Below are 57,671 nucleotides of genomic sequence, written 5' to 3'. Positions count from 1 at the left end.
AGTATCCTTGATTGGCGCACGAAACGCCCAAGGCAAACTGGAAATCTACCCGCTGACCGAAAACATTCACACCAACGGCATTTTGTCTGTGTCTGTGGCCGCAGGCGATGACGATGCGGTGCAATCACAGGCGGAAGCCATGTTTAAAGCCGTGGCCGATGCGCTGAACTATGTCGGCGTGCTGGCCATTGAGTTTTTCGACGTCGGCGGCACCTTGATGGTGAACGAAATTGCGCCCCGCGTGCACAACTCGGGCCACTGGACGCAACAAGGCGCGGAAGTTTGTCAGTTTGAAAACCACCTTCGCGCTGTATGCGGTTTGCCGCTCGGCAGTGCCAAACGCGTTCGTCCCACTGCGATGATTAACATTGTCGGTGAAGTGACGGTACCGACCGATGTCATGGCTCATGCCCATGTGCACTGGTATGACAAAGCCCCTCGACCAGGTCGCAAGATTGGTCACATTAACCTGTGTGCAGAATCTGCGGCTTCTTTAGGTGACGCACTAGATACTGTTTCCCAGCATCTCGCAGACGATGAATTTCCGGCGTTAAAACCCGCGGCTGACAGCTTGCGATAAGCCTGAATAAACACAAAAAAAGCCGCTTGATGCGGCTTTTTCTTTGTCACAAGGCTTAGCCTTGTTTGTGCTGACATTTTTTGTCTGCGCAGACTTTAACAATCCCCGCTGCCAGTTTCTTTTCCAGCAATAACGGGTAACCACACACTTCGCACACGCCTTTCAGCGGCTTGAGGTTGACGGCGAACTTACACTTCGGATAACCATCACAGGCGTAGAAGCTTTGCCGAAGCGAGATTTTTTCTCGTGCAGATGCCCGGTTTTGCACTCTGGACACGCGATGTCCATGGTTTCCTGCTCGGGCTCCTGATCGCGCTTTTCAATGTGCTGACACTCAGGGTACGACGAGCAGCCAATGAACATGCCAAAGCGTCCTTGACGCAATACCAACTCATTGCCGCATTCAGGGCATGGTAAACCCAGCTCTTTAACGATATGACCATCGTTATGGTGCAGGGATTCTACAAAGTCACAGGCAGGGTAGCCGGTGCAGGCTTTGAACGGCCCACGCTTGCTGTGCTTAATAACAAGAACGCTGCCACATTTAGGGCAGCGTTCTTCTTCATTCAATGCATGTTCGTGTGCACTGAAGAGTGATTCGTCAATTTTTCCAGCCAAAACTGCTTAGCCTCAACGACTTAGAAATAAAGGGTCAGTGAAGGTATTCGTCTTCTGCTGTCGCATAGAGGAGTTCTTCCATCTGATCGTACGCGCTTTCATTGCCCGGCACGTTGAACAGCACCATCAGAATTACCCACTTGAGATCGTCCAGCTCAAACTCCAGCGTTTCCAACTCCATCACGCGATCAATCACCATCTCGCGGGTTTCAGGGCTGAGAACATTGATTTGCTCAAGGAAAATCAAAAAGCCGCGACTTTCAGTGTCCAAACGGTCCATTTCTTTCGGTGTAAAGATACGTACTGAAGTCAGCGCATTCGCGGTGAGATAAGGCGTTTTGTCAGCATCTTGCAACAGAGCCAGCTTTTCCAGCCAGTTCAGTGCCTTGTAAATATCGTCTTGATGAAATCCTGCTCGGGAGAGTTCATCAGCCAACTCGTCCTGATCGACCATCAGCTCAACATCGCTGTGGATATAGGTCTCGAACAGGTACATTAGGATGTCCATCATGCTAGCCCCTCCTCGTTCTGATATAGCCTCCAGGTACTGCGGTAACAAGCCCCTGTAGCTCTAGTTCTAACAACTGCATCATGATTTCGTGAACGGGTTGATCGCAGAGTTCTGCAAGCACATCGACACACCTTGCTTCATTTCCTACGTTAGCCAACAGTTCAGGAAATGGCAATTCTTCTTGCAAAACTTGAGCCTGCGTCACGTCTAATTGATGATTTATTGCACAGCCTGCAAGCGTTCCCACCTGCTCCAAAATATCGTCTACGGATTCAACAAGAAATGCACCTTGTTTGATGAGCCCATTGCTGCCTTTTGCATAGGGGTTGTTCACCGTGCCTGGCAGCGCAAAGACATCTCGTCCTTGTTCCAATGCCAACCTAGCGGTGATGAGCGAACCACTTTTCATTGCCGCTTCGACAACAAGCACCCCAGTAGAAAGACCGCTGATAATACGATTACGTTTCGGAAAGAACGCCGGTTTAGGTGGCGACCAAGGCCAAAGCTCTGACACCAAGGCGCCGCCTGACGCGCTAATGTCACGGGCAAGGGCCTTGTGTCTGAAGGGATAAATTTTATCAAGACCCGAGCCCAACACGGCAATGGTTTTTCCTTTGCCATCTAACGCGCCGCGGTGCGCCCTGCCATCAATGCCTAACGCTAAGCCGCTGGTCACCGTCAGCTCATGACGCACCAACTGATAGGCAAATTCATGCGCAAGCGAGAGACCATCGCTACTGGCATGACGGCTGCCGACAATGGCAATTTGCGGCGATGACAGCGCATCGGCATTGCCTTCGACGAATAACAGTGGCGGTGCAGAGGGAATGTGTTTAAGCAGGTATGGGTATCTTGGGTCGGCAAGGGTCAAAATATGCTTGTCTGGCGCATCTTCCCACGCCAGACAGTTTTCAATCATGCGCTCGTCAGGGTGGCGAAACGCATGGAGCTGCTCGGGTTTTAATCCAGCTGCCTGCAACTCATCATCAGTGAGGGTCAGAAGCTTGTGAGGTGGGTACGAACTCAAGAGTTTACCCAGAGATTTCGCACCCAAACGCGGGATTGCCGCTAACCTCAGCCAGCTTTCAACCATTGTTGCCATTATGAACTGCCGCTGGCGACCACAGGCATGTTTGACGAAAGCGGCTGATCGGCATCGGCCACCATGGCCAGACTAAAATGCGGATAGCTTCGGATCACCAACAACTGACCAATCGAGCGGGAAGGTAACGCCTTAACCACGGGATCTGGCGCGTTATCGACATCTTTTTCGTAGCGCATCGCCCCTTTCTTGCCACGAAGTGCCGCGCTTTCTTGCATCACTGAAAGCACATGGCCGGGTTTGAGACCGTCTTCGTTACCGCGGTCAACCACCACTATCTGGCGAAGACCGACATATTTACTGCCATAAAGGTGCCCGACCATTTGTCCGCTTAGGCCATCGGGTGCCATTGACGGATGGAAAATCTCACCGGTTTTCGCCCCAAGCGATGGCAGCAAAATGTCATTGGGTCTGACTTCTTGCGACTGCTGAGTCAGCATCATCTCAGACATGCCATCCACCACTTTAACGAGCTTGGCTTCCGCCACTTTCTTGAGGCTCACCATCTGTATTGACGTTTCATCCATGGCACGGTCGAAAGTTTCCACTTTGCGGTAAATAAACCACGAGTCGTTCTCTACTGCGGCATCTATATAGAAAGGCGCGCGTTTGGAGATATAACTCCAACCTTCATGATTTCCCAGCACCCGAGGCGCGAGATCCACTTCTGCCACACCCATCAGCGTGTCATAGGTCAGATATTGTCTTAGTACCGACGCAGGGGTACTGGCGATCGGCGCAACCGATAGGTCACCGTTGGTCGCATGAGTTAAAATCGGCTGACCGTTTTCCCACTTCAGCTGAAGGGTGTCACCCGGGTAGATAAGATGGGGATTGGCGATACTGGGGTTTTGTCGCCACAGTGAAGACCACTGCCACGGCGCATCCAGATACACCCCGGCGATGTCCCAGAGCGTGTCCCCTTTTTTCACGGTATACGTGGCCGGGGCGTCATCGGTCAACGCCAGTGAAAACACATTAAAGACAGGTAAAGCCATTGCAGAGCAAACGATAATGATTAGCTTTTTAAACATCCTATGTCTCCAAAAGCATACTTTCGACTTGGATGCTGTCATTTGATTTGCAAAATGTCTAGAATTAGCCCAATTAGCGACGCCGGATACGGCGCAGTTCAACATATTTAAGAGACGTATATGAGTGTATTACAGGTTTTGACCTACCCGGACGATCGCCTACGCACGGTGGCTAAACCGGTAGAGAGCGTCACGCCAGAGATTCAAAAAATTGTCGATGACATGCTGGAAACCATGTACGACGAAGAAGGTATCGGCCTGGCAGCGACGCAGGTAGATATCCACCAGCGCATCGTTGTTATCGATCTGTCTGAAACCCGTGATGAGCCTATGGTGCTGATCAACCCAGAGATTCTGGAAAAACGCGGCGAAGACGGTATCGAAGAAGGCTGTCTGTCTGTACCGGGTGCACGTGCACTGGTGCCACGCGCATCAGAAGTGACCGTTCGCGCACTGGATCGTGACGGCAACGAATATCAGTTTGACGCAGATGACCTACTGGCAATCTGTGTTCAACACGAGCTAGACCACTTGGAAGGCAAACTGTTTGTTGATTACCTGTCGCCACTGAAGCAACAGCGCATCAAGCAAAAACTGGAAAAAATCAAACGCGCCAACCAAAAAGCCAGCTGAGGTGTCCTTGAGCGACTCACTTAAAATCGTATTTGCCGGTACGCCGGATTTCGCCGCCCGTCATCTGGCGGCGTTGTTGTCTTCACACCACGAGGTGGTTGCGGTTTATACCCAGCCAGACCGCCCTGCGGGCCGTGGCAAGAAGCTAACTGCTAGCCCAGTGAAAATGCTGGCGCAAGAGCACAACATTCCGGTTTACCAACCAGAAACGCTGCGTTCAGAAGACGCGCAGCAAGAGTTAGCAGCGATCGGTGCTGACATCATGGTCGTGGTGGCTTACGGCCTGCTGTTGCCTCAGCCAGTGCTGGATACCCCGCGTCTGGGTTGTATCAATGTGCACGGCTCTATCTTGCCGCGCTGGCGTGGTGCTGCACCTATCCAACGTTCAATTTGGGCAGGTGATGCTCAAACAGGCGTGACCATCATGCAGATGGACATCGGTCTGGATACAGGCGACATGCTGAAAATCGCGACGCTGGATATTGATGCGAAAGAAACCAGCGCAACCTTGTACGAGCGCCTTGCTGAGCTTGGCCCTGATGCACTGGTTGACTGTCTGGGCGACATCGCCTCTGGCAACGCTGTCCCTGTTAAGCAGGATGACGAGCAAGCGAACTACGCGAAAAAGCTGAGTAAAGAAGAAGCGTTGGTGGATTGGAACCTGAGTGCGGTTGCGATTGAACGCTGCATTCGTGCCTTCAACCCTTGGCCAATGAGCTACTTCACTGTGACGGCGAACGATGCAGAGCACAACATCAAGGTGTGGGATGCAGAAGTTGACGCAGAAAGCAGCGACAAAGCTCCTGGTACCATTTTGTCTGCGGACAAAACCGGTATTCGCGTGGCAACGGGCGACGGCGTGTTGCGCCTGACCGCTATCCAGCCACCGGGCAAGAAAGCCATGAGCGCAGCAGACATTCTGAACTCGCGCCGCGAATGGTTTGAACCTGGCAACACCCTGTAATGAGAAGGCCAGCTTGCTGGCCTTTTTTAGTGGCTCGCATCCAAGCGGGCAAACACTGAGGTAACTTCATGAACGTTAGAGCTGTCGCTGCACAGGTCATTTATCAAGTGGTCGACCAAGGACAATCCTTGTCTGCGGCACTGCCACCGGCACAGCAGAAAGTAGCCCCCCGCGACGGTGCCTTGCTGCAAGAGATCTGCTACGGCGTCCTGCGCTGGCTGCCACGACTGGAGTCAATTACTCAGTCGCTGATGGACAAGCCTCTCAAGGGTAAGCAGCGTGTTTTCCACCACCTTATCTTGGTTGGCCTTTACCAATTGAGCTACATGCGTATTCCTGCGCATGCCGCGGTGGCAGAAACCGTTAACGCCACCAAGGTGCTGAAAAAGCCCCAATTGCGCGGCCTGATCAACGCCGTTTTGCGTAACTACCAGCGCAACCAAGAAGCCTTGGATGTCGCGGCGGTGTCGAACGATGCGGGTAAATACGGTCACCCTGGATGGTTATTGAAACTGCTCCAGCAAGCCTACCCTGAACAATGGGAAAGCGTGGTAGAAGCCAATCACGAGAAAGCCCCAATGTGGCTTCGCGTGAATCGCACTCACCACACCCGTGACAGCTACCGTACACTGTTGGATGACGCTGGCATTGCGACCGAGCTTCACCCTGAAGCGCAAGACGCTTTGAAACTCGCCTCACCGTGTGACGTAACCGCACTGCCAGGCTTTGCCGACGGTTGGGTATCCGTGCAAGATGCGGCGGCGCAGCTTTCTGTGGGTTACCTGCAGCCACAAGCGAATGAACTGATTCTCGATTGTTGTGCAGCACCGGGCGGTAAAACCTGCCATATCCTTGAACATCAACCCACTGCGAAAGTGGTTGCGATGGATGTGGATGCCACTCGCCTGAAACGCGTGGAAGAAAACCTCTCGCGTTTGAAGCTGAACGCACAGGTGATCTGTGGTGATGCGCGCTACCCACAAGATTGGTGGAAGGGTGAACAGTTTGATCGTATTCTGCTCGACGCACCGTGTTCAGCGACCGGCGTTGTTCGCCGCCATCCTGATATCAAGTGGCTGCGTCGCGCGGAAGACATCGCACAATTGGCGACCTTGCAGTCAGAAATTTTGGATGCAATGTGGGCGCAATTGAAGTCTGGTGGTACGCTGGTTTACGCAACCTGTTCCATTACACCGCAAGAAAACGGTGAACAGGTGAAAGCATTCTTGGCGCGCACCAGTGACGCAACACTGGAAACCGGCACGCCAGAGGCACCGGGTCGTCAGATCCTGCCGGGACAAGACAACATGGATGGATTCTATTACGCCGTCCTTAAGAAAGCGTAATAGAGACAATGCTGGTGGGTTCGCCCACCAGCGATAAAAATAAGAAACGAACCGAGGTTCACGCAGACGTTATGAAAATTATCATCTTGGGGGCTGGACAGGTCGGCGGTACATTGGCCGAAAATCTGGTTGGCGAAAACAATGACATTACCATTGTCGATAAAAACCCCGAGCGCCTCAGAGAGCTGCAAGACAAATACGACTTACGTGTCGTTCAAGGCTACGCAAGTCACCCCTCAACCCTGTTAGAAGCCGGCGCACAAGATGCCGACATGCTGGTCGCCGTCACCAACTCTGACGAAACCAACATGATTGCCTGTCAGGTTGCCTTCACGCTCTATAACACGCCAAACCGCGTTGCGCGGATCCGAAGCCCAGAATACCTCGCGGCGAAAGAACAGCTTTTCCAAACCGATGCTTGTCCTGTTGATCACCTGATCGCACCGGAAGAGTTGGTCACGCGTTATATCCATCGCTTGATTGAATACCCGGGTGCCCTGCAGGTAGTAAACTTCGCCGACAACAAAGTCGGCCTGGTGGCGGTAAAAGCCTACTACGGCGGCCCACTGGTGGGTAATGCCCTGTCTGCCCTTCGCGAGCACATGCCACATGTTGATACCCGCGTAGCCGCCATTTTCCGTCGCGACCGTCCTATTCGTCCGCAAGGCACCACCATCATCGAAGCCGATGATGAAGTCTTCTTCGTGGCGGCGAGCAATCACATTCGCTCGGTCATGAGTGAACTGCAACGTCTTGAAAAGCCATACAAGCGCATCATGATTGTGGGTGGCGGTAACATCGGTGCGGGCCTTGCGAGAAGCTTGAACGTTCATACAGCGTGAAACTGATTGAGCGAAACCCGCAACGCGCCGAACAGCTTTCTGAGATTTTGGAAAACACCATCGTGTTCTGTGGTGACGCGGCTGACCAAGAGCTTCTAAGCGAAGAGCATATCGATCAGATTGATGTGTTTATCGCGGTCACCAACGAAGACGAAGCCAACATCATGTCGGCCATGCTGGCAAAACGCTTGGGTGCCAAGAAAGTCATGGTGCTTATCCAGCGCGGCGCGTATGTCGATCTGGTCCAAGGCGGTGCTATCGATGTGGCTATCTCGCCACAGCAAGCGACCATCTCTGCGCTTTTGACCCACGTGCGTAAAGCGGACATCGTGAACGTGTCGTCGCTACGTCGCGGCGCGGCAGAGGCCATTGAAGCCATCGCCCACGGTGATGCCAACACATCGAAGGTAGTCGGTCGTGCCATTGGCGATATCAAACTGCCACCGGGCACCACCATTGGTGCGATCGTGCGCGAAGAAGAAGTTCTGATCGCCCACGATAAAACGGTGATCCAGCAGGACGATCACGTGGTGATGTTCCTGGTTGATAAAAAGTATGTTCCGGATGTGGAAAGGCTGTTCCAGCCAAGTCCGTTCTTCCTCTGATGGCTTGAAGTATGGTTAATTTAAAGCCGGTACTTTTCGTAATAGGGCTGGTCTTGTCCAAGATCGCCCTTTTTATGTATATCCCGACCCTAACAGCATTTTTTACCGGCACCTCGGGATTTCTTGATTTCGGCATGTCCGTCATCATCACGCATATCGCAGCATTCGCCTGCTTAAGTGTGGGCAAAACAGATAACTTTCGTCTCAATGCCCGCGATATGTTCGTTATCACTACCTTGGTATGGGCGATCGCCAGTGCCTTTGCTGCACTGCCGTTTGTGTTTATCAACCACATCAGCTTTACCGATGCCTATTTCGAAACCATGTCGGGGATCACCACGACTGGCTCTACCGTGTTAAGCGGTCTCGATAAAATGGCGCCGGCGATTTTGCTGTGGCGCTCTATCTTGCAATGGCTTGGTGGCATCGGCTTTATCGTGATGGGTGTAGCTATCCTGCCGTTCTTGAACGTCGGTGGTATGCGCCTGTTCCAAACCGAGTCTTCCGACTGGTCAGCCAAATCCAGCCCGCGCACCAAAAGCGTGGCAGTCAGCATCATGAAGATTTATCTCATCTTGTCTGCGGCCTGCTTTTTCTCGTACCTGCTGGCAGGCATGTCACCGTTTGATGCGGTCAACCATGCCATGACCACGTTATCCACGGGCGGTTACTCTACCTCCGACAGCTCAATGAACCACTTCAGCCACTCCGCGCAGTGGGTCGGTACTGTGTTCATGTTCGCTGGCGGTTTGCCGTTCTTGTTGCTGATGCAGGCACTGAGACGCCGTGATGGCAAAATGATCGTGATGGATGCGCAGGTGCGTGGCTTCACCTATCTGGTGCTCGCCACCTCCTTTATGGTGTCAGTCTGGCTGGTGCTTACCCGAGATTACAGCGTGGCCGATGCCGTGCGTGTGGCGACCTTCAACATCGTCTCTGTGGTCACCACCACAGGCTTTGGTTTGGATGATTTCACCGCATGGGGGCCGTTTGCTTCGGTCATCTTCGCCTTTATGTTGATTGTCGGCGGTTGTTCAGGCTCCACCGCAGGTGGCGCGAAAATCTTCCGCTTCCAAATCGCGCTGGCCTTGCTGAAAAAACAAATTCACCAACTGGTGCACCCGTCAGGTGTGTTTATTCAGCGCTACAACGGCCGCACGGTGAACGAAGACATTGTACGCTCAGTCGTGGCGTTTGCGATTACCTACATACTGACCATTTTGGTGATTGCCATGATCTTGGCAGCTACCGGCTTGGATGGCATTACCAGCCTGACAGGTTCAATGACTGCAGTAGCAAACGTGGGACCGGGGATGGGACATGTGATTGGTCCAACAGGCAACTTTTCTAGCCTGCCGGATACCGCCAAGTGGGCACTCAGCATAGGTATGTTGATGGGACGCTTGGAAATCCTCACCGTATTGGTTCTGGTCTTCCCAGCCTTCTGGCGCGATTAAGTCGCGCCAGCTTTACCTCACACTGGCGTGACGTATAAGTAGATCGCCAGAAAGTGCAGCACCGTTCCGCCCAACACGAAAAGATGCCAAATGGCATGGTTGTACGGAATGGTGCGTTTCACGTAAAAAATCACCCCAAGCGAATACACCAGCCCGCCTAGCGTCAGCAGAATTAGGCCAGACGCTGACATCACCTGCGCCAGTTGATACACCACTACAAGCGACAACCAACCCATCGCCAGATACATCGCAAGTGATAGCGATTTAAAGCGATACACAAACGCAATTTTGAGCACCACGCCAACCAAGGCGATTGCCCAAATCAACGCCATGACGCCAATAGCAAGAGGCGTACGCAGACTTATCAGCATAAACGGCGTGTACGTGCCGGCGATCAGTAAGTAAATGGCGCAATGGTCGAAGGTTTTGAGGGCGCGCTTGGCTTTCTCAAACGGAATGGCGTGGTAAAGCGTGGAAGCCAGGTAAAGCAAAATGATGCTAGCACCATATATGCTGTAGCTGGAGATAGTAAGCGCATCGGCACCGTCGTGCACCGCTTTTACCAGCAGCATCACCAAAGCGACAATACCGAAGATCACGCCAAGGCCATGACTGACACTGCTGGCAATTTCTTCTTTTACGGAATACGTGGAGCTCGCTGAAACGTGACTCGACATCGGGCATCCATCCTTTGTGTTCTTTGAGTACCTATCGTCAGCGAGTATGACACATTTAAGCGTACACGTGTAAGCTAAAAATCGTTACGTGATTTTTCCGAGCAACTCCTCAATCGATTGGGCAATGGCATTCGGTGCGCTATCGGCAGGAAAACTCAGGGTTCGGTCCAGCTTGTTTGCGCCAGTCAGGTGCCCAGCCATGTGTGCGAGCCCCTCCCCTTTAATGGAAAACCGAAGCGACAAGGACAACGTCCCGTCATCGGCACTTGCCACCATAGTGAGCGAAGACCAATGCGCGTTGTAAGGCGCATTTATCGGTGCCAATGTGAAGGTCTGCTCAAACGGATGTTGGCCCTTTTTCGGCTGCTCGGTGGTTTCTTTTTCAATGCGAAAACCGAGACTTTCAAAGGCGCTCAGCGACGACTCCAGCGCAGAGGAAGGCACAATGGTCAAAGGCAGCGTGGTGTTGGCATCTTTTGCCATCGGAATATCAAGCTCACTTCCAGCCACACATTTTCGTTGCCAAAGGTCACCGGGGTTTCACGCGGGACAAACACCTCAGTAGTCAGCGTGCGCGTCTCGTTTTCACTTAATGCAAAGGCATCCGGCAAAGACCACGATGACAAGGTATGGGATAGTTTCTTCCATTGGCGCTTTTTCCCCTGCTCGCCACCGGTGCGAATTTCTTCCCAGCCCATGTAATGACAGCGAAGCGAGCAATGCACGGCATTGACCTGCTGCGCGACCTCCCCGCCGTTGACCGTTATCGTCACGCCGGCGGTGCCACCTTGCATGAGCGTGCCATCATCCAGCGTTGCTGACACACTGGCACTGCCGAATCCCACCCTTGCTAACGTTTTCTTAAACCAACTCACGTTCCGCTTCCTCTTTGTCTGACCATCGCTTTCGCGTTATCGCTGCGTTGAGTGTGCCCAATAAAACCACCAACTTTCTGTTAGGTGTCTCAGTAATGCGAAAAATTCAACTAAGCTTATTACACTGGTGAACGGTGGATACCGGATATCTGCCTAAGACGGAGAATAAGCCAGCTATGTCACAAGACACGTTTACATTATCTGCTGGATATTTAAAAAAAATCGTTCCATTGCTGATGAAGTACCAAGTGCCGGCGACGCCAACCAATTACGCCCTTTGGTACACCTATATTGCCCACACCGACGCTGAGTTGGCAAAAATCATGACCGACGCCATCCGAGAGTGTGGTTCGGTCAGTGCTGCGCAATGTGAGCAACTCTATCAAGATCATATCGCAGAGAAGCACGACAAAGACTTTCATGAACTCCAGACCAACTTGCAAGCCATGGCGCAAGAAATGGGTAACACCATGGTCGACACCATGAAAGACACCGATGTATTCCAAAACACCTTGGACAAGTCATTCAAGCAGCTCGCGCGTGTCGGCGAAGAAACCCTGACCATGGAAGAAACCATTGCCTTGGTGCGTAATGCGGTGAAAGGGTCGAAGGAAATCAAGCAATCCACCAGCTTTTTCAAAAACCAGCTGGCAGAAGCGCAGAAAGAAATTGCCCGCTTGAAGGAAACCCTCGCCGAAGCCAACGAGCAAGCCGTCAACGATGCGTTGACGGGTATTCTGAATCGCCGCGCGTTTGATGATCAGCTTGGCACTATGATCAGCAACCCGCCGCCAAAAGGGTTTTGCTTGCTGCTGTGCGATTTGGACCATTTCAAAAACTTTAACGACACCTACGGTCACCTAATGGGCGATCAGGTGTTAAAGATCACCGCCAAGCGCCTGTCCGACTATTGCCGCGAAGGCATTCAGGCATTTCGATACGGCGGGGAAGAGTTCGCCATGCTGGTACCGAACCGCGCACTCAATGGTTCTCGCCGTGTGGCTGAAACCATTCGCGCCAGTATCGATAAGCTGGTGATCAAAGATAAAAAGACAGGCACCAAACTCGACAACATCACCGTTTCAATCGGGGTGGCGGAGTTTGAAAAAGGCGATCATGCCAAAGCCCTTATCGAGCGCGCAGACAAACAGCTTTATGAGGCAAAAAACTTGGGAAGAAACCGCGTGATGCCCATCGCTTAAGGCGAAATTTGCCTTTGTCTTCAGGCGGCCAATGGCCGCCTGAATTTATTTTCAATTGGTGCTTTTTTCGTCAGTTTTTTTTGTTTATACTCCGCGCGAATTTTACATTCCCAGAGTGATAACGCAGCTAGGCACGACGCCATTGGAATCCCTGACGCCACTCTGCTTTAGATAACCGTCATGGATGCGCAATTCAATGAGAAACCTAAATGCGCCCAGTAACTGTTCGTCCTATTCGCGTTACCCGTACTCCAGCACGTATGCGTGCAACCTCATTTGCACCGCGCTTTAAAGCGAAAACGCTGCAAGACACCACGCCAGATCTGAGCCTGGTGCGTCCAACGCCTATCAACACGCAAGCACCAGAAGGCGAAGCGGCGTAAGCTTGGTCTCGTGTGACAGAATCTGATACTGTACGCAGATAAGTCATATAAAAACTAAGGCTATTCGCCAAATTTGGAGTCTTCAATGAAATGTCATCGCGTAAACGAACTGATTGAGCTTTTGCACCCTGAGTGGCAAAAAGAGCCTGAGCTCAATCTGATGGAAATGATTGGTAAGCTGGCAGCTGAAGCAGGTTATGAAGGCAAGCTGGAAGACCTGACCGATGACGTGCTTATCTACCACCTTAAAATGCGCAACAGCAACAAAGACGAGATGATCCCAGGTCTGGCAAAAGACTGTGAGGATGACTTCAAAACCGCCATCCTGCGCGCACGTGGCATTATCAGCTAAAACCAACTGATTCCACAGAATACTAAAGCGAAGCCCTCGGGTTTCGCTTTTTTATTTCAAAACAATTATCTGTTACACGTAACGCCCCCGTATCCCGACTATTTTTCCACCGCACGCACAGAATTCCGTACTGTCACTGCGGTATAATCTGGCGACTATTATTAACAAATCAAACATAAAAAAATCACAGACAAGGTCTCTGTGAATTAAGGGTGATACGCCCTTTTGCCCCAAGGAATGCAGGTGTCATGAGCAAGGATAAAATCGACGTCAAAGACGTCACACCGAAAGAGTTCAACCCCAAAACCCACAAAGGCGGCGGCGACAGATTCAACCCCAGTAACCGCATCTATGTGCGAGCAATGAGCGGCGTCTACCAGCAACTTCGAAGAAAAATGGGCTGGTTCTTTATGCTGCTCTTCGTGTTGACGCCGTGGATTCCTTATGGCGACAGACAAGCCATCTTGATTGATATCGGCAAACAACAGTTCAACTTCTTCGGCACCACCCTCTGGCCGCAAGATCTCACCTTGCTCGCCACGCTATTTATGATTGCCGCCTTTGGGCTGTTTTTTATCACCACCTTTTTAGGGCGAGTCTGGTGTGGCTACCTGTGTCCGCAAACCGTCTGGACCTTCATCTACATCTGGTTTGAAGAAAAACTCGAAGGCTCAGCCAACAAGCGAAAAAAGCAAGACTCCATGCCGCTCACCAAAGCGCTGTTACTGCGTAAAACCGCCAAGCACATTTGCTGGTTCGCGGTGGCATTGCTGACTGGCCTCACTTTTGTGGGCTATTTCGTCCCAGTCAAAGAACTCTTCGTCGACTTTTTTACCTTCAACGCCAGCTTCTGGGTGGCATTTTGGGTGCTGTTTTTCAGTGTTTGTACCTACGGTAACGCGGGCTGGATGCGCTCCATCATGTGTATTCACATGTGTCCGTATGCGCGCTTCCAATCGGCAATGTTCGACAAAGACACCTTCATCGTGGGCTACGACACAACTCGCGGTGAAAAGCGCGGGCCTCGCTCTCGTAAGAAAGACCCGAAAGAGCTAGGGCTTGGCGATTGCATCGACTGTAACCTTTGCGTGCAGGTGTGCCCAACGGGCATCGATATCCGTGACGGCCTGCAATACGAGTGCATCAACTGTGGTGCCTGTATCGACGCCTGTGACGAAACCATGTCGAAAATGAACTATGCCAAGGGACTGATTAGCTACACCACAGAGCACAAACTCGACGGCCACAAAGTGGACGTGGTGCGCCCGAAATTGATTGGCTACGGCGTGGTCATGGTGGCCATGTTTGGGCTGTTCTTCTTCTTATTCTCACAAGTTCAGCCGATGCGTTTGGATGTCATGCGCGACCGCACTCAGCTGTTTAAAACCAACAGCGATGGCTTGGTTGAGAACACCTACACGCTGAAGATTTTGAACAAAACCCAGCAGCCGGAAACCTACTCTCTGTCCGTGTCAGGTCTGGACGGCATTGAGTGGTACGGCAAAAAAGAAGTCACCCTGAGTGCTGGCGAGATCTTTACTCTGCCAATCAGCCTAGGTGTCGACCCGTATGAACTCGACAAGCCGATTGCAGATATTACCTTTGTGCTTGAGCGCCATTCGGGCGAAGACAAGAAATCTGTGGCAACCGAGAGCCGCTTTATCAGCAAGCTCTAGCCTGCTGTTCTTGTCGTGACGTCACGCTGAAAAAGGTGCCCTCGGTGCCTTTTTCTTTTTGTGACAACACGGAAAGTGCATTTCTCTGTTACCATCCTTAGCAAGATATCGCCAAGAATTGTCAAAATGAGTGACGCCCAGTTTTCCTTTGAACACCTGACACCGGACATGCTGATCAATGCATTGGAATCGGTAGGTATTCGCCCAGAATCCGGTTTGCTGCCTCTGAACAGCTATGAAAACCGCGTATATCAATTCCAAGATGAAGAACGCCGTCGTTTCGTGACCAAGTTCTATCGTCCTCAGCGTTGGAGCAACGCGCAAATTCTCGAAGAGCACCAGTTTGCGTTCGATTTAGAGCAAGCAGACATTCCGGTTGCCGCGCCTATCTCCTTAGACGGAAAAAGCTTGTTTGAGCATGAAGGTTACCGCTTTGCGGTCTTCCCAAGTGTCGGTGGCCGCACCTTTGAAGTGGATAACTGGGATCAGCTAGAATGGTAGGTCGCTTCTTAGGGCGTATCCATAAATTGGGCGCCAGCAAGCCGTTTACCGAGCGTCCAACCATTGGGTTGGATGAATACTTGATTCAGCCGCGTAAAATGCTGGAAAACAGCAGCTTTATTCCGCACCACCTAGAGACGGCCTTCTTTTCAGATTTGGACAGACTGATAGAGGTATTGTCTTCACGCTGGCAAGACAACTGGCAATCCATCCGTCTTCACGGGGATTGTCACCCAAGCAACATTTTATGGCGTGATGGCCCGATGTTTGTTGATTTGGATGACGCGCGAAACGGCCCAGCGATCCAGGATATTTGGATGTTGCTCAACGGAGACCGTGCCGACCAACTCGCGCAACTGGATACCATTGCCGATGCTTATTCAGAGTTTTACGACTTTCCGCACCAACAATTGCAACTAATCGAGCCACTTCGCGGTCTCAGAATGGTGCACTACATGGCGTGGTTGGCAAAGCGCTGGCAAGATCCCGCATTTCCTCGTGCATTCCCATGGTTTGCTGAGGCAAAATACTGGGAAAGTCAGGTGCTTGCTTTTAAAGAACAACTCGCAGCACTTGAAGAACCAGCACTCACGCTGACGCCTCAATGGTAAGCTGAAAAACTATTACAATCAGGGAGAAAGAAAGCTATGTTGAAAAAACTGTTCGCAGTCGCCGCAGCAGCAATGTTGGCGTTTTCTGCGCAAGCAGCACGTTTCAATGCGGGCGAAGATTACCAAGTTCTGGATTTACCAAAATCTGAGTCGCCAACCGTTACCGAGTTCTTTTCGTTTTATTGTCCACACTGCTACCGCAGCCAAGGCTGATGACGGAACTGAAAAAGAACATCCCAGAGAACGTGTCCTTCAACAAAAACCACGTGTCATTCATGGGTGGCGGCATGGGTAAAGCGTTGAGCAAAGCGTTCGCAACAGCAGAAATGTTGGGTGTAGCAGACAAGATTGAACCTGTGATTTTCAACCGCATTCACGTGCTGAACAAGCCACCTCGCAACGAAGAAGAAATCCGCCAGATCTTTATTGATGAAGGTGTGGATGCGAAAAAATTCGACGGCACGTACAACAGCTTCGCGGTTAACGCGATGGCGAACCGTTTTGACAAGGCCTTCCAAGAGTCTGGCCTGCGCGGTGTACCGGCAGTGATCGTCAATGGTCGCTACCACGTGACACCAAAAACCATCAACAGTACCGACGAATACTTTGAGCTGGTGAACTACCTGCTGACACAATAAGTGTCGAGCAAAAAAAAAGGGCCGTGAGGCCCTTTTTTATTGCGTACTTACCGAGCGTTGCTCGGCGACGGGGTCGGAAATCCGCGCCGGACGCTCAGCATAAATCGCCTCAAGCTCGCGGTCTTTTTCTTCCCACACCGACGTCAGCCATTGATGGAATTGACGCTTGAATACCTTGTCATTGAAGTAATCACCAGTCACTTTCTCATCCACTGGCAAGGTATGAATGCGTACCACCACCTTTTTCATCCGCCCTGAGAGCAGGTCTTTAAATGGCAAGGTGCGATTTTCCGGATAGCCACGGTCACATTGATAATGGCATCAAACTGCTCGCCCATTGCGCCCAGCGTATACGCAATACCGCCGGTTTTCGGTGCCAGAAGATGGTCAAACGGAGAACGCGTCTTCTTTTGCTTTTCAGGGGTGTAGCGCGTGCCTTCCACAAAGTTCACGACTGTGGTCGGTGTATGACGAAAGCGCGCACAGGATTTGCGCGTCGTTGCCAAGTCGCTGCCGCGTTTTTCCGGGTGCTTCAAAAGGTACTGGCGCGAATAACGTTTCATAAACGGCATGTCGACCGCCCAGCACGCCATCCCCAAAAACGGCACATACAGAAGCTGCTGTTTTAAGAAGAACTTCGCCATCGGGATGCGGTCTTTGAACACCGAAAAAACCACCACGATATCGGTCCAGCTAAGATGGTTGGCAATCAAAAGGTACCAGCCGTCCTTATCGAGGTCTTCGCCGCCTTCTATGTCCCATTCCACGTTTGAGGTCATCATCAACAGCTTGTGGTTAAGGGTCGCCCACGCCCACATAAAACCGTTGCACAGTTGGGTGATCGCGCGTTGCAATGGCGGGATCGGCAGCAGCAATTTGAGCAGCGCAAAGCAGCAAATCAACACCGACCATAAGGCGGTGTTAAGGCAAACCAGCAGAGAATTTAGAACGAGTAACAACAAAACCAGTATCCCGATGCGTAGTAATATCAGACGTTGTCATAAGGTCGTAATGATACGCTGCACAAATAAAAAACACCATTCAGTTGCCAGTGGTCAAATCAGTTCAGCCGCGCAACTGTCTTTAACTGGCCAGAGCCGTGAGCTGTTTGAGTAGCCTGTCCATTGAGCGATAACCCAAGCTTCTGCCAGGTGGCCGCGCTGAATGTTGGGCTCACCGGCCAGATCTGCAATCGTCCTCGCCACCTTGATGATGCGGTGATATGCGCGTATCGACAGCCCAAGTCGATGCAACGCCGTTTCAAGAAAGTCCGCATCTTCACGCGCAAGCGGACAATAGGTGTCGATTTCTCGGCTCGACAGCTGTGCGTTCACCTTGCCTGCGCGCGCCAGCATCACAGCTCTCGCCTTATCCACCCGCGCTTTGACCACGGCCGTCGGCTCACCACGATCGCCACCTTCAGTGAGCGTGCCGCGAGGCAAAGCTGGGATTTCTATCGACAAATCAAACCTATCGAGGAAAGGACCAGAAAGGCGGTTGAGGTAACGCAGCGTCGCCTGCGGATTAGAACGAGCAAGTTGCCCTTCGTAATGCCCGGTTGGGCTTGGGTTTAACGCCCCGATAAGCTGAAAGCGCGCTGGAAAGCGGGTTTTACCGTTAGCCCTAGAAATCACCACTTCGCCAGATTCGAGCGGTTCACGTAGTGAATCCAACACTTTTCGCTCAAATTCCGGCATTTCATCCAAAAACAGCAGGCCGTTATGCGCCAGTGAGATTTCACCGGGTTTTGGCACTGTACCGCCGCCCACTAACGCGGCCATCGAGCTTGAATGATGTGGCGTGCGATAAGGCCGCTGACGCCAATTACCTTCATGCAGTGGCTTTTCAGTAAGAGACGTAACAGCCGCGGTTTCCAAGGCCTCGTCGTCACTCATTGGTGGCAACAAATCCGCCATGCGCGACGCCAACATGGTTTTTCCTGTGCCTGGTGGCCCAAGAAACAGCAGGTTATGACTGCCTGCTGCCGCAATCTCCAACGCGCGTTTTCCTTGCTGCTGACCGATGATGTCTTGCAAGCAACGCGTCGGCGATTCATCCAACCGCTCAGCCTCATCAGGCTCTTGAAGCGTCAGGCTGCCTTGACCACAAAGGTGGCGACAAACGCTGATGAGATCGGGTGCAGAAAGGTGTCGCTCTCGCCCAACCAAGGCAACTTGCCCGCCATTGTCATCCGGCACAATAAGCTTTCTCTCTGCTTCTCGGCTCGCCACGCCAGCCGGCAGCGTGCCTTTTACACCACGTAACTGGCCAGATAACGCCAGCTCTCCCACAAACTCGTAGCCGTTAAGCTGGGTCATGGGAAGCAGCCCAGAAGCAGCAAGAATGCCAAGGGCGATGGGTAAATCGAACCGTCCGCCCTCTTTGGGCAGATCGGCCGGGGCTAAATTGACCGTGATCCGGCGGGCAGGAAACTCATACCCAGAGTTGACGATGGCACTTCGAACCCTGTCGCGTGCCTCTTTGACTGTGGTCTCTGCCAAGCCCACCAAATTGAACGCAGGAAGCCCATTGCTGATATGCACTTCAACGGTCACCGAGGGTGCACTGACGCCGACGCAAGCACGACTGTGAATAATAGATAAATTCATGGATGCAGCTAACTATTTAATTATCAATAACTTAATGGTTTAATTTTTAAGTATTACTGCATCATTAAGCAGATTTTGGGAAAACTGCTCATTTTTTGCTTGTCATGCGACGAAGGTCTGTGATACCACTATGAGCGGACAACATGTATGCAAACAAACGTTGACATAAACATACACCGCCGACACAAACGGCGAAGAATGAATCAAAAATGAATAAATTGAATCGCGCTCTAGTCATTATTATTTCAATTATCGTGGTGCTACTACCGCGAGGGGCAGCGACGGTTCGAAAATAGCAAACAAACATCGCAACCAGCCCCCGCATCGAAAGGTCCGGGGGCTTTTTTCACATTTGGACACACGGTTACAAAACGCAAAAGGATAACGCGGTATGGAACCTTTACAGGAAGCAGAGCAGACACAACTCTCCCACGCATTGGTAAGTTTCGGGAGGTCAAAATGACGGGTGCACAACTGGTCGTTAGCGCGTTACGTCAACAAGGCGTCACCACCATCTTTGGTTATCCCGGCGGGGCTATCATGCCGGTGTACGATGCACTGTATGATGGCGGCGTCGACCACGTTCTATGTCGACATGAACAAGGCGCAGCCATGGCCGCTATCGGTTATGCCCGCTCCACAGGTGGCGTTGGTGTATGTCTTGCCACTTCAGGCCCTGGTGCCACTAACCTCATCACCGGCCTTGCCGATGCCATGATGGACTCTGTGCCTATCGTTGCCATCACAGGCCAAGTTGCCAGCCCGCTCATCGGCACCGATGCGTTTCAAGAAGTCGATGTACTCGGTCTTTCCCTTGCTTGTACCAAACACAGTATCCTTGTCACCGACACACGCGATTTAGCTTCTACACTGGCAGAAGCCTTTATTGTGGCCAACGAAGGCCGACCAGGCCCAGTGCTGGTGGACATCGCCAAAGATGTGCAACTCGCGCAATTGGATGAATTCACGTTACCAAGTCTGCCTACGCCCGCTTTTCCGACTGTTGAAGAAGCGGCATTACAAACGGCCAACGCGCTGATCGCTGACGCTAAGAAGCCGATAGTCTATGTAGGCGGCGGTGTGCAATTGGGTCATGCCACCGACACTTTGCGTCAGTTCTTGGCGCATAGCCAAATCCCCGCCACCAGCACACTCAAAGGCTTGGGGTCAGTCGATAAAGACTACCCGCATTACCTTGGTATGCTTGGCATGCACGGCACCAAAGCGGCAAACCTTGCGGTGCAGCAATCGGATCTGCTGATCGCCATCGGCGCACGCTTTGATGATCGCGTGACGGGCAAGCTCGATACCTTCGCACCGCACGCTAAAGTGGTGCACATCGATATCGATGCTGCTGAGTTCAACAAACTGCGCCGCGCCAATGTTGCTTTGCGTGGCGAGCTAAATACCGTATTGCCGCAGTTGGGCGAGCCTGCTGATATTCAAGCGTGGCAAGATGACATTACCGAGATGAAAGCCAACTTCGGCTGGCGTTACGACCACCCTGGCGACCCGATCTACGCACCTTTGCTATTAAAACAACTTTCCGACACCATGCCAGATTCAACAGTGGTCGCCACCGATGTGGGTCAGCACCAAATGTGGGTTGCCCAGCACGTTGAGCCACGTCGTCCTGAGAACCTGCTGACGTCTGCAGGATTAGGCACCATGGGCTTCGGTTTGCCAGCCGCCATGGGCGCAAAAATGGCACGTCCTGACGACGAGGTCGTATTAGTTTCGGGAGACGGGTCGTTTATGATGAATGTTCAGGAGCTTGGCACCCTGAAAAGACGTAATATACCTGTGAAGATGGTGCTATTGGATAATCAGCGCCTCGGGATGGTTCGCCAGTGGCAGGAATTGTTTTTCGAAAAACGCTACAGTGAGACCAACCTGTCGGATAACCCCGACTTCGTTGCCTTAGCCAAGGCATTTGATATTCCGGGTAAAACCATTACCCGTAAAGACGAGGTCCAGCCTGCCTTGGAGGCAATGCTGGCCAGTGACACAGCCTATCTGCTGCATGTTGCTATCTCAGAGGAAGAGAACGTATGGCCACTGGTTCCACCAGGTGCCGCCAACCAGGATATGTTGGAGAGAACATGAGCCAATCTCACACACTTCTCATCAATGCTGACGACAAGCCGGAGTTGCTTGAGCGTCTGCTTCGCATTGTTCGTCACCGCGGCTTTCGCCTCACCAGTTTGGATATGCATCATAGCGACAATGGCAACGCGGTCGAAATTACCTTGGCGGTACAAAGCGATCGCCCGGTTTCAAATCTTCAGACTCAATTAGACAAATTATGGGATGTCTCACGCGTACGTCTGCTCCCTCAAGAACAACAGTAATGCGTTACTTATAAGGATTAATAACAATGGCAAACACCGCGGATTTTATCTGGTCAAACGGCGAACTGATCCCTTGGCAGGATGCCACCGTTCACGTTTTGACTCACGCCATGCACTACGGCACGTCTGTCTTCGAAGGTATTCGTTGCTATGACACGCCAAATGGCCCTGTCGTATTCCGTCACCGTGAGCACATGCAGCGTCTGAAAGACAGCGCGAAGATTTATCGCTTCCCTATCCCATACAACGTGGATGAGTTGATGGAAGCGTGCCGTGAAACGCTGCGCGCTAATAATCTGCGTTCTGCCTACATTCGCCCGCTGGGCTTTGTGGGGAATGTAGGTTTGGGTGTTTGCCCGCCACCAGAGACCAAAATGGATCTCATCATTGCTGCGTTTAGCTGGGGTTCATACCTTGGCGAAGAAGCACTGGCGAACGGTGTCGATGCGATGATTTCAAGCTGGAACCGCGCAGCACCAAACACGATTCCAACCGCAGCAAAAGCAGGCGGTAACTACCTGTCGAGCTTGCTGGTGGGCGGCGAAGCACGTCGTCATGGCTATGCTGAAGGTATCGCGCTGAGTGTCGATGGCTACCTGTCTGAAGGTGCCGGTGAGAACCTGTTCGTGGTGAAAAATGGCGTGATTTCAACGCCACCCGCGACCAGTGCCATTTTGCCGGGTATTACCCGCGACTCCATCATGACCATAGCCAAAGACATGGGTTATGAAGTGCGTGAAGAAAATATCGCGCGTGAAGCACTGTACCTTGCCGACGAAGTCTTCATGACAGGTACCGCCGCAGAAATCGTACCGGTGCGCAGCGTAGACCAAATCACAGTGGGTGAAGGCACACGTGGCCCAATCACCGAAAAAGTACAATCCGCGTTCTTTGGCCTGTTCAATGGCCAAACAGAAGATAAGTGGGGATGGCTAGACCCGGTCTCTCCGGAAGCCAAGTAAGCAGTAAAAGAGGAATAAGGAAATGCCTAAGTACCGTTCAGCCACCACCACCCACGGCCGTAACATGGCTGGTGCTCGCGCCCTTTGGCGTGCGACCGGCGTAAAAGATGAAGATTTCGGTAAGCCAATCATTGCCGTGGTGAACTCCTTCACCCAATTCGTGCCTGGCCACGTTCACTTAAAAGATCTGGGCCAGCTGGTTGCCAAAGAAATTGAAGCTGCAGGCGGCATCGCAAAAGAGTTCAACACTATCGCCGTTGATGACGGCATCGCCATGGGGCACGGCGGCATGCTTTACAGCCTGCCTTCTCGCGAGCTGATTGCTGACTCTGTGGAGTACATGGTGAACGCCCACTGCGCCGATGCATGGTGTGTATCTCTAACTGTGACAAAATCACCCCAGGGATGCTGATGGCGGCAATGCGCCTTAATGTTCCGGCGATTTTTGTCTCTGGCGGCCCGATGGAAGCCGGGAAAACCAAGCTTTCAGATCAGATCTTAAAACTGGATCTGGTAGACGCGATGATCCAAGGTGCCGATCCAAACGTGTCTGACGAGCAAAGCGAGCAGATCGAACGATCCGCGTGTCCAACGTGTGGCTCATGCTCAGGCATGTTCACCGCGAACTCCATGAACTGTCTGACCGAGGCACTGGGTCTGAGTCAGCCAGGTAACGGTTCGCTGCTGGCAACCCACGCTGACCGCGAAAAGCTGTTCGTCACCGCGGGTCAACGTATCGTGAACCTGACCAAGCGTTACTACGAGCAAGACGATGCGTCAGTGCTGCCGCGCAACATCGCAAGCAAGGCTGCGCTGGAAAACGCCATGGCACTGGATATCGCCATGGGCGGGTCAACCAACACCATTCTTCACCTGCTGGCCGCCGCGCAAGAAGGTGAAATCGATTTCGACATGACCGACATCGACCGCTTGTCGCGTCAGGTACCACACCTTTGTAAAGTGGCCCCATCGACACAGAAATACCACATGGAAGATGTGCACCGCGCAGGCGGCGTCATGGGTATTCTGGGCGAACTTGACCGTGCTGGCCTTCTGAAAACCGACGTGCCTAACGTACTCGGTGAAACCTTGGCCGATACACTGGCGAAATGGGATGTCACTGTCACCAACGATGAAGAGGTGAAAACCTTCTACCGCGCAGGCCCTGCAGGTATTCGTACCACCAAAGCCTTCTCGCAAGAATGTCGTTGGGACACCTTGGATGACGATCGCACCGAAGGCTGTATCCGAACCAAAGAAAATGCCTACAGCCAAGACGGTGGTCTGGCGGTGCTGACCGGTAACATCGCTATCGACGGCTGTATCGTTAAAACCGCGGGCGTAGAAAAAGAAAACCTTACCTTCCGCGGCCCTGCTCATGTGTTTGAAAGCCAAGAAGATGCCGTTAACGGTATCCTCGGCGGCGCAGTGAAAGCCGGTGAAGTCGTGGTGATTCGCTACGAAGGCCCTAAAGGCGGCCCGGGTATGCAAGAAATGCTGTACCCAACAACGTATCTGAAATCGATGGGTCTTGGCAAAGCCTGTGCGCTTATCACTGATGGTCGATTCTCTGGCGGCACCAGCGGCCTGTCCATCGGTCACGTATCTCCAGAAGCGGCGAGCGGCGGCACCATTGGTTTGGTCAAGCAAGGCGATATCATTGATATCGACATCCCGAACCGCAGCATCGTACTGGACGTGAATGAGGACGAGCTTGCTGCGCGCCGCGCAGAGCAAGAAGCCAAAGGCTGGAAGCCAGCATCACGTCAACGTGAAGTGTCCTTTGCCCTGAAAGCCTACGCGAGCATGGCGACCAGTGCCGACAAAGGTGCCGTCCGCGATAAGAGCAAACTGGAGGGGTAATCATGACTCAGGCCCGCCAACAACAAGAACCAGCACCGCTTAGCAATGCGGAATACCTGTGCGATATTTTTCGTGCGCCTGTGTATGAAGTGGCCATTGTCAGCCCGTTGCAGGACATGCCGCGAATTTCCCAGCGATTGGGCAATACCATTCAACTAAAGCGTGAAGATCGCCAACCGGTGCACTCGTTCAAATTGCGCGGGGCCTACAACATGATGGCCCAGTTGACCGAGGCTCAGAAAAAAGCAGGCGTCATTGCGGCGTCTGCGGGTAACCACGCCCAAGGTGTTGCCATGTCGGGTAACAAGCTGGGCGTGAAAGCCACCATCGTCATGCCTCGTACCACACCGGATATCAAAGTGGCGGCGGTACGCGGCTTTGGCGGTAATGTGGTGCTTCACGGCAATAACTTCGACGAAGCCAAAGCCAGAGCGGTCGAACTTGCCAACGAGCACGGCTATACCTTTGTCCCGCCGTTTGATCACCCGTCGGTCATCGCCGGACAAGGGACCATTGGCATGGAAATGCTCCAGCAAAACGGTCACCTTGATTATATTTTCCTACCTGTCGGCGGCGGCGGTATTGCCGCGGGCGTGGCGGTCATCGTCAAACAACTCATGCCTCATGTGAAGCTAATTGGCGTGGAAGCAGAAGACTCTGCGTGTCTTAAAGCGGCGTTGGATGCGGGCGAGCCAGTTACCCTCGACAATGTCGGCACCTTTGCCGACGGTGTGGCGGTCAAGCGCATCGGTGATGAGTCTTTCCGTTTGTGTCAGGCGCACTTAGACGACATGGTCACCGTCTCCAGCGATGAAATTTGTGCCGCAGTCAAAGATATCTTCGAAGACACGCGCGCAATTTCAGAGCCTGCGGGTGCCCTTTCGCTCGCCGGTTTGAAAAAGTATGTCGACCAACATCAGGTGCAGGGAAAAAACCTTGCCGCGATCCTTTCCGGTGCCAACACCAATTTCCACAGCCTGAGATACGTCTCTGAGCGCGCGGAGCTGGGTGAAAAACGTGAAGGTTTGCTGGCGGTAACGATCCCAGAGCAGACCGGTGCCTTTCTCGAGTTTTGCAAAATCCTCGGCGGACGCGCGGTAACCGAGTTCAACTACCGTCACAGCAACGATGCGCTGGCCAACATCTTTGTCGGTGTGCGTTTGCTAAACGGTCAGGAAGAGCTTGATGGCATCATTGCCGATCTGCGCAAAGGCGGGTATCCGGTGGTGGACTTGTCAGACGATGAAATGGCGAAGGTTCACATTCGCTATATGATTGGCGGCCGTCCAACCAAAGCAATGAAAGAACGCCTCTACAGCTTTGAGTTCCCGGAATACCCGGGTGCCCTGCTGCGTTTTCTCAATACATTAGGTACGCATTGGAACATCAGTATCTTTAACTACCGCAACCACGGTGCCGATTATGGCCGTGTACTGTGTGGTTTTGAGCTCGATGACAAAGACTTGTTGTCTTTTACCGCGCACTTAAGAGAATTGGGTTATTCCTGGAAAGACGAAACGGACAACCCGTCCTATCGATTCTTCCTCGCCAAATCCTCATAAAGAAAAAGCCCAGCATTCGCTGGGCTTTTTTACTAGAGAGTTTCGTTTTTCTCAGTGTCTTGCTTGGCTGGCATATTCACCATGTATTCGGCAAACAACAACGCCTGCTCCATCACGAGATCACGCGCCGATTGAGGAAGACTGCTAAACAGGGTTAACAATCGGTTCAACTCTTCTCGGTGTGTAAACGCGATGTCACTTCGTGAGCTTTCGCCGTATAACAACCAATTCAACGGACGACCAGTTACTTCAGCGATCATGACCAGAGATGACACTTTGGGCTCCGTCTTCCCCGACTCGATATCGAGATAAGTCTGGCGCGCCACGTTAAGGTACTTAGCCATCTCTACTTGCGTTATATCGCGATATTCTCGCGCTTCACGAATTCGCTGAGCAACATGAGCTTTGACAATCAACATCGCTTATTGCCCCACAACTCGACGTTACTCCACCAACTATCCGTAGTCGGTTCTCATAACGCGCTTAACTGCTAGATCCTGCATTATGCACAGCGTGGTTGCCTTCACATGCAAAGCGTCATTGAATTGTGAAATAAGGCTGGTGTTGCCTAAGCCATATGACAACGTATATGTGCAATACCCATTTTCGCAGGCAAGGCTATACTTGGCTCTCCAAGTAAGTAAGTGCTCAACCCCTTTGCGCTGGTTTCGAGTAATTCACCAGGAAAGACGCCATATTGACACTCTGATTTAGGATAGCCGTGCGTGCTTCATGAGGCAGTTTAGAGAAGTGCTCAAGAAGACGGTTTACGTCCTGTTTGTACTGCACATCATGCAATTCAACGTCGGCGTCACCGTAAACGAACCACACCAGTGGACGCTCAGTAATTTCTGCGATTTCAGACAGCATACGAACGCGAGGTTCCGTCTTGCCCGTTTCGATGTCTAAATACGTTTGGCGTGCAACTTCGAGAAGTTTTGCCATTTTCACCTGAGTAATGCCTTTCCACTCACGTGCTTCTTTGATGCGTTTTGCTACTTGCGATTTTGAATCAATCATACTTCAATCCCTACGACATACAGCTTTGATTATTCTTGTGCTGTTTTATCGATAATATGCACAATACGCGCCAACTATTTAGACAAGAATAATTCAATTAAAAATCATAGATTTATATGCAAACATGCATTTAGTGTTCACCTTTCTAGGCGCGATGTCTTATTAAGAATGCGAAATGATTTGCAAAATGCAAATCGCACATTGGATTTCCAAGTTGCAAATAGCAATCCACCGTCACTGTGTCGTCTTTCGGATACAAAAAAGGGGCTAACGCCCCCTCTTTTCTTTGTGGTGTGACTCTCTTAATCACTCAACAGTCACGGCTTTGGCCAGGTTTCGTGGCTGATCCACGTCTGTTCCTTTAATCAACGCCACATGATATGACAGTAATTGCATTGGGATTGTATAGAAAATCGGCGCACTTACGGCATCGACATGTGGCATCGCAATGATTGACATGCCATCCGTATTTTCAAACCCGGCTTCTTTATCAGCGAATACATAAAGTTGGCCACCGCGCGCGCGGACTTCCTCAATGTTTGATTTCAGCTTCTCAAGCAACTCGTTGTTTGGTGCTATCACTATCACCGGCATATCGGCGTCAATCAGAGCAAGCGGCCCGTGTTTAAGTTCACCTGCGGCGTACGCTTCTGCGTGGATGTAAGAGATCTCTTTGAGCTTGAGTGCAGACTCCATCGCAATCGGGTAAAACTCGCCACGCCCTAAAAACAGCGCATGGTGTTTATCGGCAAAGTCCTCGGCCAACAACTCGATTTGCTTATCCAGCACCAGTGCTTGCTCAATATCGTTTGGCAGACGATGCAGAGCTTGGACGATCTTTGCTTCTTGATCGCGATCGACATGCCCTTTGATCTTACCGACCGCTGTCACCAGCATCAGAAGTGCCGCAAGCTGGGTGGTAAAGGCCTTGGTGGATGCAACACCAATTTCAGCCCCGGCGCGGGTCATAAATGCCAAATCGGATTCGCGCACCAAGGATGAGCCGGCAACGTTACACACCGTCATGGCTGCCATAAAGCCGCGCTCTTTCGCCAAGCGAAGTGCTGCAAGGGTATCGGCGGTCTCTCCGGATTGGGAGAGCGTGATAAGCAGGCTATTTGGGCGAGTGACAAAGTTGCGATAACGAAACTCAGAGGCGATTTCCACGTCACAGCTAATGCCAGCGATGGACTCAAACCAGTATTTCGCCACATAACCCGCGTTGTACGAGGTGCCGCAGGCAATAATTTGAATGTGCTCTGCACGCGCCAGAATATCAGACGCACCATGGCCAATGCTGTCGACGCGCACTGAGTCGTTATCAATGCGCCCTTCGAGGGTGTTGATGATGGCAGAGGGCTGCTCAAAGACTTCTTTTTGCATGTAATGACGGAATTGGCCTTTGTCGGCTGCGTCATGCTCAAGCGAAGACTCGTGGATTTCTCGGTTGACAGGCTCGCCTTGCAAATTGCAAATATTCACTTCACGACGGGTAATTTCAGCCACATCCCCTTCTTCAAGGAAGATGAAACGACGGGTCACCGACAGCAACGCCAATTGATCGGACGCGAGAAAGTTCTCACCGATACCTAACCCAATGACCAGCGGACTGCCTGAGCGGGCGGCGATAAGTCTCTGCGGGTCTCGGCGGTCCATCACTACTGTGCCGTACGCCCCGTCCAACTGACTCACGGTACGTTGAAAGGCTTGCAACAAGGTGCCGCCCTGAGACAACTCCCAATCCACCAAGTGGGCGATGACTTCTGTATCGGTTTGGGACGAAAAGACATACCCACGAGATTGCAGCAAGGTGCGCAGGGATTCGTGGTTTTCAATGATGCCGTTATGAACAACAGCGATGTTCTCGCCTGAGGTGTGTGGATGCGCATTCGCCTCACTTGGCTCGCCGTGCGTCGCCCAACGGGTGTGAGCAATACCTGTGCCCCCAGTGATAGCTGCTCAGCCAAGGCATCAGAGAGCATTTTCACTTTGCCGACACGACGCGTGCGGGTTAGCACCTTGTCGCTATCGACAACAGCCAGACCTGACGAGTCATACCCTCGATATTCCAATCGACGCAGCCCTTCCAGCAAAATTTCTGCAATGTCGCGCTGCGCAACAGCTCCCACAATTCCACACATAATTAACCCCAATCAGTATTAAGGGGCGCAGATCACCTCTGTGCCCATCTTTTCAATGGCGCGTTTGGTGGTGTCATCGATACAGCTGTCCGTAATAACGGTCGTAATCACTTGCCAGGGCAACTCAAGATTCGGGATTTTCCGTCCTATCTTGTCTGACTCAATCAGCACGATCACTTCACGTGACACGTCAGACATCACGCGGCTTAAGCCGACGATCTCATTAAATGTCGTTGTGCCACGCTCTACATCAATGCCATCGGCACCGATAAAGAGCTGATCAAAGTCGTATGCGCGCAATGCCTGCTCGGCCACTTGTCCCTGAAAAGCTTCAGAATGCGGGTCCCAAGTCCCGCCCGTCATTAACAACGTCGGTTCGTTTTCCAACTCTTTGATTGCCTGAGCAACATTGAGGGAATTCGTCATCACGACCAAACCTCGTTTATGGTTTAGCAGTGGAATTAACGCAGCCGTTGTCGAGCCGCTATCCACTACTATTCGATTATGGTCGCGGATCCGACTTACCGCCATTTTTGCGATCGCTAACTTTTGTTCCGAAACTTTTACCGCATTTTCCGAAACCATTTCATGAGGAACCGGAACAGCACCGCCATAGCGTCGAAGCAAAATTCCGTTTTTCTCAAGCTCAGCAAGGTCTTTACGTATCGTTACTTCCGAGGTTTCAAATAGCGATGAGAGTTCATCAACACTGACTTTCCCTTTTTCAGTCAGCATAGCAACGATAGCATGACGCCTTTGTTGAGTATTACGTTTCGACATGTAACCACCAAACTTTCGTTTCGAAAGATATTATATAAGTTAGCGAGAGATCAAGATTAAAATGCGAGCGAAATCACGAAGAGTTGATCCGGAGCACAAAAAGGAATTATACAGAGATTCGGGGAAAGAGACGCAGTGCGTGCAGGGATTTGAAAAGTAACAGATAGAAAAAAAGCAGGCTCAAGAGCCTGCTTTAAATCATGGTGCGGAAGGAGAGACTTGAACTCTCACACCTTGCGGCGCCAGAACCTAAATCTGGTGCGTCTACCAATTTCGCCACTTCCGCAAATTGTTTTACCCAACCCTCAATGAGGATTAAGTGATGTTTGGTGCGAAGGGAGAGACTTGAACTCTCACGTCCGTTAGGACACTAACACCTGAAGCTAGCGCGTCTACCAATTCCGCCACCATCGCAATTTTGCCGATATTGAGTTTAGTACTCGTAGACACTGGTAAGGTGTCTTATCTAGCAGAAAGTCATGAGACTTTCGAATAAGTGGTGGCTACGACGGGATTCGAACCTGTGACCCCATCATTATGAGTGATGTGCTCTAACCAACTGAGCTACGTAGCCAACCTGAAAAATGGCTGGGGTACCTGGATTCGAACCAGGGAATGGCGGCATCAAAAGCCGCTGCCTTACCGCTTGGCGATACCCCAACAGCAACCACGCTCGAAAGCATGATCTTTAAATAATGGTGCGGAAGGAGAGACTTGAACTCTCACACCTTGCGGCGCCAGAACCTAAATCTGGTGCGTCTACCAATTTCGCCACTTCCGCATACAAATTGTTATCTCAACTCCATTGAGGAGGAGATGGCGCGACCGGGAGGATTCGAACCTCCGACCGCCTGGTTCGTAGCCAGGTACTCTATCCAGCTGAGCTACGGTCGCGTTCTGGCTGGGGTACCTGGATTCGAACCAGGGAATGGCGGCATCAAAAGCCGCTGCCTTACCGCTTGGCGATACCCCAACAGAGGCGCGTATAATATTGCGGATTGGGTAGGGCGTCAACCCCCATTTTTCCGTTTGCTTATGTTTTAAGCTAAAAATGAAAAAACACCGCTTTTGCGGTGTTTTTTCTTGGATTTTGGCGATTATTTGTTCTTGGTAGGACGTTGCCAGCCGTCAATCGCTCTTGCTTTGCTGCGGGTAATGATAAGTTGCTGTTCACCCACATTGGTTGTCACTGTGGTGCCCGCACCAACTGTCGCACCTTTTTTGATGGTTACAGGTGCCACAATCTGGCTATCGGAGCCAACAAACACGTCATCTTCGATGATTGTCTTGTGTTTATTCGCGCCATCATAGTTACAAGTAATGGTACCCGCACCGATATTTACGCGATCGCCAATCTCTGCATCACCGAGGTAAGTCAGGTGGTTCGCCTTAGAGCCTTGACCCAAACGCGCGTTCTTCACCTCTACAAAGTTACCAACGTGAGAGTCTCCCACCAGCTCCGCGCCAGGGCGCAAACGGGTAAATGGACCAACAGTACAATCTTCACCCACGGATGCGCCTTCAATCACGCTGTAAGGACGTACAACAGTGTTGTCGTCAATCTCACAGTCTTTCAGCACGCAGCCTGCGCCGATGAACACGTTGTCACCCAGCGTGACTGAACCTTCAATGACAACGTTTACATCAATTTCTACGTCTGTCCCACATTGCAGCTGACCACGAAGGTCGAAACGCGCAGGGTCACGCAGCATCACACCGCTTTCCAACAGCTTCTCCGCTTGCGCCGCCTGATAGGCTCGCTCCAAACGCGCCAGTTGAATGCGGTTATTCACGCCTTCTACTTCTATTGCGCTTTCTGGGTGCACGGCTTCTACTGCACGGCCTTCCTCGTGTGCAATCGCAATCACGTCAGTCAGGTAGTATTCACCCTGTGCGTTTTCGTTTTTGAGCGCCGACAACCAACGGCGCAAGTCGCGACCCGTTGCAACCATCACACCGGTGTTGATCTCTTTAATCAGCTTTTGTTCTTGTGATGCGTCTTTATCTTCTACGATTGCCACCACAGGACCGTTACGGCGAACAATGCGGCCGTAACCTGAAGGGTTGTCCAACACCACAGTTAACAACGCGATACCGCCAACAGGCTGAGCGTCGAGCAGGTTTTCAACCGTTTGCTCAGAAATCAGTGGGACATCACCATAAAGGATAAGCACTTGCTCATCGTCATTAAACTCAGGTGCTGCTTGCGCTACCGCATGGCCGGTACCCAACTGCTCAGCTTGCAAAACCCAATTTACAGGCTCTTCCACCAGCGCAGCTTCATCGCGTCGCCGCCATGGCCGTATACCAAATGCAGGTTTTGAGCCCCCAGAGAGGTGCATGTATCAATCACATGCTTGACCATTGGCTTACCCGCCAGGGTATGAAGCACTTTTGGCAGGTTCGAATACATACGGGTCCCTTTGCCCGCAGCCAAAATCACAGCACTGAAACTCATGGAGTCGACATCCTTTGTATCTAGGTTACACGTCAATTAAGTGTCTTATTGTAGCCGCTTAGGTCACCAAACGGGATGATTCTATGAAGAAAATTACAATTTGAAGACACACTATCAGAGAAAATAGACAGTTCTCTCATTAAATTGAAGATATAAAAAAGGCGACCCAAGGGTCGCCTTTTCAGCTTTGGTGCGTTACCTGGTTAGCGTGCCTTTTTTGTCAGCTCGATTACTCGAAGCTGGGCAATCGCTTTGGCCAGATCACTGGCCGCCTGAGCAAAGTCCATATCACCGTGCTTGTTGAGGATACGATCCTCTGCACGACGCTTCGCTTCTTCAGCCTTTGCCTGATCCAAATCAACGCCGCGGATTGCGGTGTCGGCCAACACAGTGACTGTGTTTGGTTGCACTTCCAGCATACCGCCAGAAAGGTAGATTACCTCTTCATGGCCGTGTTGCTTGATAATGCGGATCATGCCCGGCGTGACGGCGGTCAGCAGCGGGGTGTGACCAGGATAAATACCCAGTTCACCTTCGCTACCAGTTACCTGAATCGTCTCAGCACGGCCAGAAAACAGTTGTTTCTCTGCGCTTACAACGTCCAGGTGGAAGGTCATCGCTGCCATATCGCCTCCTACCAGCTGTTACAGGTTCTTCGCTTTTTCCAGTACTTCTTCGATAGCACCACAGTACAGGAATGCCTGCTCTGGGATATCGTCGTACTCACCATTCAGCAGACCTTTGAAGCCTGTGATAGTGTCTTTCAGCGAAACATACACACCTGGTTGGCCGGTGAAGACTTCTGCTACGTGGTAAGGCTGAGTCAGGAAGCGCTCAATCTTACGTGCACGTGCTACGGTCAGCTTATCTTCTTCAGACAGCTCGTCCATACCCAGAATTGCAATGATGTCTTTCAGCTCTTTATAACGCTGCAGAACAGTCTGCACGCCACGAGCAACATCGTAGTGCTCTTGACCGATAACCAGTGGATCAAGCTGACGAGAGGTTGAGTCCAGTGGGTCGATCGCTGGGTACAGACCCAGAGCTGCGATGTTACGAGAAAGTACAACGGTTGCGTCCAAGTGAGCAAACGTGGTTGCCGGAGACGGGTCAGTCAAGTCATCCGCAGGTACGTATACCGCCTGTACAGACGTGATAGAACCTGATTTGGTTGACGTGATACGCTCCTGAAGTACACCCATCTCTTCTGCAAGTGTAGGTTGGTAACCTACCGCAGATGGCATACGACCCAGCAGTGCAGATACTTCGGTACCTGCCAGGGTGTAACGATAGATGTTATCGATGAACAGCAGAACGTCACGACCTTCGTCACGGAAACGCTCAGCCATTGTCAGACCAGTCAGTGCAACGCGCAGACGGTTACCTGGTGGCTCGTTCATCTGACCGTAAACCATTGCTACTTTTGATTCTGCTGGATTCTCAACGTTTACAACGCCCGCTTCCTGCATCTCGAAGTAGAAGTCGTTACCTTCACGAGTACGCTCACCAACACCGGCGAATACTGACAGACCAGAGTGCTGCAGTGCGATGTTGTTGATAAGCTCCATCATGTTAACGGTCTTACCTACACCTGCACCACCGAACAGACCGATTTTACCACCCTTAGCGAATGGACAAACCAGGTCGATAACTTTTACACCGGTTTCCAGAAGGGCAGTCTCGTTTGACTGATCTTCATAGCTTGGTGCACTGCGGTGAATAGAGTAACGCTCTTTCTCACCGATATCGCCACGCTCGTCGATTGCGTCGCCCAGAACGTTCATGATACGTCCCAGAGTTTCCGTACCTACTGGTACTTCAATCGGCTTGCCAGTGTTCTCAACTTCCAGTCCACGACGCAGACCATCAGACGAACCCATAGCGATGGTACGGACGATACCACCACCCAGCTGCTGCTGAACTTCCAGCACCAGACGCTCGCCTTCACGTTTCACGTTCAGTGCGTCATATACCTGAGGTACAGACTCTTGTGAAAACTCTACGTCGACTACCGCACCGATGATCTGAACGATCTTACCTGTAGCCATCGTTATTCCTCTAAAAATATTTCGTTGGCCCTTGCCTTACACAGCAGCTGCACCGGAGACGATCTCCGACAGCTCTTGGGTAATTGCAGCCTGACGGGCTTTGTTATACACCAGTTGCAGTTCGTCAATCAGATTCCCTGCATTATCTGTTGCAGCCTTCATCGCAACCATTCGCGCCGCTTGCTCACAAGCGAGGTTTTCCACTACGCCTTGGTACACCTGAGACTCGACATAGCGAACCAGCAGGGTATCCAGCAGTGGTTTTGGCTCAGGCTCATAGATGTAGTCCCAAGCATGGTTGCGCTGCATTTCCTCGTCTTCTGACTTAGGCAAAGGCAGCATTTGATCGATCACTGGTTCCTGCGTCATGGTGTTTACAAACTGGTTGTAAACCAGATACAGGCGATCCAGTTGGCCTTCATCATATTTTTTCAGCATCACACCGACCGTACCGATCAGGTCTTCCAGTGTTGGGCTATCGCCCAGACCAGATACTTGTGCTGAAACTTTACCGCCGTAGCTGTTAAAGAATGCAGTCGCTTTTGAACCGATCAGGGCAGTTTCAACTTCTGCACCTTTTTCCGTCCACGCTTGCATATCATTGATGGCACGTTTGAACAGGTTAATGTTCAAGCCGCCACACAGACCACGGTCTGAAGATACGATGATGTAACCGACGCGCTTGGCTTCACGCTCTTCCAAATATGGATGGCGATACTCAAGGTTACCAAGTGCGACATGACCGATCACTTTGCGCATAGTAGTCGCGTATGGACGGGAGGCTTCCATTGCGTCTTGCGAACGACGCATTTTAGAAGCGGCAACCATTTCCATCGCTTTGGTGATCTTCTGTGTACTTTTAACACTTCCGATCTTGTTACGAATTTCTTTTGCGCCGGCCATCGTTACTCTCCGTTATCAGAAGGCCGCCTAAGCGGCCTTCCACGCATTACCAGGTTTGAGTTGCCTTGAAGTCTTCAACCAACTTAGTAAGTTGAGCTTCAATGTCGCTGTTGTAGTCGCCAGTCTCATCGACAGTCGCAACCAGCTCGGCAAACTGACCTTTCGCATATGCAAGCAGAGCCGCTTCGAAATCAGCCAGTTTGTTCAGCTCGATGTCTGACAGGTGGCCTTTTTCTGCTGCGAAAATCATCAATCCCTGTTCGAAAACAGACATTGGTGCATATTGCTTCTGCTTCATCAGCTCGGTAACTTTCTGACCGTGGTTCAGCTGCTTCTTAGTCGCTTCATCAAGGTCTGAAGAGAACTGTGCGAACGCCGCCAGTTCACGGTACTGAGCCAGTGCGGTACGGATACCACCAGACAGTTTCTTAATGATCTTGGTCTGAGCAGAACCACCTACACGCGATACCGAGATACCTGGGTCAACGGCAGGACGGATGCCTGAGTTAAACAGTTCGGTTTGCAGGAAGATCTGACCATCAGTGATCGAGATAACGTTGGTAGGTACGAACGCAGATACGTCACCCGCTTGGGTTTCGATGATTGGCAGTGCGGTCAGAGAACCGGTTTTGCCCGTCACTTCACCGTTGGTGAATTTCTCAACGTAAGTTGCGTTAACACGTGCAGCACGCTCCAGCAGACGAGAGTGGAGGTAGAAGACGTCACCTGGGAATGCTTCACGGCCTGGTGGACGACGCAGCAACAGAGAAATCTGACGGTAAGCAACAGCTTGTTTAGACAGATCATCGTATACGATCAGTGCATCTTCACCGCGGTCACGGAAGTATTCACCCATCGCACAACCTGAGTATGGTGCCAGGTATTGCAGTGCCGCTGCTTCAGAAGCAGATGCCACAACAACGATGGTGTTTTTCAGTGCGTCGTGCTCTTCCAGTTTGCGTACAACGTTAGCGATAGTTGACGCTTTCTGGCCGATAGCAACGTAGATAGAGTAGATACCAGAGTTCTTCTGGTTAATGATCGCATCGATTGCCAGTGCTGTTTTACCAGTCTGACGGTCACCGATGATCAGCTCACGCTGGCCACGGCCGATTGGATCATTGAGTCAACCGCTTTGTAACCGGTCTGTACTGGTTGGTCTACCGACTGACGTGCGATTACGCCAGGTGCAATCACTTCTACAGGAGAAGTCAGTGCTGCGTTGATAGGACCTTTACCGTCGATTGGCTCACCCAGGGTGTTAACCACACGACCCAGCAGTTCTGGACCTACTGGTACTTCAAGAATGCGACCAGTACCGGTTACTTTCATGCCTTCCTGAAGGTCAGCATATGGACCCATAACAACCGCACCTACAGAGTCGCGCTCAAGGTTAAGCGCCAGTGCGTAACGGTTGCCTGGTAGTTCAATCATTTCACCTTGCATTGCGTCAGCAAGGCCATGGATGCGAATGATACCGTCGCTGACTGACACGATGGTACCTTCGTTGCGAGCTTCACTAACAACGTTGAATTTCTCAATTCGCTGTTTGATCAGGTCGCTAATTTCCGTGGAATTAAGTTGCATGCTCCAATTCCCCAAATCAAGACTGCAATGCATCGCTCAGTCGGCGCATACGGCCGCTTACTGAGTTATCGATGACCAAGTCTCCAGCTCGAATCACAACCCCGGCAACCAGGGTCTCGTCTACACTACAGTTCAGCTTCACTTTGCGCTCAAGGCGGGCTTCTAGCTTGCTGGCAATAGCATCCAGTTGCGCTTCATCCAGCGCGACTGCAGAAACAACGTCAACGTCGACTTGCTTCTCATAGTCATGGCGAAGAACCATAAACTGGGCACATACGTCAGGCAGTGCTTTTAGGCGTCCGTTTTCAGCCATCACCTTAATCAGGTTCTGACCATACTCATTGAGCTGCTCACCGCATACTGAGAGAAAAATCTCAGTCAACTTCTCAGCTGAATGCATACCACCAAGGAAATCCTCGATGGTTTCATTGCGGGCGACTTCGGCAGCGAAGGTCAGCATTTCAGACCATTGGTCTAATTCGCTTTTTTCCACTGCCAAGTCGAAGGCTGCTTTAGCGTAGGGGCGTGCGATAGTAGTCAGTTCAGACATAGCTGCCCCTCCTTGTTAAAGTTCTGCAGTGATTTTATCGAGAATATCTTTATGGGCATTCGCATCAATCGAACGCTCTAGGATCTTCTCAGCACCGATAACGGCCAGAGTTGCAACTTGTTTGCGCAGTTCATCGCGGGCACGGTTACGTTCAGCTTCTAGCTCAGCCTTTCCTTGGTTAAGGATATTTTCGCGTTCCACAGATGCTTCTTCGCGGGCTTGATCCAGAATTTGTGCTTTACGCTTGTTTGCCTGATCGATGATCTCAGTTGCAGCGCGCTTTGCTTCTTTCATTTGATCAGAAGCGTTAGCCTGGGCCAAATCCAGGTCTTTTGCGGCACGCTCGGCTGCCGCAAGACCGTCAGCAATTTTCTTCTGACGTTCTTCAATCGCCTGCATGATGGGTGGCCATACATATTTCATGCAGAACACCACAAACATAAAGAATGCGATCGCCTGGCCAAATAGAGTTGCGTTGATATTCACAACAGCGCCTCCCAGTTAGTTAGCTACAGGTACGATACAGGCGACTTAACCCAGCTGACCGACGAATGGGTTTGCAAAGGTGAACAGCAGTGCGATTACGATACCGATCATTGGAACCGCATCCAGCAGACCAGCGATGATGAACATCTTAACTTGCAGCATAGGAGCCATCTCAGGTTGACGAGCAGCACCCTCAAGGAATTTACCGCCAAGCAGTGCGAAACCAATCGCAGTACCCAGGGAAGCAAGACCTACAATGATGCCAACGGCAATTGCAGAAAAGCTCAATAAAGTTTCCATCACTATCTCCAGTTTCTTGTTGTCGGCCTACTAATTTACGCCGGAAGGTCTAACAAAAGTTGCTTACTTAAAAACGTATTAATGTGAATCTTCATGCGCCTGAGACAGGTACACGATAGTCAGCATCATAAAGACGAACGCTTGGATGGTAATAACCAGAATGTGGAAGATTGCCCACGGTAACGAACCCAACCATTGCGCCCACCACGGCAGAAGTGCCGCAATCAGGATAAATACCACCTCACCAGCAAACATGTTACCGAACAGACGCATACCCAGTGAAATTGGTTTCGCCAGCAGCGATACCACTTCAAGAAGCAGGTTGAACGGATCATGATTGGGTGGTTGAACGGGTGAAGAGCCAGTTCTTTAGCAAAACCGCCAAGACCTTTCACCTTGATGCTGTAGTAGATCATCAAGAAGAAGACACCTAACGCCATTGCAAGGGTGATATTTACGTCTGCCGTTGGTACTACCTTCATGTAAGGAATACCAAGCAATTCCGCTGGATAAGGAATAAAGTCGATAGGCACAAGGTCCATCGTGTTCATCAAGAATATCCAGACGAAAATGGTCAGAGCCAGAGGCGCAATCAGTGGATTTTTGCCGTGGAAGGTTTCTCGAACGTTTTCGTCAACGAATTCGACCAACATTTCCACAAAACACTGAAGCTTTCCTGGTACTCCGGTGGTTGCTTTCTTCGCCACAGAGCGGAACAGCCAAAGAAAGCCGATACCGATCAGGACAGAGAAAAACAGGCTATCAATGTGCACCGACCAGAAGCTACCCTCACTCGCCAGACCCAGCTTGTCCGTAGACAGGTTGGTCAGGTGGTGAGAGATATAACTGGAAGGTGTAAGCGCTTCACCTGGCGCAGCATAACTCATCCTATTTGTTGTTGTTAATGAATAAAACTGGCGCAAGGATATTAATTCCGAGAACCAGCAAATAGGTCAGTTTGAGGGGAACAAGTTCCACCTCGGCATACAGGTAAACAACGGAGAATAAAACGACGGTTAGCAGAATCTTGAGCACTTCACCGCTGTAGAATGATGCTACAACCAGTTTGGCCGCTCGAGCCCCACTAAAAAGGAAAGCACACAGCGCAAACGCTGCGTTGGCAACTACAAAGATGCCCCCGCCAATTAATGCGGAAATTCCCCAGTCGACATTGATGGTGGTCACCATCAAGATTGCCGTTGCTAACACGACGCACGCTTGTAACAGCAGCAACCTTTTCGCAAGCTTGCGACCTGGTCGCGCGAGCGTCGATACCATGTATTCGTTCCTCGATTCCTTTCCTCTTTGCACTGTCGTGCTGGGAAAACTGCAAAAATTATACGGGTCGCCCTTTTGATTGCAATCTGATTGCACCAAAAAGGGAGACTAAATTTTACAACAGAGTAACCTGATCACAGTAAGAAAAAATATGTAACAGAAAGCTAACGCGTGACGTCACACTTCCTCACCCATAGTTGCAAGAATTTGCAGTAATTTTTCCTGATGATCGAAGTTAATTGTGATTTTGCCTTTGCCACCTTTCGCTTGGGTAATGGTGACATTGGTGCCGAGACGATTTACCAGCTTTTCCTGAATCGCTTCGAACTCTGGCGACAAACTATTTACCACTTTATCAGTAGCAGGCGTAAGCATTTTCTTCACCAATGCTTCGGTTTGGCGCACAGTCATTTTTTTGTTCACAGAGGCAAGCGCGGCTTCAATTTGAGCTTCACCTTCCAGTGCAAGCAGGGCACGCGCATGGCCCATTTCGAGCTGACGGTTCAAAAGCAGCTTTTTCACGCCGGCTTCAAGGCCATTTAAGCGGAGAAGGTTACTGATGGTCGTTCTCGATTTACCCAACGCCTCAGCCAATTGCTGATGTGTAAGAGAGAAGTCTTGGACAAGCTTTTCTAGAGCTTCAGCCTCTTCCATGGCATTGAGGTCTTCGCGCTGAATGTTCTCGATCAGCGCAATGGCACTGGCTGCTTTATCCGTTAAATCACGTACCAAGCACGGCACATGCGTCAGCCCAGCCATTTTGGATGCGCGAAAACGTCGCTCACCCGCAATAATTTCATAGTGTTGAGCCGTCTGGCGCACCACCAAAGGCTGAATCACCCCTTGGGCGCGAATGGACTCAGCCAACTCTTCAAGTGCTTCAGGGGCCATATCTTGACGAGGCTGATAGGTACCCGGTTGAAGCATGTTTAACGACAAATACTGCAACTCACTGTTGCTCGCCGTTTCGCGTGATTCGGCGTTCAAATCTACGCGCGATTGTGCTTGAGCACTGGTCGCAAGTAGTGCATCGAGCCCTTTGCCCAATCCACGTTTTGTTGCGTTCATTGGCGTTCCTTTAAGACACGTTGGCTATGTTTTGCGTTTGTCGCGCTTGCTCTTCACGTCGCAATATCTCGCCTGCCAGTGCCAAGTAAGATTTCGCGCCGCTAGAGTGTTTGTCGTAGTACATGGCAGGTTTACCATGATTGGCGCTTCGGCCAGACGAACATTACGCGGAATAACAGTACGGTATACTTTATCGCCAAAGTGCTTTTTGATCTGATCAGAAACTTCCGTCGCCAATCGGTTACGCGGGTCGTACATGGTGCGCAGTAGGCCTTCAACGTGAAGATCTGCGTTCACCACACTCGCCAACTTGCTGATGGTGTCCATCAGAGCTGTCAGTCCCTCCAGTGCAAAATACTCACATTGCATTGGTACGAGGACGGAGTTCGCCGCGGTCATGGCGTTGATTGTAAGGAGGTTCAGAGAGGGCGGACAGTCGATAAAGATGAAATCATAGTTTTCACGAATGTCAGCTAACGCGTTACGCAGCCTAACTTCTCGGGCAAACACTTCCATCAATTTGATTTCCGCCGCGGTGACATCACCGTTGGCCGCAATCAGATGGTACCCGCCCGTTGTGTCCGTGACCACCACATCGTTGAATGGCGTCTCTTCCACGAGCAACTCATAGGCAGTGGCGTCGACATTGTATTTGTCCACACCACTGGCCATGGTGGCGTTCCCTTGCGGGTCGAGGTCTATAACAAGCACCTTACGCTGTGTTGCTGCCAAAGAGGCAGCAAGATTTATACAGGTCGTCGTTTTACCGACGCCCCCTTTCTGGTTGGCAATTGCTATGACTTTTCCCACAAGTAAACCTCGCCCAAAAAACCTATCTAGCCAAGATTACTAGATGACGTTGACCTTCCAATCCCGGAACAGTCAAAGGTTTGATATCGGTCACAGAACAATCAGCAGGCAAGTCGTCAATTTCGACCTGATCCACTTGTCCTTTCAGTGCGAGGAATACGCCGTTTTCATTTGGCAGGTGATGACACCAGCTCACCATGTCATTCATCGATGCAAATGCACGGCTCAATACGCCATCAAAACCCACTTCTGGCTGAAACTCTTCCACGCGGCTTTGAACCGGCGTGACGTTTTTGATTTTCAGCTCATGAAGTACCTGACGGATAAAGCGAATTCGCTTACCCAGACTATCCAGCAACGTGAATGACTTATCTGGGTTAATGATCGCCAATGGGATCCCCGGAAGACCAGGCCCTGTGCCCACGTCGATAAAGGTTGATCCTTCCAAGTGCTGACTAACCACGATGCTGTCCATGATGTGTTTCACGATCATTTCTTGCGGATCGCGTACCGAGGTCAGGTTATAGGCTTTGTTCCACTTGTGTAGCATTTCAACATAGCCCAGAAGCTGGGCCTGTTGATCGGCAGGGATATCCATCCCTGCCTCAGAAATTAATTGTGCAAGACGTTGTTTCACAGAGAATTACGCTCCCTTCTTGAGCATGCCTTGTTTTTTCAGATGCACCAGCAGAATCGAAATTGCTGCCGGCGTAATACCAGAGATACGAGATGCCTTACCAATGGTTTCAGGGCGAGCGTCTTGAAGTTTTGCCACCACTTCATTAGACAAACCTTTGATTTGCTTATAATCAAGCTCCATTGGCAACTGAGTATTCTCGTGACGGGTAGACTTCTCAATCTCGTCTTTTTGACGGTTGATGTAACCTGCGTATTTCACTTGAATCTCAACTTGCTCGCTGGCTTCTTTGTCTTCCATCGCCGGTGCAAACACTGGATTTGCCACCAGTTGGTCGTAAGTCACTTCAGGACGACGCAACAGATCTTCGCCGTTAGCTTCACGAGACAGCGGGGCTTTCAAAATAGAATTGATCGCCTCAGCGTGCTCAGATGTCGGATGAATCCACGTGCTGCGAAGACGCTGCGCTTCCAACTCGATGTTTTCCAGCTTCTCGTTGAAACGCGCCCAACGTGCATCATCAACCAGACCCAGTGCACGGCCGGTTTCGGTCAGACGCAGATCGGCATTGTCTTCACGCAGCAGCAGGCGGTATTCGGCACGCGAGGTGAACATGCGGTACGGTTCTTTGGTGCCCATGGTCGACAAATCGTCAATCAAAACACCCATGTACGCTTGGTCACGACGAGGACACCAGCCTTCTTTCTCTTGTGCAAACAACGCTGCGTTCGCACCCGCAAGCAGACCTTGCGCTGCGGCTTCTTCGTAACCGGTTGTGCCGTTGATTTGGCCAGCGAAGAACAAGCCTTTGATAAATTTGGTTTCAAAGGTCTGTTTGAGATCGCGAGGATCGAAGAAATCGTACTCGATCGCGTAGCCTGGGCGGATCACACGCGCGTTTTCAAAGCCCTTGATCGAGTGGATGATGCCCATTTGCACATCAAACGGCAGGCTGGTGGAGATACCGTTAGGGTAGAGCTCATGCGTTGTCAGGCCTTCAGGTTCAACAAAAATTTGGTGTTTATCTTTGTCGGCAAAACGCATCACCTTGTCTTCAATCGACGGGCAATAACGCGGACCGATACCTTCAATCACGCCCGCATACATTGGGCTGCGATCCAGGTTGGCACGAATCACATCGTGTGTTTTTTCATTGGTGTACGTGATGTAACACGGCACTTGGCGTGGGTGCTCAGACACATTACCCATGAAAGAGAATACAGGGCATGGATTGTCACCGTGCTGCTCTTGCATCACGCTGAAATCGACCGTACGCGCGTCAATACGCGGTGGCGTACCGGTTTTTAGGCGATCAACACGGAACGGCAATTCACGCAGGCGATCCGCCAGTGCGATCGACGGTGGATCACCCGCACGGCCGCCAGAATAGTTTTCCAAACCAATATGAATTTTACCGCCCAGGAAGGTTCCCACAGTCAAAACGACTGATTTTGCGCGGAATTTAAGCCCCATTTCGGTCACAACGCCGGTCACTTGATCCTGTTCAACAATCAGATCAGTAACAGCTTGTTGGAACAACATAAGATTTGGTTGGTTTTCCAATGCTTCACGCACCGCAGCTTTGTATAGCGCACGGTCTGCCTGTGCACGCGTTGCACGAACAGCAGGACCTTTTGATGCGTTCAAGGTGCGGAATTGGATACCACCTTTGTCGATCGCACGCGCCATCAGGCCGCCTAATGCATCGACTTCTTTCACCAGATGTCCTTTTCCGATCCCGCCAATGGCTGGGTTACATGACATTTGCCCTAACGTATCGATGTTGTGAGTCAACAACAAAGTCTGTTGACCCATTCGTGCTGCGGCCAGTGCGGCTTCTGTACCTGCATGACCACCACCAACGACGATGACGTCAAAGTTATCCTGGTAAAACATGGTGTGACCTCAAAAAAGAATGAGTGGATCGGTTTGTTGAGCAAAAGAGGATCATTCTACCGCTTTTCATTATGCGAGAGAACCAAAAGTGTGATCTTTGATCGAAGGGGAAAGCTCTTAAATATATATAAAGATCTTTATATAGATCTTTTATTTTGATCTTTTATTAGAGAAGACGATCTCTGTGGATAACTATTAAATGATCAACATGATCATGCGTTTATTGAAGATCATTTGTTGTGAGTTGCTTTGGATCTAATCTGGGAAAGGCTGGGATCAAAATAGCACTTTATCAACAGGGGCTAGGAGAGGTAAAAGTTGTTATTGGGATAACTATAGGTTGATCACCGTTTAGATCTATAGTTATCCACAATGTGATCGGGCATTTTAAGAACAAATTTTAATGCTCGACATGAAAAACTTATTCACACAACGCAGTCATGTTTTGGGATAACCATGCTTCTGCAGGTTCTTCTGGCAGCGGATTTTCCAAAATATCGATGTCTAATCGGGCCGCTATTGCCTTCGCACCCAGCTTGGAAAGCAAGGTATCAGCATGGATGCCCGCACCGCAAAACGTGTCATAGCTAGTGTCACCAATGGCAATAACGGCGTAGGAAATATGGCTCAAATCCGGGGCATTTTCTGCCAAGGCTTCCATGGCCGGCGCAAGGTTTTCTGGGTAGTCACCGGCACCGTGTGTCGAGGTGATCAGTAGCAGCTTTTCGCTGTCGGTGATGTCAGAAAGCTCGGCTTCGTTGACGATCTTCACCGTCTGGCCCTGTTGTTCTAGAAGCTCTGCGAGATGATCACCCACGTATTCTGCACCGCCTAAGGTGCTGCCAGTGATCAAGGTAATTGCGCTCATAGCATGATCTCAATATCAGTCAGTAAGACCGCTAGTATTGAGGGGCGCGCGCGTTCAAGTCAAGCTAGCTCGGACGACAGTAATCCCTATTATTCATTGGGTTAATGTTGGTGGGAGAGACAGATTGGATTTTGTTTTTACCACGACGTTTGGCGTTTTTCATCGCTACTAGGGCTGTGTCGATGAGCTGATATCCGGCAATACAGCCCTGATTTGAAGTACTTACGCCTAGACTGGCGGTACGTTTTACCGCGGTGTGCTCAAGCAGAACCACGCTGCGACTGATGGCAATTTTAAGCTCTTCTGCCAAGGCAACTGCTTCTGTGGCATTGACGTTATTGAGCAAAATCACAAAGGTGTCGGCATACAAACGGCTGATAGGCGTGCCGGGAGTGATGTGTTCTTGCAGCAGGTTGGCGTAGTGAATCAGCACCTGATCGCCCGTACTTCGCCCATGCATATCATTGATTTGCCGAAAGTCATCGAGATTGATGGCAATGACAGACAAGGGGATCTCTTTCCGCTGGGCTTGGAAGTAAAGCTCATCGGCCTGGTTGTAGATGCTCTGGCTGTTCGCGGTTTCGGTCAGCAAGTCATCGTGTACCAAACGGCGCGATGACTCATCAATCGAATGTAAATCCACCAAATAGAAGTCTGTCAGTGCCACGGAGGCGAGCACCAGGATCAAAATCACGCACAAATAAGCGGCTCGCGCGTTGCGTCGGTTAATGCCAATATGGGATCCGCGGAGGGGATCGTTTTCGCCAGAAACAGTAGGACGATCGCGATCAACGACAACCCATAGCGAGGCAGCCTTTCTTTGGGATCAAACACCAAGACCACCGCCGTGGGTACCACCAGCAGCAGCATTTCTGTTTCAAAATTGTCCGATAAAACAAAAAGCGGCAAAGAAAACTGCTGAAAAAAGAAGGTGATAAACACCCAATACTTGGCAATTTTGAGCAGGCCCTCGCGGGTCAGCACAAAAGAGATCATATAAAGAAGGGCAAACAGGCCATTGAGCAGCGCAACCGATGGGCTTCCAAAGGCGAACCAGAACAGCGCAGAAAACAACAAGGTCCCGCCCGCACACAATGCGGCCAGAAGGTTGACCATGCGCAGGTGATGGATCTGAAGCTTGTCGTAGCGTTCTAAGCCTAAGTTTAGAAGCGGGTTGAGGCTGCTTATCATCTCTTCACTTGTTTGCGTGAGGTTGCTTCAAAGTGTAGCAAAGGTGAGATAAAGCGAGAGAAAAGAAAAAGCTGCCCGGAGGCAGCTTTTGGGGGTTATTTACCGATACAGAAGGAGGTGAAGATCCTGCCGAGCAGATCGTCAGAGCTGAACTCGCCCGTGATCTCGGAAAGGTGTTGCTGCGCAATGCGAAGCTCTTCGGCCAAGATCTCTCCGGCCATGTAGCCTTCAAGTTGGTCTTTGCCCGTGTCCAAATGACGTGCCGCGGCATCCAGTGCTTCCAAGTGGCGACGACGTGCCATGAAACCACCTTCTGTTGCGCCAGAAAAGCCCATACAGGCCTTTAAGTGCTCGCGAAGGGCATCGACACCATTGCCTGTTTTCGCGCTTAGGCGAATAAGCGTAGGCTGGCTGGCATGGCAAATACCCAAGGTTTCGCCCGTCACATCGGCTTTGTTTCGAATAACAGTCATGCCGATGTTTGCAGGCAGACGGTCGATAAACTCTGGCCAGATTTCTTCTGGAGAGGTGGCGTCCGTTGTGGTGCCGTCCACCATAAAGAGCACGCGGTCTGCTTGAACGATTTCATCCCACGCACGCTCGATACCAATGCGTTCAACCTCATCAGAGGCATCACGAAGGCCGGCGGTGTCGATAATATGCAGTGGCATGCCATCTATGTGGATATGTTCGCGCAGCACGTCACGGGTGGTGCCCGCGATGTCGGTGACGATGGCAGAATCTTTGCCTGACAGGGCGTTAAGCAGGCTCGATTTCCCCGCGTTCGGACGACCCGCAATCACCACTTTCATGCCTTCGCGCATGATGGCACCTTGGTTGGCGGCTTGCTACATCAGACAAGGAATCAATGATGGCATCCAGATCGGCGGCGACTTTACCGTCAGACAGAAAGTCGATTTCCTCATCCGGAAAATCAATCGCGGCTTCGACGTAAATACGCAGATGGATCAGTGATTCCACCAGCGTGTTAACCTTGTTGGAAAAAGCACCTTGCAGGCTTTGCAGGGCACTTTTCGCCGCTTGCTCTGAGCTCGCATCAATCAGATCAGCAATCGCCTCGGCTTGCGCCAAGTCGAGCTTGTCGTTCAAAAATGCGCGCTCGGAAAACTCACCTGGACGGGCTGTGCGTATGCCGTCGATTTCCAGAATACGCTTTATCAGCATATCCATGATCACCGGGCCGCCATGACCTTGCAGCTCAAGCACATCTTCACCCGTGAATGAGTTCGGTGCTTGGAAGTAGAGGGCAATGCCCTGATCCAGCGCGTTACCGTCAGTGTCTTTAAATGGCAGGTATTCTGCGCGACGGACAGGTAGCTCTTTTCCTGTTACCGCTTTCGCAACCTCAACGGCCTTAGGGCCGGATACGCGAATGATGCCAACGCCGCCGCGACCGGGAGGCGTTGCCTGCGCAACAATAGTGTCAGTGTGGTTCATGTGGGATACCTGCTGCTGTAATTCAAGCTAGTGTATACCAAATTTTGAGTTTGGCAGTGTCACGTTCAGAAAGAAGAAAGGCGGCCTGTAGGCCGCCTTGTTTAACGCATTTTGCAATTACTTGCGGCTGTGAAGGCCTTTTTTCTCCAGCGCGCGGTAAATCAGCGTCTGCTGGATTAGCGTTACGATATTCGATACCAACCAGTACAGAACCAGACCTGCTGGGAACCACAGGAAGAACACAGTGAACATCACAGGCATGAAGTTCATGATCTTCTGCTGCATCGGGTCAGTCACAGTGCTTGGGCTCATCTTCTGAATCAGGAACATAGATGCACCCATCAGTAGCGGCAGCACATAGTATGGATCTGGCGCAGACAGGTCGTGAATCCACAGCATGAACGGCGCATGGCGCAGCTCAACAGATTCCATCAGTGCCCAGTAAAGTGCAATGAAGATTGGCATTTGTAGAAGAAGAGGTAGACAGCCACCCAGCGGGTTTACTTTCTCTTTCTTATACAGTTCCATCATTTCCTGCTCATGCGTTGACGGTCATCGCCAATACGCTCGCGCATTTCTTGCAGTTTTGGCTGCAGAAGACGCATCTTCGCCATCGAGGTGTACTGCGCTTTGGTTAGCGGGTACATCGCACCACGTACGACGAATGTCAGGATAATGATGGCCACACCCCAGTTACCCACGAAGCCGTGAATGGTTGACAGCAACCAGTGCAGCGGGCTCGCGATAAACCAAAGCCAACCGTAATCCACGGTCAGGTTCAGGTTAGGTGCGGTTTTTTCCATTTGGTCTTGCAGCTTAGGACCTACCCACAGGGTTGAATCCAGGTTCACGGTTGAGCCTGCAGCCACTGTTGTTGTTGGGTAGCGAACACCGATAAAGCCTTGGCCGTTTGCGGTGCGGGTGAACAGGTTCACGTCAGTTTGGTCACGAGGAACCCATGCTGCAACAAAGTAGTGTTGCATCATCGCTGCCCAGCCGTCTTTCGAGATAGTCAGGTTCAGGTTTCTGTCCTTCATATCGTCGAAGCTGTATTTTTCGTATTTCGCATCGTCAGCTGAGTACACACCACCGCGGTAGGTAGGCATGGTCAGGCTGCCGCCATCATCCATCAGGTTTTGTTTAAGCTGAGCATACATCTGAACAGATGCCGACTTGTCGCTTTGGTTGTCGATGGTGTAATCCACATCCACTGCGTAGCTGTCGCGCTTCAGAATAAAGGTTTTGGTGTAGGTGATGCCGTCTTTAACCAATGTCATTGGAACGCGCAGTTCATCTTGGCCATCAGCCAGAGTGAAGTCGGTGCCATTGGTTGTAAATTGTGCACGGCCGTCCAGTGTATCGATGCCGTTAGGACCAATCAGGCCACTTTGTGCAACGAACGTATGGTTAGGCTGGTTTTTCAGCAGAACAAATTTGTTCTCAGAGCCGAACTCTGCGTCATATTTGTTCAGTTCTGCTTGAACAATGTCACCGCCTTGTGTGTCAACGGTCAAAGTCAGCACATCACTTTTTAGGGTGATCAGCTTATTAGAGACAGAATCCTGGGTCAGAGGCTGAGAAGCATCTGCGACGACAGGAACATCACCACTGTGTTGTGCTTGCTGAGTGACGCCCGGACCCTGTGGTTGAGGGTTGGTTGACTCGTTCCAGTTGAGATACAACATGAACGATACAAACATTAGGGCAATCAACAGGATATTGCGTTGAGAATCCATTGTTAATTGTCTCGATTATTAGGATGATGCGGGGGTACAGGATCGTACCCACCATGATTTAGAGGATGGCATTTTAATAAACGTTTGCCTGCTAACCAACATCCTTTTATCACACCGTGACAATTGACCGCTTCTATGGCGTATTGGGAGCATGTCGGCGTAAAACGACAGCGAGGCCCCAGAAGAGGGCTGATGAAGAGTTGGTACCCGCGAAACAGTCCAGTGACTATTTTTTTCGCGGCGGTCGTGACAAACGTTGCCATAACTTATCAAGCAGCGCGCTCAATTCCTCGTTACTAAGCTCATTGGCACTTTTCTTAGCAATCACAACAAAATCCTTCGCTGGCAGCGCGTGCTGACGCAGACGAAAACTTTCACGAACGAGACGCTTAAAACGATTTCGGTCGACGGCAAGTTTGATTTGTTTTTTTGGCACTGCCTGACCCAAACGTGGGCGGTCAAGAGTGTTGTTGCGGGCAAGAATAGTTAAGTGTGGAGAGCCAGCGCGATGAGGTTGCTGGAAGACAGAGTTGAAATGTTCGGGAGTTAACAGACGTAACTCCCGAGAAAAAGCTAGCTTATTCACAAATCACTGAGGATTATTTTGAAAGCTTGCTACGGCCTTTCGCACGGCGAGCGGCAATAACCTTACGGCCGTTCTTAGTTGCCATGCGCGCACGGAAACCGTGAGTGCGCTTACGCTTTAGAACTGAAGGTTGAAAAGTGCGTTTCATGGTTTCTACCTTATTACTGATCAGTTTTTAGGTTTGTTAACCCGACGTGGGACAAAAGTCCGACGCCTCTCAACAAAGAGGGCGGATTGTAATCACTGACTGAGTTCTAGTCAATGTTAAAACCAACTTCCGCGTCTCTTGGGCGCGCAATTATACGTGGTCAATTGATAAGCGCAAGGATCCTTTTGCGATCTTATCCACTTATGCTTGTGATTGACGTGTGTATTTTAGGTGGTTTTTGGGTGGATAAGAGAATTTGTTGCGATCTGAAGCAAAAAATTCATCAATGATCGGTGGTGAAAATCCGTGAAAGTCATGGCAACTAAATGTGACGGTCTTTGCACAAAAATTGTCAGAGTTCTAATAATTCTGTGAGTAAGTAGGGTGTTACTTGTGCTGATCGCACGGTTTTTTGTGCGATCTGTGTGTATAACTACGATCTTATTCACTGCAAAAGGGATCTTGTCGCTAGCGATCCTTGCCGTAGAAGTATAAAATTACTTCCCTTTTCATTATTCGAGTGTGGAGTCAGACGTGTCATCTTCGCTTTGGTTGCAGTGCCTTCAGCGCCTTCAAGAGGATCTCCCTGCAACGGAATTTAGCATGTGGGTTAGACCGCTTCAGGCGGAGTTAAATGACAATACCCTGACTTTGTTCGCCCCAAACCGTTTTGTTTTGGACTGGGTGCGCGATAAGTACATAAACAGTATCAATAGTTTACTGAACGAGTTTTGCGGTAACGACATCCCTATGTTGCGCTTTGAAGTGGGCAGCAAGCCTGTCGCTCCGATTGCGCCACCCGCGCCACCGGTATCTGCTGCGCCAGCGGCAGCGACAATAAAGCCGAGTGCGGGACGCACGTGGGAACCTGCACCTTCTCCTGTTCAGTCAGATGTTAACCATCGCTCGAATGTGAACCCAAAACATAAGTTCACTAACTTTGTTGAGGGTAAATCGAACCAGCTTGCTCTGGCTGCCGCGCGTCAAGTGGCGGACAACCCGGGCGCAGCATACAACCCGCTGTTTCTCTATGGCGGTACCGGTCTAGGTAAAACTCACTTGTTACATGCGGTAGGCAATGCAATCAGCGATCGTAAGGTCGATGCGCGTGTTGTATACATGCATTCTGAACGCTTCGTTCAAGACATGGTGAAAGCCCTTCAGAACAACCAAATTGAAGAATTTAAACGCTACTACCGTAGTGTTGATGCGCTGCTTATCGATGACATCCAATTCTTCGCCAATAAAGAGCGTTCGCAAGAAGAGTTTTTCCACACCTTTAATGCGCTGCTTGAAGGCAATCAGCAAATTATCCTGACATCCGATCGCTACCCGAAAGAGATTAATGGGGTAGAAGATCGTCTTAAATCACGTTTCGGTTGGGGTTTGACCGTCGCGATCGAGCCACCAGAGCTTGAAACGCGCGTAGCAATTTTGATGAAAAAGGCGGAAGATCATAATATTCGCCTGCCCGACGAAGTGGCATTTTTCATTGCTAAACGTCTGCGCTCAAACGTACGTGAGCTAGAAGGTGCACTGAACCGTGTGATAGCGAACGCTAACTTCACCGGTCGAGCGATCACCATAGATTTCGTTCGAGAGGCACTTCGCGACCTGCTGGCACTGCAGGAAAAGCTGGTGACTATCGACAACATTCAAAAAACCGTGGCTGAGTACTACAAAATCAAGATGGCGGATTTGCTGTCTAAACGTCGCAGCCGCTCTGTGGCACGTCCTCGCCAAGTGGCGATGGCACTGTCAAAAGAGCTGACTAACCACAGCTTGCCGGAGATCGGTGATGCATTTGGTGGCCGCGATCATACTACGGTACTTCACGCATGCCGAAAAATTGAACAGCTGCGCGAAGAAAGCCACGATATAAAAGAAGATTACTCAAACCTGATCCGGACCCTGTCGTCTTAATATGAAATTTACTCTAACTCGTGACCAATTTTTAAAACCCCTGCAGCAGGTTTCTGGTGCACTTGGGGGACGACCAACGCTGCCGATCCTCGGAAACATTCTTCTGCAGGTGCAGTCCGGTCAGTTATCCATGACATGTACCGACCTTGAAGTAGAACTGATCGCGGCATTGCCGCTAGAAGGCGACGCGCAAGACGGTGCGGTGACGGTACCGTCTCGTAAGTTCTTGGACATCTGCCGCGGCCTTAACGACAGTGCGCCAATCCAGTTTTCACTGGAAGGTGACCGCGCCGTTATCCGCTCGGGCCGCAGCCGCTTCACGCTGTCGACCTTACCTGCTGCCGATTTCCCGAATATTGAAGACTGGCAAAGCACGGTTGAATTCACGCTGCCACAAGGCAAGCTGCGCCACTTGATTGAGAGCACCGCTTTCTCAATGGCAAACCAAGACGTGCGTTACTTCCTCAACGGTATGTTGCTGGAAACAGACGGTAAGACGCTTCGCTCAGTGGCGACAGATGGTCACCGTATGGCAGTCGGTATCACCGAACTCGACGACGAGCTTGCGGGTCAGCAAGTGATCGTGCCGCGTAAAGGTGTGACCGAGCTGATGCGTTTGTTGGATCAACCTGATGCGCCAGTGACTATCCAAATCGGCAGCGCCAATATTCGCGCGCAAGTGAACCAGTTCATCTTTACCTCAAAACTGGTTGATGGCCGTTTCCCGGATTACCGCCGCGTGATGCCGCAATCGTCCAGCAAGATCATGGAAGCCGATTGCGACGAACTGCGCCAGGCGTTTTCACGCGCTGCAATTTTGTCGAATGAAAAATTCCGTGGCGTGCGTTTGAACCTAAGTGCCGGCCAGCTTCGCATTTCTGCGCACAACCCTGAGCAGGAAGAAGCGGAAGAGTTTGTTGACGTGAACTACGACGGTGATGAACTCGAAATCGGTTTTAACGTCAGCTATGTGCTGGATGTACTGAACACGCTCAAGTGTGAACAAGTCCGTTTCTCGATGACAGACGGCACGGCGAGTACACTGGTTGAAGATTGTAACAGTGAAGACGCCATGTACGTGGTGATGCCAATTCGTCTGTAAGATGGCACTGTCCCGATTATCGATACACGATTTGCGAAATATTGAAGCCTGTGACCTTAGCCTGTCATCAGGCTTCAATTTTCTTGTCGGCGCAAATGGCAGTGGCAAAACCAGTGTTCTGGAAGCTGTGTATTACCTTGGCCATGGCCGCTCTTTTCGAAGCCAGCTTACTGGCAGGGTGATCCGCCACCAGCAAGACCGGCTAGTGGTGCACGGCAGGGTAGATGTTGGTGAGTCAATTCTGCCTGTCGGTATTCAGAAAAACCGAGACGGTTCGGCAGAAGTAAAAATTGGTGAAGAAAAAGGCCAGAAACTGGTTCAGCTTGCCGAAGTCTTACCGATGCAGTTGATCACCCCTGAAGGGTTTGAGCTGCTGACTGGCGGGCCTAAGTTTCGCCGTGCATTTATCGACTGGGGCGTGTTTCACGCAGAGCCTCAGTTTTATCCGGTGTGGTCGCGGGTTAAGCGCCTGACCAAACAACGCAACGCCTTGATGAAAACCGCCAGAAGCTACCGCGAGCTCAGTTACTGGGACGCAGAGTTAGCCCCACTGGCCAATCAAATCGATACGTGGCGTCGTGAATACATAGAGAAACTTTCTGCTCGTGCGTCTTCCTTGTGTGAAGCGTTTTTGCCTGAGTATGAAATCAAACTGAATTACACCCGTGGTTGGGACAAGGACGCAGATTACGCAGAATTATTGCGTGAAAACTTCCTCCGCGATCAGCAACTGGGGTATACCGTCAGTGGTCCGCACAAATCGGACTTAAGACTGCGCGTGGGCGGCACACCGGTTGAAGATGTGCTTTCCCGTGGTCAGTTAAAACTGATGGTGTGTGCCTTGCGTTTAGCGCAAGGACAGCAGCTTACCGAGGACAAAGGTAAGCAGTGCATTTATTTAATCGACGATTTTGCGTCTGAGCTGGATAGTCGGCGACGGGCGTTACTGGCCGAGCAGCTAAAAGCCACTGGCGCACAAGTGTTTGTCAGTGCCATTAGTGCCGATCAGGTCGCTGAAATGTGCGACGAAAATAGTAAGATGTTTCATGTGGAACACGGTAAAATAGCCGCAGAATAAATTAAGCGAGAGTAACTCAATGTCCAACAATTACGATTCATCGAGTATCAAGGTACTCAAGGGTCTGGATGCAGTACGAAAGCGTCCGGGGATGTACATCGGTGATACCGACGACGGTACCGGTCTGCACCACATGGTCTTTGAGGTGGTCGATAACTCTATCGATGAAGCTCTCGCCGGGCATTGTAGCGATATTATCGTTACCATCCATGAAGACGGTTCTGTTTCAGTAAAAGATGATGGTCGTGGTATCCCTGTCGACATCCACGAAGAAGAGGGTGTGTCAGCAGCGGAAGTTATCATGACGGTACTTCACGCTGGTGGTAAGTTCGATGACAACTCGTACAAAGTGTCTGGTGGTCTTCACGGCGTAGGTGTTTCGGTAGTAAACGCCCTGTCTGAGAAGCTTGAGCTGACCATCTGGCGTCATGGCCAGATCCACCAACAGGTTTACCACAGTGGTGTACCAGAAGCTCCATTAGCACCTATCGGTGAAACGGATGAAACCGGTACCCGTATTCGTTTCTGGCCATCAGGCGAAACGTTCAGCGACCTGCTTTTCCATTACGATATTCTAGCGAAGCGCTTGCGTGAGTTGTCATTCCTCAACTCTGGCGTTTCGATTCGTCTTAACGACGAGCGTGAAGAAGACAAACACGACCACTTTACTTACGAAGGTGGTATCCGCGCATTCGTTGAGCACTTGAACCGCAACAAAAACCCTATCCACCCATCTGTGTTCCACTTTGAACACGAGCGTGAAGACGGTGTGACTGTTGAAGTGTCTATGCAGTGGAACGACGGTTTCCAAGAGAACATCTACTGTTTCACCAACAACATTCCTCAACGCGATGGCGGTACTCACCTTGCAGGTTTCCGTGCTGCGTTAACGCGTACTTTGAATACCTTTATGGAAAAAGAAGGGTACTCGAAGAAAGCAAACGCAGCGACGTCAGGTGACGATGCGCGTGAAGGTCTGACAGCCGTTGTTTCGGTTAAAGTGCCAGATCCAAAATTCTCAAGCCAGACCAAAGACAAACTGGTGTCTTCAGAAGTGAAGTCAGCGGTTGAGTCTGCAATGAACGAGAAGCTGAGTGAGTTCCTGATTGAGAACCCTCAAGATTCTAAAATCGTTTGTACCAAGATTATCGATGCGGCGCGTGCGCGTGAAGCAGCACGTAAAGCACGTGAGATGACACGTCGTAAGGGCGCACTGGATTTAGGTGGCCTTCCAGGTAAGTTGGCAGACTGCCAAGAGAAAGACCCTGCGCTTTCTGAACTTTACATTGTGGAAGGGGACTCTGCTGGCGGTTCAGCTAAGCAGGGTCGTAACCGTAAAAACCAAGCGATTCTTCCACTGAAAGGTAAAATCCTTAACGTCGAAAAAGCGCGTTTTGACAAGATGCTGTCTTCTCAAGAAGTGACAACGCTGATCACTGCCATGGGCTGTGGTATTGGCCGCGACGAATACAACCCAGACAAGCTGCGTTATCACAGCATCATCATCATGACTGATGCTGACGTCGATGGTTCGCACATTCGTACGCTACTGTTGACCTTCTTCTATCGTCAAATGCCTGAGCTGATTGAGCGTGGTTACATCTACATTGCTCAGCCACCACTGTACAAAGTGAAGAAAGGCAAGCAAGAGCAATACATCAAAGATGACGAAGCCATGGAGCAATACCAAGTTGCTCTGGCCCTTGAAAATGCATCTTTGTTTGTGAACCAAGATGCGCCAGCATTGAGTGGCCTTGCACTTGAAGAGCTGATCCAGAAATACAACAGCGTGATGAAGCTTATCAAGCGTATGGAACGTCGTTACCCTTCTGCGTTGCTAAACGAACTGGTTTATCAGCCACGTTTGTCTGTTGATACGCTGCAAAACGAAGCGGACGTTCAAGCATGGATTGATAACATTGTGACTGTACTGAACAAGAACTCTACCGGCGAAAGCCAGTACCGTTCATTGGTTAAATTCAGTGAAGAACACAATGCTTACCAACCAGAACTGGTTGTACGCACACACGGTGTTGATCACGAATACCTGATCAGCTACGACCTGCTGAATTCGAAAGAGTACGGCAAGATCGCAAGCCTGTCTGAAGCACTTGATGGTCTGTTAGATGACACGGCGTTCATCCAACGTGGTGAGCGTAAGCAGCCAATTAAGAGCTTCGCTGATGCGCTGGCATGGTTGATTAAAGAATCTAACCGTGGCCTTTCCCGTCAGCGCTATAAAGGTCTGGGCGAGATGAACCCTGATCAGCTTTGGGAAACTACCATGGATCCAGAATCACGTCGTATGCTTCGCGTGACTATCCAAGATGCGGTAGCGGCAGACGAGCTGTTCACGACGCTGATGGGTGACCACGTAGAACCACGTCGTGCGTTCATCGAAGACAATGCCCTGAAAGTAGCTAACCTGGACGTGTAGTCAAGTATCGCTACGTAAATTCTGAGTATCAAACGCCGCATTAGCGGCGTTTTTTTTACGTAGCGCAACCTGGTGGTTTAACTATCTGATTTTATTGATTTTAAAGCGGAAAGAATGGTGCGTTCTAGCTGGTGGTGTAGTGGAAGACGCGGATTGTTGTAAGACGCCAAGTTTTCTTCTAACTCTCTCGGCGTTTTTACTAGCACGTGATTCATGTCTTCACATCGTGTGACTCTGGCAAGGTCACCGAGTGCTTCTCTAAATACCTCACCGTTTTCTACACTGACTTGAACGTCATTGTCACCCTGAATGACATGAACAGTTTGATTAAGTGACGTAGCTATTCTCGTTGGCTCGATAAAAAAGCACGAGGCTATGTAGGGAATGACGGAAGGCCTAAACGCCATTTCAATGTGTTCGTTGGAATAGCGAACAGCATGACCACTTTTGATGCTTGCGAGGCTGCTTCAACGTCATCGGCAAATTCGGGCGCTCTTTCTCGGTATTGTTTTGTAAGTGATTCGCTCATAGGTATTGCCGGCGTAGCCAACAGTACGAGTTTATCTACTTGCATCTTTTGCGCTGCCAAAAGGGCGATAATGCCACCTTCGCTATGGCCAATAAGATTGATGTTTCTAAAGCCATAATCGTGTCTGAGCGTTTCTGCGATAGCCAGAATATCCCTTACGTAGACGTCAATCGTCAGGTCACTTTCTGTTAGTAATGGAAAAACAGATTGGCCAATGCCGCGCTTATCAAAACGAAATGTTGCGCAGTCATTTTCAAATAAGCAGGTGGCAAGCTTCTTCAAGCTGTCATTGTGTAAGCCCGCTTGATTTCCATTTCTGTCTGTCGGTCCAGAACCTGAAACGATGATTGAAAGGGATGGGGTGATAGGACGTTCAGGCATGAGCAGTGAGCCACTGAGCTTGCCGTCGATTCTCTCAATAATGATTTCGGTTTCTTTACTCATTGCGGCGTCATACTTCTCAACGATATGTTTCACGTGAAACATGGGAATAGAAAATTGGCACCGTCTCTCAGCAAAGGTGCCGGATTTAAGAAGTGCACTTACCCTCCAACTCTCGCTTTACTGAAGCGACCGTTGGACAGGTCAACATCTCAAACTCAGGATTTATACATCCCAATATATCTGAACAAACGAAGTGAAAATGCGAGCAGGCGAGTTGAATTGAAAGGGAAGGTTAGACAAATTTCTGAATCAACT

The 57,671-nt window shown here is 50.8% G+C and carries 41 protein-coding genes, 7 tRNA genes and 15 pseudogenes (1 of these 63 running past the window's edge); 21 read left to right on the top strand and 42 right to left on the bottom strand.

What is annotated here, in order from left to right; all coding sequences use genetic code 11:
* On the top strand, nt 1-580 hold the 3' portion of the coding sequence (locus ATN88_RS15340) for a 5-(carboxyamino)imidazole ribonucleotide synthase (protein WP_067417736.1). 557 nt of this gene lie to the left of the window's left edge; the window shows 580 of its 1,137 coding nt (coding positions 558-1,137); the start codon falls outside the window, past its left edge; its stop codon occupies nt 578-580.
* A 55-nt stretch (nt 581-635) separates the two neighbouring features.
* On the opposite strand, the pseudogene ATN88_RS15335 reads toward ATN88_RS15340, so the two are convergent.
* From ATN88_RS15335 to ATN88_RS15320, 4 genes and pseudogenes are all read right to left on the bottom strand, one after another.
* Nucleotides 636-1,198: pseudogene (locus ATN88_RS15335) on the bottom strand (DNA topoisomerase family protein).
* Nucleotides 1,199-1,232: 34 nt separating this feature from the next.
* Nucleotides 1,233-1,709, bottom strand: a complete 477-nt coding sequence (locus ATN88_RS15330) for a DUF494 family protein (protein ID WP_067417733.1) — start codon at nt 1,707-1,709, stop codon at nt 1,233-1,235.
* A gap of 1 nt (nt 1,710) precedes the next feature.
* The gene (gene dprA / locus ATN88_RS15325) at nt 1,711-2,811 is read right to left on the bottom strand and encodes a DNA-processing protein DprA (RefSeq protein ID WP_067417730.1); all 1,101 of its coding nucleotides are present in this window, start codon (nt 2,809-2,811) and stop codon (nt 1,711-1,713) included.
* Entirely contained in the window at nt 2,811-3,845 is a 1,035-nt protein-coding gene (locus tag ATN88_RS15320; RefSeq protein WP_067417727.1) for a LysM peptidoglycan-binding domain-containing protein, read from the bottom strand. Before ATN88_RS15320 ends, dprA begins: the two co-directional genes overlap by 1 nt.
* 120 nt (nt 3,846-3,965) lie before the next feature.
* On the opposite strand from ATN88_RS15320, the gene def reads away from it, so the two are divergent.
* The 5 genes and pseudogenes from def (at nt 3,966) to ATN88_RS15295 (ending at nt 9,692) form a co-directional block, all read left to right on the top strand.
* Nucleotides 3,966-4,478 (top strand): peptide deformylase, encoded by a 513-nt coding sequence (def, locus tag ATN88_RS15315; RefSeq protein WP_067417724.1) that lies wholly within the window; start codon nt 3,966-3,968, stop codon nt 4,476-4,478.
* Between the two features lie 7 nt (nt 4,479-4,485).
* Nucleotides 4,486-5,442, top strand: coding sequence for a methionyl-tRNA formyltransferase (gene fmt / locus ATN88_RS15310; protein ID WP_067417753.1), 957 nt, complete (start codon nt 4,486-4,488; stop codon nt 5,440-5,442).
* Between the two features lie 68 nt (nt 5,443-5,510).
* A complete protein-coding gene (gene rsmB, locus ATN88_RS15305; protein ID WP_067417721.1) occupies nt 5,511-6,788 on the top strand; it encodes a 16S rRNA (cytosine(967)-C(5))-methyltransferase RsmB in 1,278 nt (425 codons plus the stop codon).
* A gap of 71 nt (nt 6,789-6,859) precedes the next feature.
* A pseudogene (gene trkA, locus ATN88_RS15300) lies at nt 6,860-8,235 on the top strand (Trk system potassium transporter TrkA).
* A gap of 11 nt (nt 8,236-8,246) precedes the next feature.
* Nucleotides 8,247-9,692 (top strand): TrkH family potassium uptake protein, encoded by a 1,446-nt coding sequence (locus ATN88_RS15295; RefSeq protein ID WP_067417718.1) that lies wholly within the window; start codon nt 8,247-8,249, stop codon nt 9,690-9,692.
* Between the two features lie 17 nt (nt 9,693-9,709).
* Here the strand turns inward: ATN88_RS15295 and trhA are convergent, their stop codons facing one another.
* Nucleotides 9,710-10,369 (bottom strand): PAQR family membrane homeostasis protein TrhA, encoded by a 660-nt coding sequence (trhA, locus tag ATN88_RS15290; protein ID WP_067417715.1) that lies wholly within the window; start codon nt 10,367-10,369, stop codon nt 9,710-9,712.
* A gap of 84 nt (nt 10,370-10,453) precedes the next feature.
* A pseudogene (locus tag ATN88_RS27510) lies at nt 10,454-11,193 on the bottom strand (sporulation protein).
* A 227-nt stretch (nt 11,194-11,420) separates the two neighbouring features.
* Here ATN88_RS27510 and ATN88_RS15275 point away from each other — a divergent pair.
* The 6 genes and pseudogenes from ATN88_RS15275 (at nt 11,421) to ATN88_RS15255 (ending at nt 16,607) form a co-directional block, all read left to right on the top strand.
* Nucleotides 11,421-12,446 carry a GGDEF domain-containing protein gene (locus ATN88_RS15275; protein WP_067417706.1) on the top strand — a complete coding sequence of 342 codons (1,026 nt, stop codon included), beginning with the start codon at nt 11,421-11,423 and terminating at the stop codon, nt 12,444-12,446.
* Between the two features lie 209 nt (nt 12,447-12,655).
* Entirely contained in the window at nt 12,656-12,829 is a 174-nt protein-coding gene (locus ATN88_RS26180; RefSeq protein WP_198158387.1) for a hypothetical protein, read from the top strand.
* An 85-nt stretch (nt 12,830-12,914) separates the two neighbouring features.
* Nucleotides 12,915-13,181 (top strand): YihD family protein, encoded by a 267-nt coding sequence (locus tag ATN88_RS15270; RefSeq protein WP_067417703.1) that lies wholly within the window; start codon nt 12,915-12,917, stop codon nt 13,179-13,181.
* Nucleotides 13,182-13,429: 248 nt separating this feature from the next.
* Nucleotides 13,430-14,857, top strand: a complete 1,428-nt coding sequence (ccoG, locus tag ATN88_RS15265; RefSeq protein ID WP_067417701.1) for a cytochrome c oxidase accessory protein CcoG — start codon at nt 13,430-13,432, stop codon at nt 14,855-14,857.
* 126 nt (nt 14,858-14,983) lie between these two features.
* Nucleotides 14,984-15,969, top strand: a pseudogene (locus tag ATN88_RS15260) (serine/threonine protein kinase).
* Between the two features lie 36 nt (nt 15,970-16,005).
* Nucleotides 16,006-16,607, top strand: a pseudogene (locus ATN88_RS15255) (thiol:disulfide interchange protein DsbA/DsbL).
* 36 nt (nt 16,608-16,643) lie between these two features.
* Here ATN88_RS15255 and ATN88_RS15250 read toward each other — a convergent pair.
* Nucleotides 16,644-17,578 (bottom strand): annotated as a pseudogene (locus ATN88_RS15250) (acyltransferase).
* A 112-nt stretch (nt 17,579-17,690) separates the two neighbouring features.
* Nucleotides 17,691-19,216 (bottom strand): annotated as a pseudogene (locus tag ATN88_RS15245) (YifB family Mg chelatase-like AAA ATPase).
* A gap of 459 nt (nt 19,217-19,675) precedes the next feature.
* Between ATN88_RS15245 and ilvG the strand changes: the two are divergent.
* The 5 genes and pseudogenes from ilvG (at nt 19,676) to ilvA (ending at nt 25,954) form a co-directional block, all read left to right on the top strand.
* The gene (ilvG, locus tag ATN88_RS15240; protein WP_067417697.1) at nt 19,676-21,322 is read left to right on the top strand and encodes an acetolactate synthase 2 catalytic subunit; all 1,647 of its coding nucleotides are present in this window, start codon (nt 19,676-19,678) and stop codon (nt 21,320-21,322) included.
* On the top strand, nt 21,319-21,567 hold the full coding sequence (gene ilvM, locus ATN88_RS15235; protein WP_067417694.1) for an acetolactate synthase 2 small subunit: 249 nt from the start codon (nt 21,319-21,321) through the stop codon (nt 21,565-21,567). The genes ilvG and ilvM overlap by 4 nt, the downstream gene beginning before the upstream one ends.
* Nucleotides 21,568-21,593: 26 nt before the next feature.
* The gene (locus ATN88_RS15230; RefSeq protein ID WP_067417691.1) at nt 21,594-22,529 is read left to right on the top strand and encodes a branched-chain amino acid transaminase; all 936 of its coding nucleotides are present in this window, start codon (nt 21,594-21,596) and stop codon (nt 22,527-22,529) included.
* Nucleotides 22,530-22,551: 22 nt separating this feature from the next.
* Nucleotides 22,552-24,392 (top strand): annotated as a pseudogene (gene ilvD / locus ATN88_RS15225) (dihydroxy-acid dehydratase).
* Between the two features lie 2 nt (nt 24,393-24,394).
* Complete coding sequence (ilvA, locus tag ATN88_RS15220) at nt 24,395-25,954, top strand: threonine ammonia-lyase, biosynthetic (protein WP_067417688.1); 1,560 nt, start codon at nt 24,395-24,397, stop codon at nt 25,952-25,954.
* A 32-nt stretch (nt 25,955-25,986) separates the two neighbouring features.
* On the opposite strand, the gene ATN88_RS15215 is transcribed toward ilvA, so the two are convergent.
* The 33 genes and pseudogenes from ATN88_RS15215 to rpmH all read right to left on the bottom strand — a co-directional run bounded on the left by ATN88_RS15215 (nt 25,987) and on the right by rpmH (nt 49,903).
* Nucleotides 25,987-26,373, bottom strand: a complete 387-nt coding sequence (locus ATN88_RS15215) for a helix-turn-helix domain-containing protein (protein ID WP_067417684.1) — start codon at nt 26,371-26,373, stop codon at nt 25,987-25,989.
* A 229-nt stretch (nt 26,374-26,602) separates the two neighbouring features.
* Nucleotides 26,603-26,974: a helix-turn-helix transcriptional regulator gene (locus ATN88_RS15210; protein ID WP_067417680.1), complete on the bottom strand. Its 372-nt coding sequence runs from the start codon at nt 26,972-26,974 to the stop codon at nt 26,603-26,605.
* 306 nt (nt 26,975-27,280) lie between these two features.
* Nucleotides 27,281-29,115 (bottom strand): annotated as a pseudogene (gene glmS, locus ATN88_RS15205) (glutamine--fructose-6-phosphate transaminase (isomerizing)).
* Nucleotides 29,116-29,133: 18 nt separating this feature from the next.
* Entirely contained in the window at nt 29,134-29,895 is a 762-nt protein-coding gene (locus ATN88_RS15200; protein ID WP_067417677.1) for a DeoR/GlpR family DNA-binding transcription regulator, read from the bottom strand.
* A gap of 201 nt (nt 29,896-30,096) precedes the next feature.
* Nucleotides 30,097-30,181 (bottom strand) — tRNA-Leu (locus tag ATN88_RS15195).
* Nucleotides 30,182-30,222: 41 nt separating this feature from the next.
* Nucleotides 30,223-30,309, bottom strand: a tRNA-Leu gene (locus ATN88_RS15190).
* A gap of 83 nt (nt 30,310-30,392) precedes the next feature.
* Nucleotides 30,393-30,469: transfer RNA gene (locus ATN88_RS15185), tRNA-Met, on the bottom strand.
* Between the two features lie 11 nt (nt 30,470-30,480).
* Nucleotides 30,481-30,555, bottom strand: a tRNA-Gln gene (locus ATN88_RS15180).
* 36 nt (nt 30,556-30,591) lie between these two features.
* A tRNA-Leu gene (locus tag ATN88_RS15175) sits at nt 30,592-30,676 on the bottom strand.
* A 36-nt stretch (nt 30,677-30,712) separates the two neighbouring features.
* Nucleotides 30,713-30,789 (bottom strand) — tRNA-Arg (locus ATN88_RS15170).
* A 4-nt stretch (nt 30,790-30,793) separates the two neighbouring features.
* Nucleotides 30,794-30,868: transfer RNA gene (locus ATN88_RS15165), tRNA-Gln, on the bottom strand.
* Between the two features lie 124 nt (nt 30,869-30,992).
* Nucleotides 30,993-32,353: pseudogene (glmU, locus tag ATN88_RS15160) on the bottom strand (bifunctional UDP-N-acetylglucosamine diphosphorylase/glucosamine-1-phosphate N-acetyltransferase GlmU).
* Nucleotides 32,354-32,556: 203 nt separating this feature from the next.
* On the bottom strand, nt 32,557-32,979 hold the full coding sequence (locus ATN88_RS15155) for a F0F1 ATP synthase subunit epsilon (protein WP_067417674.1): 423 nt from the start codon (nt 32,977-32,979) through the stop codon (nt 32,557-32,559).
* Between the two features lie 18 nt (nt 32,980-32,997).
* Complete coding sequence (gene atpD / locus ATN88_RS15150; RefSeq protein ID WP_067417671.1) at nt 32,998-34,401, bottom strand: F0F1 ATP synthase subunit beta; 1,404 nt, start codon at nt 34,399-34,401, stop codon at nt 32,998-33,000.
* Between the two features lie 36 nt (nt 34,402-34,437).
* Nucleotides 34,438-35,304: a F0F1 ATP synthase subunit gamma gene (atpG, locus tag ATN88_RS15145; RefSeq protein WP_067417668.1), complete on the bottom strand. Its 867-nt coding sequence runs from the start codon at nt 35,302-35,304 to the stop codon at nt 34,438-34,440.
* Between the two features lie 46 nt (nt 35,305-35,350).
* A pseudogene (gene atpA, locus ATN88_RS15140) lies at nt 35,351-36,891 on the bottom strand (F0F1 ATP synthase subunit alpha).
* A 16-nt stretch (nt 36,892-36,907) separates the two neighbouring features.
* Nucleotides 36,908-37,441: a F0F1 ATP synthase subunit delta gene (gene atpH / locus ATN88_RS15135; protein WP_067417665.1), complete on the bottom strand. Its 534-nt coding sequence runs from the start codon at nt 37,439-37,441 to the stop codon at nt 36,908-36,910.
* A 15-nt stretch (nt 37,442-37,456) separates the two neighbouring features.
* Nucleotides 37,457-37,927 carry a F0F1 ATP synthase subunit B gene (atpF, locus tag ATN88_RS15130; protein WP_067417662.1) on the bottom strand — a complete coding sequence of 157 codons (471 nt, stop codon included), beginning with the start codon at nt 37,925-37,927 and terminating at the stop codon, nt 37,457-37,459.
* Nucleotides 37,928-37,972: 45 nt separating this feature from the next.
* On the bottom strand, nt 37,973-38,227 hold the full coding sequence (gene atpE, locus ATN88_RS15125; RefSeq protein ID WP_002540812.1) for a F0F1 ATP synthase subunit C: 255 nt from the start codon (nt 38,225-38,227) through the stop codon (nt 37,973-37,975).
* 78 nt (nt 38,228-38,305) lie between these two features.
* A pseudogene (gene atpB / locus ATN88_RS15120) lies at nt 38,306-39,114 on the bottom strand (F0F1 ATP synthase subunit A).
* Between the two features lies 1 nt (nt 39,115).
* Nucleotides 39,116-39,505, bottom strand: coding sequence for a F0F1 ATP synthase subunit I (locus ATN88_RS15115; protein WP_067417659.1), 390 nt, complete (start codon nt 39,503-39,505; stop codon nt 39,116-39,118).
* Between the two features lie 177 nt (nt 39,506-39,682).
* Nucleotides 39,683-40,573 carry a ParB/RepB/Spo0J family partition protein gene (locus tag ATN88_RS15110; RefSeq protein WP_067417656.1) on the bottom strand — a complete coding sequence of 297 codons (891 nt, stop codon included), beginning with the start codon at nt 40,571-40,573 and terminating at the stop codon, nt 39,683-39,685.
* A gap of 10 nt (nt 40,574-40,583) precedes the next feature.
* Nucleotides 40,584-41,383, bottom strand: a pseudogene (locus tag ATN88_RS15105) (ParA family protein).
* Between the two features lie 22 nt (nt 41,384-41,405).
* A complete protein-coding gene (rsmG, locus tag ATN88_RS15100; protein WP_067417653.1) occupies nt 41,406-42,020 on the bottom strand; it encodes a 16S rRNA (guanine(527)-N(7))-methyltransferase RsmG in 615 nt (204 codons plus the stop codon).
* Nucleotides 42,021-42,026: 6 nt separating this feature from the next.
* Complete coding sequence (mnmG, locus tag ATN88_RS15095) at nt 42,027-43,916, bottom strand: tRNA uridine-5-carboxymethylaminomethyl(34) synthesis enzyme MnmG (protein ID WP_067417649.1); 1,890 nt, start codon at nt 43,914-43,916, stop codon at nt 42,027-42,029.
* A gap of 421 nt (nt 43,917-44,337) precedes the next feature.
* On the bottom strand, nt 44,338-44,784 hold the full coding sequence (mioC, locus tag ATN88_RS15090) for an FMN-binding protein MioC (protein WP_067417646.1): 447 nt from the start codon (nt 44,782-44,784) through the stop codon (nt 44,338-44,340).
* 64 nt (nt 44,785-44,848) lie between these two features.
* On the bottom strand, nt 44,849-45,478 hold the full coding sequence (locus ATN88_RS27505) for a GGDEF domain-containing protein (RefSeq protein WP_232313286.1): 630 nt from the start codon (nt 45,476-45,478) through the stop codon (nt 44,849-44,851).
* Nucleotides 45,475-45,975, bottom strand: a complete 501-nt coding sequence (locus ATN88_RS27500; protein ID WP_232313285.1) for a hypothetical protein — start codon at nt 45,973-45,975, stop codon at nt 45,475-45,477. The genes ATN88_RS27505 and ATN88_RS27500 overlap by 4 nt, the downstream gene beginning before the upstream one ends.
* A gap of 95 nt (nt 45,976-46,070) precedes the next feature.
* Nucleotides 46,071-47,433 (bottom strand): annotated as a pseudogene (gene mnmE, locus ATN88_RS15080) (tRNA uridine-5-carboxymethylaminomethyl(34) synthesis GTPase MnmE).
* Nucleotides 47,434-47,550: 117 nt separating this feature from the next.
* Nucleotides 47,551-49,169 (bottom strand): annotated as a pseudogene (gene yidC / locus ATN88_RS15075) (membrane protein insertase YidC).
* A gap of 2 nt (nt 49,170-49,171) precedes the next feature.
* Entirely contained in the window at nt 49,172-49,432 is a 261-nt protein-coding gene (yidD, locus tag ATN88_RS25565) for a membrane protein insertion efficiency factor YidD (protein ID WP_083539496.1), read from the bottom strand.
* Nucleotides 49,396-49,755: a ribonuclease P protein component gene (gene rnpA, locus ATN88_RS15070; protein ID WP_067417643.1), complete on the bottom strand. Its 360-nt coding sequence runs from the start codon at nt 49,753-49,755 to the stop codon at nt 49,396-49,398. Before rnpA ends, yidD begins: the two co-directional genes overlap by 37 nt.
* A 13-nt stretch (nt 49,756-49,768) precedes the next feature.
* Nucleotides 49,769-49,903 carry a 50S ribosomal protein L34 gene (gene rpmH / locus ATN88_RS15065; protein WP_002540783.1) on the bottom strand — a complete coding sequence of 45 codons (135 nt, stop codon included), beginning with the start codon at nt 49,901-49,903 and terminating at the stop codon, nt 49,769-49,771.
* Nucleotides 49,904-50,437: 534 nt separating this feature from the next.
* Here rpmH and dnaA point away from each other — a divergent pair.
* Genes dnaA through gyrB form a run of 4 tightly spaced genes read left to right on the top strand, consistent with a single transcriptional unit; the run spans nt 50,438 to nt 56,443 of the window.
* The gene (dnaA, locus tag ATN88_RS15060; protein ID WP_067417640.1) at nt 50,438-51,826 is read left to right on the top strand and encodes a chromosomal replication initiator protein DnaA; all 1,389 of its coding nucleotides are present in this window, start codon (nt 50,438-50,440) and stop codon (nt 51,824-51,826) included.
* 1 nt (nt 51,827) lies between these two features.
* Complete coding sequence (dnaN, locus tag ATN88_RS15055) at nt 51,828-52,928, top strand: DNA polymerase III subunit beta (RefSeq protein WP_067417637.1); 1,101 nt, start codon at nt 51,828-51,830, stop codon at nt 52,926-52,928.
* Nucleotide 52,929: 1 nt separating this feature from the next.
* Nucleotides 52,930-54,006, top strand: coding sequence for a DNA replication/repair protein RecF (gene recF / locus ATN88_RS15050; RefSeq protein WP_067417635.1), 1,077 nt, complete (start codon nt 52,930-52,932; stop codon nt 54,004-54,006).
* A gap of 19 nt (nt 54,007-54,025) precedes the next feature.
* Nucleotides 54,026-56,443, top strand: coding sequence for a DNA topoisomerase (ATP-hydrolyzing) subunit B (gyrB, locus tag ATN88_RS15045; protein WP_067417632.1), 2,418 nt, complete (start codon nt 54,026-54,028; stop codon nt 56,441-56,443).
* Between the two features lie 373 nt (nt 56,444-56,816).
* On the opposite strand, the gene ATN88_RS15040 is transcribed toward gyrB, so the two are convergent.
* Nucleotides 56,817-57,416 carry an alpha/beta hydrolase gene (locus tag ATN88_RS15040; RefSeq protein WP_198158386.1) on the bottom strand — a complete coding sequence of 200 codons (600 nt, stop codon included), beginning with the start codon at nt 57,414-57,416 and terminating at the stop codon, nt 56,817-56,819.
* Nucleotides 57,417-57,671: the final 255 nt, after the last annotated feature.

Source organism: Enterovibrio coralii (assembly GCF_001559595.1).
In the GTDB taxonomy this organism is placed as follows: Bacteria; Pseudomonadota; Gammaproteobacteria; order Enterobacterales; family Vibrionaceae; genus Enterovibrio; species Enterovibrio coralii.
This window is presented reverse-complemented; position numbering and strand designations above follow the sequence as displayed.

Coding starts and splice junctions, on each gene's coding strand:
- ATN88_RS15330 (WP_067417733.1), bottom strand. CDS start 1,709: ATGATGGACATCCTAATGTACCTGTTCGAGACCTATATCCACAGCGAT.
- dprA (WP_067417730.1), bottom strand. CDS start 2,811: ATGGCAACAATGGTTGAAAGCTGGCTGAGGTTAGCGGCAATCCCGCGT.
- ATN88_RS15320 (WP_067417727.1), bottom strand. CDS start 3,845: ATGTTTAAAAAGCTAATCATTATCGTTTGCTCTGCAATGGCTTTACCT.
- def (WP_067417724.1), top strand. CDS start 3,966: ATGAGTGTATTACAGGTTTTGACCTACCCGGACGATCGCCTACGCACG.
- rsmB (WP_067417721.1), top strand. CDS start 5,511: ATGAACGTTAGAGCTGTCGCTGCACAGGTCATTTATCAAGTGGTCGAC.
- ATN88_RS15295 (WP_067417718.1), top strand. CDS start 8,247: ATGGTTAATTTAAAGCCGGTACTTTTCGTAATAGGGCTGGTCTTGTCC.
- trhA (WP_067417715.1), bottom strand. CDS start 10,369: ATGTCGAGTCACGTTTCAGCGAGCTCCACGTATTCCGTAAAAGAAGAA.
- ATN88_RS15275 (WP_067417706.1), top strand. CDS start 11,421: ATGTCACAAGACACGTTTACATTATCTGCTGGATATTTAAAAAAAATC.
- ATN88_RS26180 (WP_198158387.1), top strand. CDS start 12,656: ATGCGCCCAGTAACTGTTCGTCCTATTCGCGTTACCCGTACTCCAGCA.
- ATN88_RS15270 (WP_067417703.1), top strand. CDS start 12,915: ATGAAATGTCATCGCGTAAACGAACTGATTGAGCTTTTGCACCCTGAG.
- ccoG (WP_067417701.1), top strand. CDS start 13,430: ATGAGCAAGGATAAAATCGACGTCAAAGACGTCACACCGAAAGAGTTC.
- ilvG (WP_067417697.1), top strand. CDS start 19,676: ATGACGGGTGCACAACTGGTCGTTAGCGCGTTACGTCAACAAGGCGTC.
- ilvM (WP_067417694.1), top strand. CDS start 21,319: ATGAGCCAATCTCACACACTTCTCATCAATGCTGACGACAAGCCGGAG.
- ATN88_RS15230 (WP_067417691.1), top strand. CDS start 21,594: ATGGCAAACACCGCGGATTTTATCTGGTCAAACGGCGAACTGATCCCT.
- ilvA (WP_067417688.1), top strand. CDS start 24,395: ATGACTCAGGCCCGCCAACAACAAGAACCAGCACCGCTTAGCAATGCG.
- ATN88_RS15215 (WP_067417684.1), bottom strand. CDS start 26,373: ATGTTGATTGTCAAAGCTCATGTTGCTCAGCGAATTCGTGAAGCGCGA.
- ATN88_RS15210 (WP_067417680.1), bottom strand. CDS start 26,974: ATGATTGATTCAAAATCGCAAGTAGCAAAACGCATCAAAGAAGCACGT.
- ATN88_RS15200 (WP_067417677.1), bottom strand. CDS start 29,895: ATGTCGAAACGTAATACTCAACAAAGGCGTCATGCTATCGTTGCTATG.
- ATN88_RS15155 (WP_067417674.1), bottom strand. CDS start 32,979: ATGGCAGCGATGACCTTCCACCTGGACGTTGTAAGCGCAGAGAAACAA.
- atpD (WP_067417671.1), bottom strand. CDS start 34,401: ATGGCTACAGGTAAGATCGTTCAGATCATCGGTGCGGTAGTCGACGTA.
- atpG (WP_067417668.1), bottom strand. CDS start 35,304: ATGGCCGGCGCAAAAGAAATTCGTAACAAGATCGGAAGTGTTAAAAGT.
- atpH (WP_067417665.1), bottom strand. CDS start 37,441: ATGTCTGAACTGACTACTATCGCACGCCCCTACGCTAAAGCAGCCTTC.
- atpE (WP_002540812.1), bottom strand. CDS start 38,227: ATGGAAACTTTATTGAGCTTTTCTGCAATTGCCGTTGGCATCATTGTA.
- ATN88_RS15115 (WP_067417659.1), bottom strand. CDS start 39,505: ATGGTATCGACGCTCGCGCGACCAGGTCGCAAGCTTGCGAAAAGGTTG.
- ATN88_RS15110 (WP_067417656.1), bottom strand. CDS start 40,573: ATGAACGCAACAAAACGTGGATTGGGCAAAGGGCTCGATGCACTACTT.
- mnmG (WP_067417649.1), bottom strand. CDS start 43,916: ATGTTTTACCAGGATAACTTTGACGTCATCGTCGTTGGTGGTGGTCAT.
- mioC (WP_067417646.1), bottom strand. CDS start 44,784: ATGAGCGCAATTACCTTGATCACTGGCAGCACCTTAGGCGGTGCAGAA.
- ATN88_RS27500 (WP_232313285.1), bottom strand. CDS start 45,975: ATGATAAGCAGCCTCAACCCGCTTCTAAACTTAGGCTTAGAACGCTAC.
- yidD (WP_083539496.1), bottom strand. CDS start 49,432: ATGGCAACGTTTGTCACGACCGCCGCGAAAAAAATAGTCACTGGACTG.
- rpmH (WP_002540783.1), bottom strand. CDS start 49,903: ATGAAACGCACTTTTCAACCTTCAGTTCTAAAGCGTAAGCGCACTCAC.
- dnaN (WP_067417637.1), top strand. CDS start 51,828: ATGAAATTTACTCTAACTCGTGACCAATTTTTAAAACCCCTGCAGCAG.
- recF (WP_067417635.1), top strand. CDS start 52,930: ATGGCACTGTCCCGATTATCGATACACGATTTGCGAAATATTGAAGCC.
- gyrB (WP_067417632.1), top strand. CDS start 54,026: ATGTCCAACAATTACGATTCATCGAGTATCAAGGTACTCAAGGGTCTG.
- ATN88_RS15040 (WP_198158386.1), bottom strand. CDS start 57,416: ATGAGTAAAGAAACCGAAATCATTATTGAGAGAATCGACGGCAAGCTC.